This window comes from Litoribaculum gwangyangense (genome assembly GCF_039543505.1).
Lineage (GTDB): Bacteria > Bacteroidota > Bacteroidia > Flavobacteriales > Flavobacteriaceae > Litoribaculum > Litoribaculum gwangyangense.
Map to the genome: position 1 here is coordinate 1 of NZ_BAABJW010000005.1, position 57,671 is coordinate 57,671.

Annotated in this window: 50 protein-coding genes and 1 pseudogene (1 of these 51 running past the window's edge); 10 read left to right on the top strand and 41 right to left on the bottom strand. The window is 34.2% G+C overall.

Features of this window, described 5'->3' with window-relative positions:
- Nucleotides 1-218: 218 nt before the first annotated feature.
- Nucleotides 219-560 (bottom strand): hypothetical protein, encoded by a 342-nt coding sequence (locus tag ABD963_RS13675; RefSeq protein WP_345277745.1) that lies wholly within the window; start codon nt 558-560, stop codon nt 219-221.
- 209 nt (nt 561-769) lie between these two features.
- Here ABD963_RS13675 and ABD963_RS13680 point away from each other — a divergent pair, with 209 nt between their 5' ends.
- Nucleotides 770-2,497 carry a T9SS type A sorting domain-containing protein gene (locus ABD963_RS13680; protein WP_345277746.1) on the top strand — a complete coding sequence of 576 codons (1,728 nt, stop codon included), beginning with the start codon at nt 770-772 and terminating at the stop codon, nt 2,495-2,497.
- A gap of 171 nt (nt 2,498-2,668) precedes the next feature.
- On the opposite strand, the gene ABD963_RS13685 is transcribed toward ABD963_RS13680, so the two are convergent.
- The 9 genes and pseudogenes from ABD963_RS13685 to ABD963_RS13730 all read right to left on the bottom strand — a co-directional run bounded on the left by ABD963_RS13685 (nt 2,669) and on the right by ABD963_RS13730 (nt 8,711).
- Nucleotides 2,669-3,406 (bottom strand): hypothetical protein, encoded by a 738-nt coding sequence (locus tag ABD963_RS13685; RefSeq protein ID WP_345277748.1) that lies wholly within the window; start codon nt 3,404-3,406, stop codon nt 2,669-2,671.
- A 150-nt stretch (nt 3,407-3,556) separates the two neighbouring features.
- A complete protein-coding gene (locus ABD963_RS13690) occupies nt 3,557-4,135 on the bottom strand; it encodes an RDD family protein (protein WP_345277749.1) in 579 nt (192 codons plus the stop codon).
- A gap of 151 nt (nt 4,136-4,286) precedes the next feature.
- Nucleotides 4,287-4,784: a hypothetical protein gene (locus ABD963_RS13695; protein WP_345277751.1), complete on the bottom strand. Its 498-nt coding sequence runs from the start codon at nt 4,782-4,784 to the stop codon at nt 4,287-4,289.
- Nucleotides 4,785-4,805: 21 nt separating this feature from the next.
- Nucleotides 4,806-5,009, bottom strand: a complete 204-nt coding sequence (locus ABD963_RS13700) for a hypothetical protein (protein WP_345277753.1) — start codon at nt 5,007-5,009, stop codon at nt 4,806-4,808.
- On the bottom strand, nt 4,997-5,644 hold the full coding sequence (locus ABD963_RS13705; protein WP_345277754.1) for a hypothetical protein: 648 nt from the start codon (nt 5,642-5,644) through the stop codon (nt 4,997-4,999). The genes ABD963_RS13700 and ABD963_RS13705 overlap by 13 nt, the downstream gene beginning before the upstream one ends.
- Nucleotides 5,645-5,802: 158 nt before the next feature.
- Complete coding sequence (locus tag ABD963_RS13710) at nt 5,803-6,924, bottom strand: tyrosine-type recombinase/integrase (protein ID WP_345277756.1); 1,122 nt, start codon at nt 6,922-6,924, stop codon at nt 5,803-5,805.
- A 243-nt stretch (nt 6,925-7,167) separates the two neighbouring features.
- Complete coding sequence (locus tag ABD963_RS13715) at nt 7,168-7,593, bottom strand: anti-sigma factor (protein ID WP_345277757.1); 426 nt, start codon at nt 7,591-7,593, stop codon at nt 7,168-7,170.
- Between the two features lie 180 nt (nt 7,594-7,773).
- Nucleotides 7,774-8,036, bottom strand: a pseudogene (locus ABD963_RS15365) (RNA polymerase sigma factor); the annotation flags it as partial.
- A 96-nt stretch (nt 8,037-8,132) separates the two neighbouring features.
- Nucleotides 8,133-8,711 (bottom strand): superoxide dismutase family protein, encoded by a 579-nt coding sequence (locus tag ABD963_RS13730; protein WP_345277761.1) that lies wholly within the window; start codon nt 8,709-8,711, stop codon nt 8,133-8,135.
- 123 nt (nt 8,712-8,834) lie between these two features.
- On the opposite strand from ABD963_RS13730, the gene hemN reads away from it, so the two are divergent.
- Both hemN and ABD963_RS13740 read left to right on the top strand, forming a co-directional pair.
- Nucleotides 8,835-10,199, top strand: coding sequence for an oxygen-independent coproporphyrinogen III oxidase (gene hemN, locus ABD963_RS13735; RefSeq protein WP_345277762.1), 1,365 nt, complete (start codon nt 8,835-8,837; stop codon nt 10,197-10,199).
- 17 nt (nt 10,200-10,216) lie between these two features.
- Complete coding sequence (locus ABD963_RS13740) at nt 10,217-11,050, top strand: universal stress protein (RefSeq protein WP_345277764.1); 834 nt, start codon at nt 10,217-10,219, stop codon at nt 11,048-11,050.
- A 60-nt stretch (nt 11,051-11,110) separates the two neighbouring features.
- On the opposite strand, the gene ABD963_RS13745 is transcribed toward ABD963_RS13740, so the two are convergent.
- The 12 genes from ABD963_RS13745 to ABD963_RS13800 form a co-directional block, all read right to left on the bottom strand.
- Nucleotides 11,111-12,514 (bottom strand): TolC family protein, encoded by a 1,404-nt coding sequence (locus ABD963_RS13745; RefSeq protein WP_345277766.1) that lies wholly within the window; start codon nt 12,512-12,514, stop codon nt 11,111-11,113.
- A complete protein-coding gene (locus ABD963_RS13750; protein ID WP_345277768.1) occupies nt 12,511-13,872 on the bottom strand; it encodes an HlyD family secretion protein in 1,362 nt (453 codons plus the stop codon). The genes ABD963_RS13745 and ABD963_RS13750 overlap by 4 nt, the downstream gene beginning before the upstream one ends.
- 6 nt (nt 13,873-13,878) lie before the next feature.
- Complete coding sequence (locus ABD963_RS13755; protein WP_345277770.1) at nt 13,879-15,537, bottom strand: peptidase domain-containing ABC transporter; 1,659 nt, start codon at nt 15,535-15,537, stop codon at nt 13,879-13,881.
- A 3-nt stretch (nt 15,538-15,540) separates the two neighbouring features.
- Nucleotides 15,541-16,215, bottom strand: a complete 675-nt coding sequence (locus ABD963_RS13760; protein ID WP_345278256.1) for a TetR/AcrR family transcriptional regulator — start codon at nt 16,213-16,215, stop codon at nt 15,541-15,543.
- 133 nt (nt 16,216-16,348) lie between these two features.
- Nucleotides 16,349-17,050 carry a sulfite exporter TauE/SafE family protein gene (locus ABD963_RS13765; RefSeq protein ID WP_345277772.1) on the bottom strand — a complete coding sequence of 234 codons (702 nt, stop codon included), beginning with the start codon at nt 17,048-17,050 and terminating at the stop codon, nt 16,349-16,351.
- 1 nt (nt 17,051) lies between these two features.
- Nucleotides 17,052-17,498: a FixH family protein gene (locus tag ABD963_RS13770; protein WP_345277774.1), complete on the bottom strand. Its 447-nt coding sequence runs from the start codon at nt 17,496-17,498 to the stop codon at nt 17,052-17,054.
- A 108-nt stretch (nt 17,499-17,606) separates the two neighbouring features.
- Nucleotides 17,607-19,031, bottom strand: coding sequence for a cytochrome c oxidase accessory protein CcoG (ccoG, locus tag ABD963_RS13775; protein ID WP_345277776.1), 1,425 nt, complete (start codon nt 19,029-19,031; stop codon nt 17,607-17,609).
- A gap of 57 nt (nt 19,032-19,088) precedes the next feature.
- A complete protein-coding gene (locus ABD963_RS13780) occupies nt 19,089-20,018 on the bottom strand; it encodes a cbb3-type cytochrome c oxidase N-terminal domain-containing protein (protein ID WP_345277778.1) in 930 nt (309 codons plus the stop codon).
- Nucleotides 20,015-20,200, bottom strand: a complete 186-nt coding sequence (locus tag ABD963_RS13785) for a CcoQ/FixQ family Cbb3-type cytochrome c oxidase assembly chaperone (RefSeq protein ID WP_345277780.1) — start codon at nt 20,198-20,200, stop codon at nt 20,015-20,017. The genes ABD963_RS13780 and ABD963_RS13785 overlap by 4 nt, the downstream gene beginning before the upstream one ends.
- A gap of 18 nt (nt 20,201-20,218) precedes the next feature.
- The gene (gene ccoN, locus ABD963_RS13790; protein WP_345277781.1) at nt 20,219-22,402 is read right to left on the bottom strand and encodes a cytochrome-c oxidase, cbb3-type subunit I; all 2,184 of its coding nucleotides are present in this window, start codon (nt 22,400-22,402) and stop codon (nt 20,219-20,221) included.
- A gap of 9 nt (nt 22,403-22,411) precedes the next feature.
- On the bottom strand, nt 22,412-22,597 hold the full coding sequence (gene ccoS, locus ABD963_RS13795) for a cbb3-type cytochrome oxidase assembly protein CcoS (RefSeq protein WP_345277783.1): 186 nt from the start codon (nt 22,595-22,597) through the stop codon (nt 22,412-22,414).
- Nucleotides 22,598-22,670: 73 nt separating this feature from the next.
- Nucleotides 22,671-25,043, bottom strand: coding sequence for a heavy metal translocating P-type ATPase (locus ABD963_RS13800; protein ID WP_345277785.1), 2,373 nt, complete (start codon nt 25,041-25,043; stop codon nt 22,671-22,673).
- A 107-nt stretch (nt 25,044-25,150) separates the two neighbouring features.
- On the opposite strand from ABD963_RS13800, the gene ABD963_RS13805 reads away from it, so the two are divergent.
- The 3 genes from ABD963_RS13805 (at nt 25,151) to ABD963_RS13815 (ending at nt 28,553) form a co-directional block, all read left to right on the top strand.
- Complete coding sequence (locus tag ABD963_RS13805; RefSeq protein WP_345277787.1) at nt 25,151-25,828, top strand: Crp/Fnr family transcriptional regulator; 678 nt, start codon at nt 25,151-25,153, stop codon at nt 25,826-25,828.
- Between the two features lie 88 nt (nt 25,829-25,916).
- On the top strand, nt 25,917-27,044 hold the full coding sequence (locus ABD963_RS13810) for a vWA domain-containing protein (RefSeq protein WP_345277789.1): 1,128 nt from the start codon (nt 25,917-25,919) through the stop codon (nt 27,042-27,044).
- Between the two features lie 42 nt (nt 27,045-27,086).
- Entirely contained in the window at nt 27,087-28,553 is a 1,467-nt protein-coding gene (locus ABD963_RS13815; protein WP_345277791.1) for a MoxR family ATPase, read from the top strand.
- Between the two features lie 31 nt (nt 28,554-28,584).
- On the opposite strand, the gene ABD963_RS13820 is transcribed toward ABD963_RS13815, so the two are convergent.
- On the bottom strand, nt 28,585-29,175 hold the full coding sequence (locus tag ABD963_RS13820) for a hypothetical protein (protein ID WP_345277793.1): 591 nt from the start codon (nt 29,173-29,175) through the stop codon (nt 28,585-28,587).
- A gap of 24 nt (nt 29,176-29,199) precedes the next feature.
- Nucleotides 29,200-31,599, bottom strand: coding sequence for a TonB-dependent receptor domain-containing protein (locus ABD963_RS13825; RefSeq protein ID WP_345277795.1), 2,400 nt, complete (start codon nt 31,597-31,599; stop codon nt 29,200-29,202).
- 188 nt (nt 31,600-31,787) lie between these two features.
- Here ABD963_RS13825 and ABD963_RS13830 point away from each other — a divergent pair, with 188 nt between their 5' ends.
- Nucleotides 31,788-32,834: a sensor histidine kinase gene (locus ABD963_RS13830; protein WP_345277797.1), complete on the top strand. Its 1,047-nt coding sequence runs from the start codon at nt 31,788-31,790 to the stop codon at nt 32,832-32,834.
- The gene (locus ABD963_RS13835; protein WP_345277798.1) at nt 32,831-33,559 is read left to right on the top strand and encodes a LytR/AlgR family response regulator transcription factor; all 729 of its coding nucleotides are present in this window, start codon (nt 32,831-32,833) and stop codon (nt 33,557-33,559) included. Before ABD963_RS13830 ends, ABD963_RS13835 begins: the two co-directional genes overlap by 4 nt.
- Before the next feature lie 3 nt (nt 33,560-33,562).
- Here ABD963_RS13835 and ABD963_RS13840 read toward each other — a convergent pair whose 3' ends face one another.
- The 9 genes from ABD963_RS13840 to ABD963_RS13880 form a co-directional block, all read right to left on the bottom strand.
- Nucleotides 33,563-34,138 carry a YdeI/OmpD-associated family protein gene (locus tag ABD963_RS13840; RefSeq protein ID WP_345277800.1) on the bottom strand — a complete coding sequence of 192 codons (576 nt, stop codon included), beginning with the start codon at nt 34,136-34,138 and terminating at the stop codon, nt 33,563-33,565.
- A 2-nt stretch (nt 34,139-34,140) separates the two neighbouring features.
- Complete coding sequence (locus tag ABD963_RS13845) at nt 34,141-35,781, bottom strand: M1 family metallopeptidase (RefSeq protein ID WP_345277802.1); 1,641 nt, start codon at nt 35,779-35,781, stop codon at nt 34,141-34,143.
- A gap of 6 nt (nt 35,782-35,787) precedes the next feature.
- Nucleotides 35,788-37,119: a M28 family peptidase gene (locus ABD963_RS13850; RefSeq protein WP_345277804.1), complete on the bottom strand. Its 1,332-nt coding sequence runs from the start codon at nt 37,117-37,119 to the stop codon at nt 35,788-35,790.
- A gap of 105 nt (nt 37,120-37,224) precedes the next feature.
- On the bottom strand, nt 37,225-39,036 hold the full coding sequence (locus ABD963_RS13855; protein WP_345277806.1) for an acyl-CoA dehydrogenase family protein: 1,812 nt from the start codon (nt 39,034-39,036) through the stop codon (nt 37,225-37,227).
- Nucleotides 39,037-39,058: 22 nt separating this feature from the next.
- Nucleotides 39,059-40,249, bottom strand: coding sequence for an acetyl-CoA C-acyltransferase (locus ABD963_RS13860; RefSeq protein ID WP_345277808.1), 1,191 nt, complete (start codon nt 40,247-40,249; stop codon nt 39,059-39,061).
- A gap of 4 nt (nt 40,250-40,253) precedes the next feature.
- Complete coding sequence (locus tag ABD963_RS13865) at nt 40,254-42,647, bottom strand: 3-hydroxyacyl-CoA dehydrogenase/enoyl-CoA hydratase family protein (RefSeq protein WP_345277810.1); 2,394 nt, start codon at nt 42,645-42,647, stop codon at nt 40,254-40,256.
- Nucleotide 42,648: 1 nt separating this feature from the next.
- A complete protein-coding gene (locus tag ABD963_RS13870; RefSeq protein ID WP_345277812.1) occupies nt 42,649-43,104 on the bottom strand; it encodes a MarR family winged helix-turn-helix transcriptional regulator in 456 nt (151 codons plus the stop codon).
- Between the two features lie 130 nt (nt 43,105-43,234).
- Complete coding sequence (locus ABD963_RS13875; RefSeq protein WP_345277814.1) at nt 43,235-43,627, bottom strand: DUF1761 domain-containing protein; 393 nt, start codon at nt 43,625-43,627, stop codon at nt 43,235-43,237.
- Nucleotides 43,628-43,751: 124 nt separating this feature from the next.
- Nucleotides 43,752-45,524 carry an AMP-dependent synthetase/ligase gene (locus tag ABD963_RS13880; protein WP_345277816.1) on the bottom strand — a complete coding sequence of 591 codons (1,773 nt, stop codon included), beginning with the start codon at nt 45,522-45,524 and terminating at the stop codon, nt 43,752-43,754.
- A gap of 218 nt (nt 45,525-45,742) precedes the next feature.
- Here ABD963_RS13880 and ppdK point away from each other — a divergent pair, with 218 nt between their 5' ends.
- Nucleotides 45,743-48,472, top strand: coding sequence for a pyruvate, phosphate dikinase (ppdK, locus tag ABD963_RS13885; protein ID WP_345277817.1), 2,730 nt, complete (start codon nt 45,743-45,745; stop codon nt 48,470-48,472).
- 71 nt (nt 48,473-48,543) lie between these two features.
- On the opposite strand, the gene purL is transcribed toward ppdK, so the two are convergent.
- From purL to ABD963_RS13900, 4 genes are all read right to left on the bottom strand, one after another.
- A complete protein-coding gene (gene purL / locus ABD963_RS13890) occupies nt 48,544-52,206 on the bottom strand; it encodes a phosphoribosylformylglycinamidine synthase (protein WP_345277819.1) in 3,663 nt (1,220 codons plus the stop codon).
- A gap of 141 nt (nt 52,207-52,347) precedes the next feature.
- Entirely contained in the window at nt 52,348-52,431 is an 84-nt protein-coding gene (locus ABD963_RS15370) for a T9SS type A sorting domain-containing protein (protein ID WP_425562817.1), read from the bottom strand.
- Nucleotides 52,432-52,433: 2 nt separating this feature from the next.
- Nucleotides 52,434-53,330, bottom strand: coding sequence for an endonuclease (locus ABD963_RS13895; protein WP_345277821.1), 897 nt, complete (start codon nt 53,328-53,330; stop codon nt 52,434-52,436).
- 5 nt (nt 53,331-53,335) lie between these two features.
- Nucleotides 53,336-54,550: an RsmB/NOP family class I SAM-dependent RNA methyltransferase gene (locus ABD963_RS13900; protein ID WP_345277823.1), complete on the bottom strand. Its 1,215-nt coding sequence runs from the start codon at nt 54,548-54,550 to the stop codon at nt 53,336-53,338.
- Between the two features lie 105 nt (nt 54,551-54,655).
- Here ABD963_RS13900 and ABD963_RS13905 point away from each other — a divergent pair, with 105 nt between their 5' ends.
- A complete protein-coding gene (locus ABD963_RS13905) occupies nt 54,656-55,714 on the top strand; it encodes a WD40/YVTN/BNR-like repeat-containing protein (protein WP_345277825.1) in 1,059 nt (352 codons plus the stop codon).
- A gap of 27 nt (nt 55,715-55,741) precedes the next feature.
- On the opposite strand, the gene ABD963_RS13910 is transcribed toward ABD963_RS13905, so the two are convergent.
- From ABD963_RS13910 to ABD963_RS13925, 4 genes are all read right to left on the bottom strand, one after another.
- A complete protein-coding gene (locus ABD963_RS13910) occupies nt 55,742-56,167 on the bottom strand; it encodes a hypothetical protein (protein ID WP_345277827.1) in 426 nt (141 codons plus the stop codon).
- Nucleotides 56,168-56,171: 4 nt separating this feature from the next.
- The gene (locus ABD963_RS13915) at nt 56,172-56,666 is read right to left on the bottom strand and encodes a hypothetical protein (protein WP_345277829.1); all 495 of its coding nucleotides are present in this window, start codon (nt 56,664-56,666) and stop codon (nt 56,172-56,174) included.
- Between the two features lie 33 nt (nt 56,667-56,699).
- Nucleotides 56,700-57,242, bottom strand: coding sequence for an RNA polymerase sigma factor (locus ABD963_RS13920; RefSeq protein WP_345277831.1), 543 nt, complete (start codon nt 57,240-57,242; stop codon nt 56,700-56,702).
- A gap of 278 nt (nt 57,243-57,520) precedes the next feature.
- Nucleotides 57,521-57,671, bottom strand: the 3' portion of a protein-coding gene (locus ABD963_RS13925) for an ABC transporter ATP-binding protein (RefSeq protein WP_345277833.1). The gene runs 1,676 nt beyond the window's last position; the window shows 151 of its 1,827 coding nt (coding positions 1,677-1,827); its start codon lies off the right edge, out of view; it ends in the stop codon at nt 57,521-57,523.

The following is a 57,671-nucleotide window of genomic DNA, read 5'->3' on the forward strand; positions in this document are numbered from 1 at the left end:
GGCGTCCAATTGAAGCTATGCTTTTTCTTAATTGTCGATTCGTATTTCTTTAGATCTTCGGTCATTGTATATTACTGGCAACGGTTTTGGCTATGGTTTCGTTGCGGAAAAATCCGCAGGATTCTTTCCGCCGTAAACCAAAGTTAGCAAATACGCAGGAATTTCCGAGAGGAAATTCCGCCGCAATGAACTATAGCCGTTGTTGTATGTAGTATTTTTTATTTTTCAGTCAGTTTATTTATTTCACGTTTGTTTGGAATCCATAACCACATTCCAATAATTCCTAAAAACAAAATCATAAACGTATTGTTTGTTTTTGCCTTTTTTTCAATCGGCATTCTTGTCCAATTAAACCACAAGAAAATTCCCGCCACAATTAAATTCAGTCCCCAAATCAGCCAATTTGCTTTATAGTCAAAGTCGAGTTTAATCCACAGTTTAGTGTCCGCAAAGATTATAATCATATATCCTATTTGGATTAAAGTCAGAATGATTAATAAAATCCGTAATTTTTTTAAATCCGATTTAAAATTCTCTTTTACAGTTTGTAATTCAGTCATTTTTTAGTTCAGTTTACGGTTGATTGGGATATTACATACAACGTGTATGTGTATGGTTAGTTGCGTGTAAATACGCTGTTATTCTTTGTTAAGCAATATAGTGAATTGTGAGAAAAAATCCTGCGCTTAGCCAGCAATTCGCAATTAATTATACACGTTGTTAGGTGCAGTTTTTTATTTACCTTTATTAAACATTCTAAACTACTGTTATGAAAAATATTTTATTTAATTTTTTGTTTTTTCTCGTATGTACATCATCATATTCACAAATCATAAATTTTCCAGACACCAATTTCAAAGCAAAATTATTGTCCGCAGTATCAGGAAATGGGATTGCATACGCATGCAATAATGGTAATTCTATCAAGATTGATGTTAACAATGATGGAGAAATAGAAGTTTCAGAGGCTTTATTAGTGTGTAGTTTGGCTATAAGTGATTCTAATATTTCTGATTTGACAGGAATTGAATTTTTTACAAACCTTGAACACTTGCAGTGTAATAATAATTCGATTTCTGAATTAGATTTATCAGCATTAACAAATATGGTTGGTTTTGATATTAATAATAATCAACTTACAAATGTCAATATTTCAGGTTTATCATTAGTCCATAATATTTCGTTTAGGGATAATCAATTAACAACCATAAATCTATTAGGATTATCAAATTTGGCAGTTTTAGATATTAGGAACAATCAAATTGCATCTTTAAATTTAGATGAAACACAAGCATTGCGCTACTTGTATTGTCAAAACAATGATTTAACAACTATTGATGTAAATAATTTGGGTAATTTGATATTTTTAGATTGTTCATTTAATGATTTGACAACTTTATATATAAAGAATGAATCGGTAGAGAGTTTGAATTTCTCGGATAATGAGAATTTGCAATATGTATGTGCAGATGGGAATCAATTGATTGGTGTAGAAGAAAAAATAATTCAATATGGTTATGTGGATTGTTATGCCAATTCTTTATGTGATTTTAGTGAAGGAGAGTCTTTTTATTCATTAGCTGGAAATGTTAAGTATGATGAAGATAATGACGGATGTTTGCCTACAGATATAAATTATGAAGGTTTAATGCTAACAGTGTCTGATGGCATAAATTCAGGAGACATGTTTTCAAATGAGTTAGGGAATTATCAATACAGTATGCAAGAGGGTTCTTTTACTATCACACCAGTTTTGTCGAATAACACCTATTTCAATATTTCTCCAACAAGTGTTGCAGTTATTTTTCCAGACGAATCAAGTCCAGTTATTCAAGATTTTTGTATGACTCCAGTTGGTTCATATCCTGACTTGAAAATTTCTATCGAAACAATTAATTCTGATTATGATTATTCTGCTACTTATAGAATTAATTACAGAAACCAAGGAACTATGACGCAGTCAGGATTCGTGAATTTCAGTTTTGATGATAACGTAATTGATTTTAGTTCGGCTAATCCAATGGTGTCAGAGCAAAATACTAATGAGTTAATTTGGGAATTTAGCGATCTTAAACCTTTTGAAACTAGGTCAATTGAATTTACATTAGATTTTAATGTTCCACCTATTAATGAAGGTGATGTTTTAAATTTTACTGGAACTATAAGTTCTGATTTAACTGAAATTACACCTAGCGATAATGTTTTTAATTTAGAACATACATTCGGATGTTGTTTATTAGATGTTTCTAGTTTTGAATTTTCTGATTATTTTATTCAATACCCTAACCCAACCAATGATTTTTTAAATCTTAAGATGAAAAAACAAATTGATGTTGAATCAATTATTATATTTAATTTTTTAGGACAGGAAGTAAAAAAAGTGTCACCAAATAACGAGCATATTAAAATTGATGTCTCAAATTTGAAATCTGGTCATTACTTTATTAAAATATTAGCTTCTCAAAAAGAGTTTTTCACAAGGTTTATCAGAAAGTAATGTCGTTTGGATCAAATTGCACCTAACGGTCTAGTGTATGATTTCGTTGCGTGGTTTAAGCACTAAAGTTAGCAAATAAATCACAGATAGAAAGTCCGCGAGGACTTTCGTAAGTAGGCTCTAACTAGCAATGAATTATACACATTGTTAGCAAACGTATTTTATTCATTTTCAATATGCTAATTCAAGAACGATTATTTTTCTATTCAGTTTATCATTCAAATCAATGTCGTAATTCAGCATAACCCTTGCAGTTGATTCAGGGAATAGAAATCCAGCGTTTTTCTTTGTCTCATAAAATTCTTTATGAAATTCTCCTTTGTCTTTTATTGATTCTAATGCTCGCAGATATTTACCGATATAGTTAAAGTTCGGTGAGTTCATTTCTCGGTTTATAATAGAATCAAAATTAGAATTAGGCGTTAGCTCGAAAGAATTCCCTCTTGCAAATGTATATTCGGTCGTTCCATCAGGATTTGTGTATTTATATCTCGATTTTATATATGGTACAGGATGCTTAATATATTCTAAAGAATCAGATTCAATTTTGTCCATAGAACTATTTTCTATTATCCAAACTGAATCTGGGAATTCATACATTTCAAGTCGTAAGTCACTTGATTTAAATTTATTCCTTGCCTTTTCGGATATTCTTTTCCAGTTTTCAGTTTTTTCATCACGCAATTCGGTCAAAAACTGTCGATAGGCATTTTCAGTATCCAAATTCGGATATTGTCTTTTTAGAAAATCATTTTCAAAATCGGAAACGAGAAAGTTTAAAGTAACAACGTTTTCAATTCCTAAGACTTTGTCAAATTCAGAAGTTTGTTTTTCAGATTTTTTGTCCGCACAACTTATTATTAGCAATAAAAATATGAATGGTAGAAGTATTTTTGTTGGTCTGGTCATATGTTTGCTAACGGTTACGTATAAGAATAGTTGCGGGTTTATGTGCGAGGATTTTCCGCAGGAAAATCAGACGTAATAAACTTGCAACGACCTTTGGTTAAGCCCAAAATTGAGCGATTATTTTTATACATTGTTGGCAAATCGTTTTTTTTAATTCATACTTGGTAATAAAAGACTTAAGCCATAAAAGTAAATTCCGCCAATTATTAAAATCCCAATAAAATTCATTTTCAGGTTTGTGTTTTTCAAATCAGTAAAAATTGATTTAAGCTTCTGTTTTTCTGATGTAATAACTTTTGTGTTAGCCAGAAAATCGCCAATTCGTCTTTCAGGATTTATTAGTCCAACAATAACTTCTAATGGCCAAGCAACACAAATAGTCAAATTCCGAACGAAACATTGTAATTCGTTCGCTGGATTATTTGTTTTTCGGTCAATTACTTGAAATCCTAAAATCCGTTTTGCAGGACTTTTGGCATTGAAAAAATCTTTGTTTAAATAAACGAAAAATGGAAGAAAAACTAAAACCATTCCAATTCCGTTGTTCAAATTGTCTTTCATTAATGCTCCTAATCCAAAAATCAAAAATCCCAAAGGCACAATTAAAAGACACATAATAAAATGGTCTAAAAGCATACTTAAAACTCGGTTAATTCTTGGGTTGCTATTCGCAACTTTAGAAATTTCTCCGACTATTATTCCATCGTTATTATTGTTCGTTTCTGTCATTCCTCAAATGTTTGCCAACGGTTTGGCTATGGTTTCGTTGCGTGAAAATCCGCGAGGATTTTCCGCCGTAAACCGAAGATAGCAAATTTGCGACGACTTTCCGAGAGGAAAGTCAGAAGCAATGAACTATAGCCGGTGTTGTAGAGCGTTTTTATTTTTTAAAATATTCTTCGAATCTTTCAATAAAATATTCCGATGGAAATACATTATTGTCAATTTCAATTTTCTTATTTGGTTGAGTCAAAATGAAGCCATAGTCGATTGTATCTCTGTCAATAATTAAAGGACAGCCTTTGCACTCAATTATTTTAACATATCTTTTTTCGGTCACTTCTTCAGTAACTCCATCAAAGTTTAGTGAGTCCAATGCTATTGAGAAACCAAATCCAAAGTCTGAATCCACTTCATAAATCCATTCCTTACCAGAGTCCAGATACGACTGAAATCTTAAACTGTCAGGTCGCAAAATCAAAATAGTTTTACCGCTTATTTTGATAGTGTCTATAAGATGAACAAATTCTTGTGAGTCTTTTTGTCCGATTTCAGATTCTGATTTTTGAGATTCTGTAACATTCTCAATCTTTTTCGGTTCTGATTTACAACCTATTAGTATTAAAATTTGAAGGAAAATTAAAGTCAGATTTTTCATTTCTCAAATGCTCTACAACGTTTAGTATATGGCAAGTAGGGCAGTAGAAAGCGATAAACTTTCGAGTTTGCACTGAGCCAAAGCGTTGTATTTTGTTTTTATCTTATTCATTTTAAAAGCCAAATCAACGATTTGGCGGTGTTTGTAAATAGCACTGAACTTTCGTAAACCATTGAACGCCCTATTTGCTATATACCGTGTTGTAGGTAGTTTTATTTTAGCCATTCAGGAGGTTCGTCTTCAAGGTTTTTTATAAGTTCTTCCTTAGTCCATTTGCGTTTAATTCCTTTTGGTATTACGACACCAGTTGGATGTCCGAAATTCCAATATTCAGTTTCAAATTCATTCAAATTTCTGTCAATCAAATATTCTCCTCCATCCCAAGGGTATTGTGCGATATGAATTCTTGTAAATTCTTCAACATTAGAAAAATAAGTATATATACCAGTTTGTTCAATTAACAGAACGGGAAACTCAGGAGCGTTTGGATTAGTCTGTTGTGACCATAAATTCAAATATTTTGAGGTAATCTTTACAAGTCTATCCCAATCTCTAAGTCCCGCCATTTCATAAATATCTGTAAACAGTTCTTTTGAAATAGCCTGTGAGAAATTATTATCAGGATATTCCTTTAGTAAATCTTTAGTTCTGGATAATGGACGCTTACTAAAGTCAAGTCCGATTGATTTTATATAGCCATTGTCTTCACTTTCCGTAATCCAGTATTCAGTCAATTCCAAATTTCTTTGAGTTTTATATTCCTCCATTCGACCACTTAACAAACCTTTAAACCAAGTAATCCTATCCTTTTTTGGAGTGGGATTATAAGTGTCATTATGTTTAAATAAAATGGGTGTCATTTTTTTTGGCAATTACCTACAACTTGTTTATATGCTGAACTTTCTACTGTATAGCCAACTCATATGGGTGGCTATGCCGAAGTTTAGCTTTTTTTTGTTCAGCATATTTTCTTCAGTTTTTGTTGTAAATTCATTCATTTAACCAAAATAGTATTTATTTACAAGCTGTCAAAAGGGTTTTTTATATTTCTGATGCTAGTTTCACTTACATGAGTGTAAATCATGGTTGTTTTAGGGCTACTATGTCCTAGTAAGTTTTGTATGTATCTTATATCGGTTCCGTTTTCCAATAAATGCGTTGCAAAACTATGGCGTAGTGTATGTAAAGTAACTCTTTTTTTAATTTGGGTTTTGTTGATGGCGTTTTTTAATATCACTTGTGCACTTGAAGCGCTGTAAAGTTTTCCGTTTTGCCCCTCAAATAAATAGTCTTTTGGCTTATAGGTTTTATAGTATAAACGGAGTAAATCCAATAAATTTTCAGAGAGTAACGTGTAGCGATCCTTTTTCCCTTTGGCTGCTTTAATATGTATAAGCATACGTTTACTATCTATATCATTTATTTTCATGTTTAAAGCTTCACCCACCCTTAAACCACCCGAATATATAAGGGATAGTATTGTTTTGTGTTTTAAATTGATTGTATTGTCCAGAATGGATTTTACCTCGACGCTGCTTAAAACTTCTGGTAAGCACTTGGGTTTTTTTGGGCGCTCTATGTTGAAGTTTTCAATGGGTAAACTTTCAAATTCCATATATTTTTTTATGCCATTAATACATTGGTTTTGGTAAGAAATGGATTTTTGAGGCTTGACTATAAAATCAAAATTGAATTGCTCAACTAATTTTTTACTTATGGGCTGTTGCTTTAGTTTTGAATACCGTAAAAAAAAGCTACATACTTCTATATAAGTGTTCACGGTATTATGGCTCAAGCGTTTTTGTTGCATCCATCTTTTGAATTTTTTAAGACTATGCGCTTGATCATCATCTAATTCTGGAAGTTTAATATTAGTTTTTAGAGGTTTTATAGTCTCAGATTTTTGGCTAGGAAGTTTAACGGCACTATAATCTACAAACCAATTTTTCTCTCTAAAGGCCTTAAAAAGTCTGTGTAAATTATGGTGGCTATCTGCTATGTAAAATGTTTTGTAAGTACTAGTCCACTTAACACCTTCAATGGTTTTTATATATTCTTTAGTTTCAACATCAAACTTAAAGCCTATAGCAATTTGCATGGTATTGTTGTGCTGTAAAGGGGTTAGAATTATACGTCTCATAACTTAACAATTATTTAAAAATGAATGTAGCTATTAAGTCGTTTTTTAATGTAGAATAAACCTAAAACCATTTTCGATTATAGATAGTGGCATTTTGGTTTGTAAAGTTCTATCGGTGCTAGAAACTTTTTAGTGGAATAAATTAAAACAGACCTTATTTTGTTTTTTGGTTGAAATAGAAAACCAAGTAGTCAAATATAAGAAATAAACTAAAAAATTATCTATTAAGAAGTTTTAATTAATTTAAGTTACGCTATTTACCAAACCTAAGGTGTAAAGTTGCTCCATGGTAGGTGTTTCGCTTCCGCCAGCAGGTTCTAAAGTAATACCAAAGGCTTCACTTTCGTTAGTATTTTCAATTTCGAAGATTTTATTAGCATCCGTCTTAAAACTGTCAATAGTTCCTAAACTGGTAGGAGTTAACGGACTTAATTTTAACGACCATACTTGGTATACCATACCTTCTGGTGGTTCAGGCAATCCTTGAGCATCTAAAAAAACACGGTTCGAATTTTTATCCCAATACACTTTGGCGTAGGTTGATGGAAATTTACCTTGTTCCTCTAAGGGTACTTGGGTAATACGATCGTCGCGCAAAACGGTAATTAAGGTATTGGCTTCCTCCAAACTATTTTTGGATTTTTCAATTTGGGTTTCCAATAGTTCCACTTGAGTTTCGGTAACTTGAACTTCCGATTTTAAGGCCCTGTTTTTGGCTGATTTTCCATAATAAACCAGCAGCTAAAATAAAGGAAGCTGCCCAACCTGTGTAAGTAAGCCAGTTATATTTGGGTTTAGTTATGCCGATTACTCTGGCTTCTTTACTCTCAAGGCCTAATTGATTTTTTATGCTTGGGAACGTGTTTTATCAATCGCGGCATTACGTACGATGTTTAATATCCAAGTAAAAAAGCGTCCTTTTTCTGAAGAATAGGAATCTGCTTTATACCAGGCTTTTATAAAACATCTTGCATCACTTCTTCGGAATTATCATAATCTTTTACAATATTGAAAATAACCCCATGCATACTTACACGATACATATTGTATAACGATTCGAAAGCTTTTTCATCTTTCTGTTTAAATTTTTCTACTAAAGTATCTAATTGCATAAGGGCATTAAAGTTTTCGGAATTAATGAATAAAAAACACAAAAGCTACTTATTTCAATAAAGTAGCTTTTGAATGTGGATTTTTTATTTTTTATGTTATTCAATAATTCCAGCACAACTTACCCGAGCTCCAGCAGCGCCCGATGGCTGCGAGGTTAAATCGTCTACTCCAGCGTGAATGATGACGCCTTTACCAACAATATTTTTGGTATCGTCATCGCAACCAATACACCATAAGTCGGTAGAAAACTCAACGGTCGCATTGCCATTTTCATCGGCAGTAAAATTACCAATATCGCCTTTATGGTAGCCACTTTCTGCGCCCCAAGCACCATGTGGTTGGTTGGTAGGATTCCAATGGCCTCCTGTGGATGAGCCATCATTTGCGGAACAATCGGCAGTTTCATGTAAATGAATGGCATGCTCTCCGGGTTCTATACCACTAACGGTTGCCATCATGTTTACCGTGCCGTTTTCTTCAGTAAAAACGACCTTACCAGAAACATTACTGTCGCTTTTCGCGCTCAATGCTATCGTAAGGGTTTTAGGCGTTACCATTTCTTGAACCACAGTTTCTGTTACTTCAATGTCTTCGATGGTATCTTCTTTTTTATTTTGTTTACAAGCAATAGCGCTAATGGCTAACGCTAGGATTAAAACACTTATTTTTTTCATTTTTTATATCATTTTTGTTTATCCGAAAGTTAAGTGATTATTCCTGCAAATACAAATATTACATGACATATATCATATTTTTTATAATGCTCATCCTATAATTTTGGATTATAAATGTTAGGTATGTCAAGTTCATTAATAAATAAATATAATGTAGCGGGACCACGCTATACCAGTTACCCAACAGTTCCTTATTGGAACCAGGAAACCTTTTCCTTAAATAGTTGGAAATCGTCTTTAATACAGTCGTTTAACGAAAGCAATGCTAACGAGGGTATAAGCCTATACATTCACCTGCCTTTTTGTGAAAGTATGTGCACCTTTTGTGGTTGCACGAAACGAATTACCAAACAACATAGCGTTGAAAGTATCTATATAAATGCCGTTTTAAAGGAATGGAGTTTATATATGGAGTTATTTAATGCCAGACCTATTATTAAGGAATTACATCTTGGTGGTGGAACACCAACATTTTTTAGTCCAGAGAATTTAAACCGATTGATTACGGGTATTTTAAGACGAGCCAAACTAGCTGATCATTATGAGTTTAGTTTTGAGGGGCATCCCAATAATACCACCAAGGAACACTTACAGGCCTTATATGATGTTGGTTTTAAAAGGGTGAGTTATGGGGTTCAGGATTATAATATTAAAGTACAAAAGGCCATTCATAGAATACAACCTTTTGAACACGTTAAACGAGCTACAGAATTAGCCAGAGAAGTAGGTTATACCTCAGTTGGGCATGACATTATTTATGGTTTACCATTTCAGACAATAGACCACGTTAAAGAAACCATATTAAAAACCAAAGCATTGCTACCAGACCGGTTGGCATTTTACAGTTATGCACACGTGCCTTGGCAAAAAGGTAACGGGCAACGCGGCTTTAAAGATGAAGATTTACCATCTGCTCAATTAAAACGGGAGCAATACGAATTGGGAAAAAAACTTTTAGCTGAAGTGGGCTATATAGAGGTTGGTATGGATCATTTTGCTTTAGCCTCAGACACGTTATACCAGTCTATGGCTGAAGGGAATTTGCACAGAAATTTTATGGGGTATACAGCTTCAAAAACACAAGCTATGATTGGTTTGGGTATTTCTGCTATTGGTGATAGTTGGTATGGTTTTGCACAAAATGAAAAGCAACTCGAAGCTTATTATCATTTGCTAGAGGAAAATGTTTTACCTGTGTATAGAGGTCACATATTAAATGAAGAAGATTTGGTAATACGCAAACATATTCTTAACTTGATGTGTCGTTTCAAAACTTCCTGGTCTGATAAATCTCTTTATTTTAATAATCTTCCAAAAGTTTTGAATAAATTGACAGAAATGGAGCATGATGGGTTGGTCAATATCAATTCCAATACTATTGAGGTTACCAAAAAAGGACAACCCTTTGTGAGAAATGTTTGCATGGCTTTTGATTTGTTATTGCAACGAAATCAACCCAACACGCAATTGTTTTCAATGACTGTTTAAATTAAACTAAAGAAATCATGAAAAAAATTATAGTCCCAATCGATTTTTCTGAACACTCAGAATACGCACTTAGAACAGCCACAAAACTTGCGAAGAAATATAATGCGGAGATTTTGGCCTTGCATATGTTGGAAATGTCCGATTTAATGCTAACAGCCTCCGATGGACTTCAATATGAAAAAGCCAGTTTTTTTATCAAATTATCCGAACAAAAATTTGAACAATTTTTAAAGAAAGACTATCTAAAAGATGTTCATATTACTCCTATAATCAAGCATTTTAAAGTATTTAGTGAGGTTGATGATGTAGCCAAAAAGCACCATGCAGATTTGATAATAATGGGATCTCATGGAGCCAGTGGTATGAAAGAGTTTTTTGTAGGGTCCAATACCGAACGTGTGGTAAGAAACGCCGAGATTCCTGTTTTAGTTGTAAAAAATAAGGGTATTGATATCAATTTTGAAACGGTGGTTTTTGCTTGTGATTTTTCTGAAGATTGTATTAAGCCATACATTAACGCTTCTAAAATTTTTGAAAAAATGAACACTAAAGTTTACTTTGTGTATGTGAATTTACCAAACGAACATTTTCAAAGTTCCATCGAAATAGAAAATAAAGTGGTTAATTTTTTCACTAAAGCTGATGGTAATTTAGATAAAATGAAAGATGTACACTACGTTTCCGATTACACGGTTGAAGATGGTGTTTTGAATTTTTCATTAAAAATAGGGGCTGATATGATAGCTGTTCCTACTCACGGCAAAAAAGGGTTAGCTCATTTTTTCCAAGGAAGTATTGGCGAAGATATCGCAAATCATGCCAACCTACCTGTTATGACATTTAAGATTTAAATTTTACCAACTAAACTAAACTAGAAAAAGCAGTTTAAAACTATGTTTTAGACTGCTTTTTTAATTAGGGTTAACGTCTGATATGGCCAAAACGTTAAATAAAGTGGCTTTTGTATTAAAAAAATTATTCTCCAGTTCAATAGCTTTTAGTTTCGCATCAATAAGTTTTGATTCGCGAGAGTTTACTAAAAACAAGGAACTTTCCCCCAGAAAAAACTTGCGTTCTTCCGCTTGGAGCATGGTGCCATAATCGTTAACAATTACTCCGTTAAATTCATTTTGTGTGATATAAGACGCCAATTCTTGGTTTATGGCATCAATTTTATTTTTTAAGGTAACCTGGGTAGACTGAATTTCAAATTCGGTATCCTGCATTTTTAGTTTAGCAAGTTTTAAATCGGCACGTTCTTTCCTCAAAAAAAGGGGAAAGCTAATATTTAATCCACTTTTATACGCTGATGTGCTAAAAGACCTTGATATTTCAGGTGTTTCCGATAAAAAATTGTATTGCAAATCTACTTTTGGCAACAAGTTGTTTAGCTTTAAGCGGCGTTCAATATTTAAACTTTGTAATTTATAATCTAATGATTGAAGTTTAGGGTGCTGACTTAAATCGAAATTTTCAATCATAAATTCCGAGGTATTTAAGGTAGCATCAACCGTAGCTATGGTATTAACATCTGGTATCACATTGTCTTCAATTTCAATGGGTGTGTTGTCGTTTAACCATAAATAGTTAGAAAGCTCTAAAGAGGATTTTATGAATTTTATACGTGTTTTTTCTAAATTCAATTTTCTATCGTTCAGTGCTATACGCGCCTCAATGGTATCTATGGCAGGCATTTCGCCTTCTTCATAACTTTTTTTGATACCATTAAATCGTATTTTTGCATTCTCTAAAAAGTCTTCATACACCCGTTTTTCGTTGTAAGTTTTCAACCAATTGAAATAAGTTACCGAGGCATTATATAATATGGTGTTTACCTGCAATTGTCTGTCTGCTTGGGTTTGTTTAACAAACATTTTTCCTTGTTTTAGCATCGCCATTCGTTCATTGGCAAGAAAACCGCGGGCTAAAGAAACCGATACTCCAACGCTGTATAAGCCATCATCTGGTAAGTTGGCTTCGGGGTTTAAAAAGAAACCATCATTTTCCTCAAAATTACCCTTCAACTCAATCCCATACCAGGTAGGTATTTTAAATGTGGCGTTTAGTCTATCATAATATTCGGTATTTTTAAACTTTTTCCTGTCATAATCTACCTCTAATTTTGGGTCAAAAGCACCACGGGCCTTCATGAGTTTAGCCTCACTTTCATTTACAATTAAATTGGCTTGTTTTACGATGGGGTGAAACGTTTTAACGTAGCCTAAATATTCAGAAAGACTTATAACGTTGGTGCTATCTTGTGCTGAAATAAAGACGCTAAAAAATAATGCTAAGTATAGGATTAAAAGTCTCATTTTTTCGAATCTTTATTAGCGGTCGTTTTACTACCTTCGGGTTGGTAATAGTTAGGAGGGAAGCTGTTTATTTGCCTCCACAACTCAAACCAAATAGGGACATCTTGTAAAAGGGCTATGGTTCTTGCACCCGAACCTACTCGAATAGCCTCAGGCCACTCATGATCTGTTTCATCTGGAGCTAACAACACCCGGTATTTTCCATTATCGCTTATAAAGCGTTCTATGGCTACAACTTTTGCTCCATAGGTTCCATAACTTACATTTGGCCACCCACTAAATACAATGGCCGGCCAACCATCGAACTGTACGCGAACTTTTTCATCAATATGTAAAAGAGGTAAATCAATAGGTCTTACAAAGGTTTCAACAGCCAAATCGTACTTTGATGGCATAATACCAACCAATTCTTCACCTTCTTTGAAAGTAACACCTACACCACCTCTCAGCGCTTTATTGATAAAGCCATTTTGGGGTGCTGTCACATACAATAAGCTATTTCTAACTTTATAGTTGGTATATTCGTTCTCAAGTTTGGTGACTTGGGCTTCTGTATCAAATTGACTGGATTGAGCCGTAAACATATCGCTTTGTGCCTTGGATATTTTATCAACATATTCTTGTTGGATTCTAGAAAGTTCAATTTGTGCATTTAAAACCTCATTCTTACTTGCTAAATATTTATTTTCCTGAGAAATTAATTTAGCTTGAGTTTCTTGAAGTTTTAAACGTTTTTCTTCCACATCTTTAACCGCTTTCAAGCCTTCGTCTTGTAATGTTTGAATACGGTTAAATTGGCGATCTGCAATGGTTAAATTGGTTTTGGCGGCTTCTAAATCAATACTGTCGCTTTGTACTTTTAATCTCGCTTGCATGAGCTTGTTTTTTGTTTGCTCAAACTTTAAGTTCTGTTCATTTTTTAAAGCCAAAATTTGCCTATTTAAAGCCTCAACTTTTCCTTGATAAGCGTTTACAGAAGATGATTTTGCTTGAATTTGGTCATTGGTACGCTCAACGAGTCTATCATCAAAATATTCGCTTTTAACCTCAGAAATTCTTAAAATGGTATCCCCTTTTTTAACTTCATCGCCCTCTTGTACATACCACTCTTCAATACGCCCAGGTATTTGAGATTGTATGGTTTGTGGTCTGTGGTCGGGTTTTAAAGTAGTTACCAAACCTTCTCCTGTAATATTTTGTGTCCAAGGTAAAAAGAGGACGATAAACAAGATAATGGCTGCAACCAACAAAAACTTATTGAACTGCTTGTAATAGTCTTTGTTAAATATGTCCTTTCCAGATTTGTATGTGGAAAGCGATATTTTTTTATTCAACTGGTTATGTGATATATTAAGCATTTTCTTTTAATTTTTTATGGTTCCTTTTTCTAACTGTATGGTTTCGGTACAATTTGTTTTCCAGTTATCGCTACCGCTTACTACAATTAATGCCCAAGGCCTGCTTTTGTCTGTTAAATAGTTTATAATCGAATTTGTTTCGATAGGATTAAACCTGTCTAGCGCATCTTCCAAAATTAAAAGCTTGGGTTTTTTTAGTATGGCTCTGGCTAAGACTAATTTTTTGGATACGGTATGCGATATCTGCTTACCATCGGGGTACAATATAGTTTTTAGGCCTTTAGGTTGTTCTTTTAAAAACGGCATGAGTCCTACATTTTCAAAAACTTCAAAAATTTCATCATCGGTTATGTTAGGATTTCCAAAAGTTAAATTTTCCTTTATGGAAGCTTCAAAAGGTGTTTCCTCGGTTAAAGATAAACCTAAATGCGCCCTGTAATGATTTAAATTTAGACTTTGAATAGATTGATTATTAATATAAATATGTCCAGAAGTAGGTTCAGTAATTCCTGAAATAAGTCTCAATAAGGTGGATTTACCAGAACCACTTTCCCCTAAAATTAGTATTCTACTTTGGTTTCTAATTTTAAATGAAATGTTATTTAAAATGGGTTTTTCTCTGTTGGGAACTGTATATGAAACCTCATTTAATTCAATCTCAAAAGTATCTGTGTATAAAGGTTTCTCACCTTCTTGATCTTCTAAATCTTTGTCAACAATTTGTCCAATTTTCTCAATGGAAGTTAATACATCGTAGAATGATTCCAAACCGATAATCAATTTTTCAACAGAGGCTATAACCAATAAAATAATAATTTCAGCAGCTACAAATTGTCCTATGTTCATCTCTTGATTCAGTACCAAGGCGCCACCAATTAACAACAAACTTGCTGTAACAACCACTTTAAAACTGATCATTTGTATAAACTGAATCATTAAAATTTTAAAGTGACTTTCTCTGGCCACCAAATAATCACTGACCAATTTATCGTTTTTATCCAACGCCATACTTGTGTTACCAGATAATTTGAAGCTTACCATAGTTCGGGCTACTTCTTGTATCCAATGTGCTACCCGATATTTGTTTTTGGATTCTACTAAACTGGTTTCTAGACCTCTTTTTGCGGTAAATTTAAAAACTATAAATATTAGCACCATAAGTAGAATACCAAACACAATAAAAAATGGGTGGTAAAAGGATAATAACAAAAGTGCAAATAGAATTTGTAATATCGCTGCTGGAACATCGATAAGAATTTTTGAAAGCCCTTTTTGAATAATTAAGGTATCAAAAAATCTATTTGCCAATTCTGGTGGGTAATAGTTGCGTAATTCAGCCATTTTAATTTTTGGAAAGCGGTAACTTAACTCAAAGGACGACCGTGTAAAAATACGTTGCTGTATGGTTTCAATAATACGTAACTGCATGAGTTGTAAAGCACCAGAAAATGCAACACCAACCGTTACTAGAATAACTAGGATAACCCAAGAAGTTGAAACTTGTGCACCTTGTATTAAATTGATGATGGCTTGAATACCCAATGGTAACGATAAGGCTACTATTCCAGAGAAAATGGCATAATAAAATATTTGAAAAATATCTTTTTTTTCTAATTGTAGTAAACCTAAAAAACGTTGCCAGGGTGTCATTTTTGGTAGATCCATAAGTTATATTTTTAAAGTGTTTTGGGTTAAGTTTATGTAAAAATCTGTTGGTGTTATGCCAAATTTACAATCGGTAATAGAAGTAAAATGTTCTTTTAAAAAATGCTGGTGTAAACTACCATCTATAATGGTACTCGCTAAACTGGAAGCGAAATTGTAATCGGGTTGAACTTCTTTTATAATAGCCATTAAACGTTGAACGACACGTTTGTATATAACAAAATAACCTTCCTTGTTTTCTTGGTCAACCTCCTTGGTAAGAAAGGATTTTGAATTTTCGTTAATTATGATTTGATTGAGCAAAACCTCATTAATATGTGAAAAATTAGAATCTTCTTTAGTGGTCCTGGAAACAATTTCAATAGCTTTCAAAAGTTTTTCCTTTTTATCTGAAATACTGTGTGTTTCTAAAACTAATTGATACTCAATCCATGCCCAATACCATGATGATAAATATAAAAGTAGCTTATGTTTACTCTCAAAATATCTGTAAATGGAACTTTCATTAGAGCCAATCACAGCTCCCAATTTTTTGAATGTAAATGCGTCAAACCCAATGTCATCAATTAAAATGATGCTATGTTCAACTATACGCTTTCCAAGAGTTGAAGATTCAGGATCTTTTAGAAAAATTTTCTCAGGTACTGAAATCTTTAAATTTGAAAGTAGATTCATCATCATTGGTCAATTAAAACGCAAATATAATAGTAATACTATTAAAAAAGAAAATAAATCTATTAAATTTTATAAAATATTTAACAATCAAAAATCGATTTGAATAAAATTAAAGATAAAATGGATGGTAACTAGCTTAATGACAGTTCATTGAGCTTGAAACTACATCATTAATTGGCTTAGGTGAAATATAAGGAATGCCCAAACCTAAACCACGAAGAATAAAAAGTAAACCTATAAAAACAATAAAAACAGGAATGGCTTTCTGTATTTTTTGCCTTAAAGAGCCTTTTAATAAGTTACTAAAATATATAGCGGTGGTCATTAAAGGGATAGTGCCCAATCCAAATACCACCATATATACACTGCCGTTAAAAGCATTACTACTTGCAATGGCGGCAAAAACAGCCATATAAACCAGACCACAAGGTAAAAACCCATTAAGAAAACCTATAGTTAAAAAGGTATCTGTTGTTTTTCTCTTGAGAGCTTGTCCTAATCCAGATTTTATTTTTGAGATAGTGTTATAAATGGGTTTAGAAAAGTTGTATGTATTAAAAGTTCTTTGCGGTATTATAACCGCTAAAATCATTAAAGCACCGATAGTAATTGATAATTGTTGTTGAAATCCAAATATGTAAAGACTTTTCCCAATGAGTCCAAAAATTAAACCAATTATAGAGTATGCCAACAATCTGCCAACATGGTAAATGGTAATTTGTGTCATTTTTTTTAGGGTATTGCTTCTGTCGACAGGAAGCATGAAAGCAATGGGTCCGCACATGCCAATACAGTGGAAACTTCCTAATAAACCTAATAAAAATGCAGAAAAAAGCATATTAATAATTTATGGTCTCTTTATATAAATATGACTCTCCATCATATTGCCAATCTATTTTTATGTTCCATCGACCATCTACCAAACGTTTGTCAGGTATGAGCAAATAAGGTTTAGATAATGAAATTGGAGTTTCAAAATCTAGCTGTTTGTTAGATGGTCTGTATAGGAACATATTACCTGTAATTTTTTTATAATCAATATTTGTGGGGAAATGAATAATCAAACCTTCATCAATAAGTTCATAGGTTATGTTTTGAATTAGACTCTTAGCGTTTTTAAGTTTATCTATATCGTTTTGGTAAGCCAATTCTTCGGCATAATAATCTTCTGTTACCAAATCGTGATCGTATTTATCATTCACATTCATAGTGATGATAAAGTACATTATAAAACTTATAAAGCCTACAAAGGCCAGTACAATTCCGGTTCCCCAATTTATTTTCATTTGTTACTATTTATTTGTTTTTTAATTTTTTGGCATTACCCTATCGGGTCGGGCTTTCGGCAGTCGCTCTTTTCAAGTAGCTCCAACAAAGCCTTAATCCCTAATGCACTACCTAAAACTTCTAGGGCCTAAAAAATTAGCCGTAGTAGTTTCGATAAGTTTATCTCCTTGATAAACTCCAATTTTAATGTTATTTCTATCACCTGTTAAAGCAGCATTATTAATTTCAATAAATAGTGTTCCCTTAGCTATACCTTGCTCCGGAACTTTAAAACTATCGCTCGTGGCTACTAATTTTAAAGAGCCTTTGTGCGAAAGTAATTTTAAGGTTACATCTTCAATTTCCTTACTGGTTTTATTTACTAATTTATAGGTAAAAACATTACTAATTATGTTGTTATCTTTATGTTCATAAAGTTGTCCAGGCAATCTTAGGATAGTAGCTTCCACATCATTACGTAAAAATAACATTCCTGTTAAAAGCCCAATTAAAATGGTAAGAACTGCCATATAACCCTTCATTCTTGCCGACAGTTTAAAAGGGGCTTTGTTTTCAATATGATCTTCACTCGCATATCGTATTAACCCTTTTGGAAGATGGATGCTTTCCATAATGTGGTCGCACTCATCAATGCAGGCAGTACAATTTATACATTCTAATTGGGTGCCATTTCTAATATCTATTCCTGTTGGGCAAACATGAACACACTGAAAACAATCAATGCAATCTCCGTAGCCTAATGTTTTTCTGTCCTCATTTTTTTTGAACTTTTTTCGTCCATTTTCAGCTTCACCTCGTTTGTGGTCGTAAGCCACCACAATAGATTTGTTATCTAATAGCACACCCTGTAATCTTCCGTAAGGACAAGCTATAATGCACACTTGTTCTCTGAACCATGCAAACACAAAATAGAAAACAGCGGTAAAAATGAGTAAAGATATTAAGGTGCTTATGTGGCTAAGAGGTCCATCAGTAATATAGCTTATGAGTTTATCGCTTCCAATTAAATAAGCCAGAAATACGTTTGCAATTAAAAATGAAATAATTAAAAAGATAAGAAGTTTTAAACCTCTCTTTCTTATTTTTTCGGAGTTCCAAGGTTGTTTAGCCAAGCGCATTTGTTTGCCTCTATCACCTTCAATCCAATATTCAATTCTGCGAAAAACCATTTCCATAAAAATAGTTTGTGGGCAAATCCACCCACAAAATATACGACCAAAAGCTACTGTGAAAAGCGTGATAAAAACCACCCCAATAATCATGGATATCACAAACAAATGAAAATCTTGAGGCCAAAAGGGGAACCCGAAAATATTAAATCGACGTTCCAGCACATTGAACATTAAAAATTGGTTTCCATTTATTTTAATAAAAGGCGAGAAGAATAAAAATGCCAATAAAAAATAGCTTACCCCTTTTCTATATTCATAAAATTTACCACTGGGTTTTTTTGGAAATACCCATGCCCGTTTACCTTCTTCGGTAATTGTGCTTATTGAATCTCTAAATATTTCGTTTTCTGGAGTTTCCAAAGTTCATGATTTTAAACCTGCTGAATGTTATATATTCAACAGGTTTGGGCTAATAGTTTAGTTTGTGCTAGTTTCTATAGAGTCTATGGCAGTTTCAAGAGGGGTCTCAATAGTTTCATCAACCCAAATATCGCCTTCTGGCGCTTTTGGGTTAGCAGGGGTTGTACCTTGAAAGGTTAAAACATAACTAGCTACTTGTGCCATTTCAAGAGGTTTTAACTGTTGTTTCCAAGAAATCATACCTTTACCAGATCGACCGCCTTCGGAAATTGTTTTAAAAACATTTTTAATATCGCCTCCTAAAATCCAATAGGGGTCGGTTAAATTGGGTCCAATACCACCGCCGCCATCGGCCATATGGCAAGCCACACAATTGGTTTCAAAAATAGTTTTACCAGCATTCAAGTCTGAAGCTTCAGTAAGTTGGGTAACCGTATTAACATCCACTAAATTTTTTGCGGTTTTTTTGTATTCTTCAATGGCCATTCTTGCATCTGCTAGTTCGGTTTCTAATTCATCAAACTGATTTTCGCCATGAAACACATGAAAGCGTAACATATAAATCGCACCAAAAATGATAGTCGCATAAAAACCATATAACCACCAAGGTGGTAAGTTGTTATCCAACTCTTTTATACCGTCGTAATTATGGTCTAAAATAATATCACCTTCTTCTTCAATGGGTTTGGCTCCAACAAGTTTTTTATAAATGTTGCTTAGCCAAGTAAGCTTAAAGGAACTTTCTTTTTCTGCTAAAAAACGTGCTTTGGCTTCTTCATCAAGTTTTAATAGCATAACATTTTCCAACGCACCAATAATGGCTTCAATAGCTATTAAAATTAATAGCACCAATAATAGAAATAGGGATACTACTGGGTACTCGATAAAAGCAGGTTTTTCTCCAGAATCTATGATGTATTCTGTAAGCCCGAAGATGATAAAGAATACTACTAGGACGCGTATCCAGGATGGAATTAATTTTCTCATAATATATCGTCGTTTTGGTTGTCTAATGGAATCTTACTTACCGTTTTTATATACTCTTTTTTAGCAGTTACTACCCACCAAAAAAGGACCACAAAAAAGATAAAAAAGATGAGTAAGGAAATGATTGGGTAAATTTCGATGCCCGAAATACTATCCATATGGTTTTTTACAAATTTTAACATAATAACTAATTTTGATGGTTAATTTTGAGCTGTTTCTACATGAATATCAGTTCCTAAACGTTGTAAATAGGCTATAATAGCAACTATTTCACGGTTTTTCATTTCAATAAAGGCTTCGCCATTTTCCAAGGCATATTTTTTGTCGGCTTCATAAGCCTTTACAAAATCAGGGTCGGTATACAGGTTTTCTTCAATCATATTACCTTGTTCTAACATGTGTGCTTTGGCATTGGCAATATCTTCCTCAGAATAAGGTACACCTAAACTAACCATAGCTTTCATTTTAGCTTCTGTTTGCGATTTATCCAATTCATTTTTAATAAGCCAAGGATAACGTGGCATAATGGAGCCTGATGAGGTGCTTTGTGGGTCGTACATGTGGTTAAAATGCCAATTATCAGAATACTTACCACCAACACGATGTAAATCGGGTCCGGTACGTTTGCTTCCCCATAGGAATGGGTGGTCGTATACATATTCACCAGCTTTGGAATACTCACCATAGCGTTCTACTTCACTTCTAAATGGACGAATCATTTGGGAGTGACAACCCACGCAGCCTTCCCGAATATAAATATCCCGTCCTTCAAGTTCTAGAGGCGTATAGGGTTTTACACTTGCTATGGTTGGTATATTCGATTTAACCATGATGGTAGGTACAATTTGTATGATACCTCCAATTAAAATGGCTACCGTCGCCAATAAGGTTAATTGCACAGGTCTTCTTTCTAACCAAGTGTGCCATCCCTCATTAGCGGTGCGTCTTTTGGTAACGCGCTCTAAGGCTGGAGCTTCAGCTAATTCGTCTTGTACTTTGCTTCCGCTTCTTACAGTGGCTATTACGTTATATACCAAAATTAGCATACCCACAATATAAAGGGTGCCACCTATGGCGCGCATCCAGTACATAGGTATGATTTCTGTAACCGTTTCTAAAAAGTTGCCATAAGTTAAAGAACCATCTGGATTAAATTGTTTCCACATACTAGCTTGAGTAAAGCCAGCAACATACATGGGTAAGGCGTAAATTATGATGCCTAAAGTGCCTAACCAAAAGTGTAAATTGGCCAAACCTAATGAATATAATTTGGTTTTAAATAATCTAGGGATTAAGTAATAAATAATACCAAACGCCATAAACCCGTTCCAAGCAAGTGCCCCTACATGTACGTGAGCTATAATCCAATCGGTAAAATGTGCAATAGCATTAACGTTTTTAAGAGATAAGGTTGGGCCCTCAAAAGTTGCCATACCATAACCAGTAATCGCTACTACCAAAAATTTTAAAACGGGATCCACTCTTACTTTATCCCAGGCACCGCGAAGTGTTAATAGACCATTAATCATACCGCCCCATGATGGCATTAACAACATAACCGAAAAAGCAACCCCTAAGTTTTGGGCCCATTCTGGTAAAGCGGTGTATAATAAGTGGTGCGGTCCAGCCCAAATGTATATGAATATTAATGACCAAAAGTGGACAATAGATAATCGATAGGAGTAAACTGGCCGATTCGCCGCTTTAGGCACGAAGTAGTACATTAAACCTAAAAAAGGTGTCGTTAGAAAGAATGCTACGGCATTGTGCCCATACCACCATTGTACTAGGGCATCCTGTACACCAGCATAAACCGAGTAACTTTTTAAGGCGCTAACAGGAAGCTCTAAACTATTAAAAATATGAAGGACTGCAACCGTTACAAACGTAGCGATGTAGAACCAAACGGCTACATATAAATGGCGTTGACGGCGTTTTAAAATAGTCCAAATCATATTCACACCAAATACCACCCAAATAAGGGCAATAGCAATATCAATAGGCCACTCTAATTCGGCATATTCTTTTGATGTTGTGATACCAAGAGGAAGTGTTATGGCAGCAGCTACGATAATTAATTGCCAGCCCCAAAAGTTAATGTTGCTCAATAAATCACTGGCCATTCGCGTTTTTAATAACCGTTGCAAGGAGTAATAAACACCTGCAAACATGGCATTTCCCACAAAGGCAAAAATTACAGCATTGGTGTGTAATGGTCTTAATCTTCCAAAACTTAACCACGAAATACCATCTGTAAGGTTAGGAAATAAAAACATAAAGGCCAATATTAGACCAACTAGCATGCCTACAACCCCAAAAATTATAGTGGCATAAATGAACTTGGTAACGATTTTATTGTCGTAATGAAATTGCTGCATTTCCATAATAGTAAATTATTCTTTTTTGGTTAGTATTGATTTTTTGGAATTTTCCTTAATGAGTTCGTCTTCAAATAGCATCCTAACTGAGGGTGTGTAGCTATCATCATATTGTCCGGATTTTACCGCCATTATAAAGGCAATAAAGAAACCTATAGCTACCACAATGCTTATGGCTAGTAAAATATATATAACACTCATACCTGTTTGAAGTTATGGTTCAAAAGTACTTTCATACTATTTTCAAAAAAATGACTTTTGTCATGTTTATTATTTAATCTATTTTTCGGCCTAATAGGTTCGTAGCAATGGTTGTAAAAACAACTATGCTAATAGAGCTTAAAGGCATTAAAATAGCCGCAATTACTGGTGCTAATTGACCTGTAACAGCAAAATAAAGTCCAATCATGTTGTATATGAGAGACAATAAAAAGCTCCATTTTATTATTTTAATAGCCGATTTCGATATGTTTATGTAATGGTGTAATTGATTGAATTTTGATGCATCTAGAATGGCATCACAGGCTGGCGAAAACACATTGACATTTTCTGAAATGGCAATACCTACGTTACTTTGTGCTAAGGCACCAGCATCATTCAAACCATCCCCAATCATTAAAACATTGGCACCTTCAGTTTGATGGTATTTTATGTACTCCAGTTTGTCCTCGGGTTTTTGATTGAACAGTAGTTTGGTTTTTGTTGGCAACAATTTAGTGAGGTTATCTTTTTCTCCTTCATTATCGCCCGATAAAATCACTAGGTCATAATCTTTTTTCAGTCTATTAAATAGTTTTGATAAGCCTTTTCTGTATTTGTTGTAAAAGGTGAATTTACCTTTGTATTGATTGTTAGCACTTATATGAACACAAGTATTTAAGGTTGCTGTATCCATAGAGTGACCAACAAATGAAGCGGCTCCAACTTTTATATTCTGGTTGTTGTAGTTAGCTTCAATACCTTTTCCTAAGTGCTCCTTGTAATCATTTAAGGTTAGAATTTCATGTTCGTTTAATATATCGTAAAGTGATCTGCTTAAAGGGTGATTAGATCCTCGTAACGTACTTTTTAATAATATTTCTTCTTCCTGACTTAATTGCAATCCTTCATAATTAATAGTTGTTTCTTTATTAGTGGTTATGGTTCCTGTTTTATCAAAAATGATGGTGTTTATTTTTGAAAGCTGCTCAATAACAGATGCGTTTTTTAGGTAGAATTTTTTCTTGCCCAAAATGCGTAAGATATTCCCAAAAGTGAAAGGTGCCGCAAGGGCAATAGCACATGGACATGCTATGATTAAAACCGATGTAAATACGTTTAATGCTTTATTGGAATCAACAAACATCCAATACGCCGTTGCCAAAAAAGCAATAGATAAAACCGCTATCGTGAAGTTTTTACTAATGCTATTGGTTATGTTTGTAAAGGCTAAAGCTTTGTCTTTTTTGAATATATCATTACTCCAAAGTTGGGTTAAGTAACTTTGCTCAACGGTTTTTAAAACATCTACTTCAATACTTCCTTCCAATTGTTTTCCCCCAGCAAAAAGTTTATCACCTGATTGTTTTGAAACAGTTTTCGATTCACCAGTAACAAAACTGTAATCTATACGGGCTTTTCCTTTAATTAATATACAATCTACTGGAATTAACTCTTCATTACGGATTAAAAGTCTATCACCTTTTTGAATGTCATAAACTTGTATAGATTCTTCTTTTTCCTCATTAATTTTAGTAATTCCAATTGGGAAATACGATTTGTAATCCCGCTCGAATGATAAGTATGAATATGTTTTTTGCTGAAAAAATTTCCCTAGTAATAAAAAGAAAATAAGTCCTGTTAAACTATCAAAAAAACCCGACCCTATGTTTAAAATAATTTCAGCACTACTTCTTGTGAATAAAACAATAATGCCCAGTGCTATGGGAACATCAATATTTAAAATTTTTGAGCGAAGTCCCTTAAACGCCGAAATAAAATAATCTTGAGCAGAATAAAAAACAACGGGAAGTGAGAAGAAAAACATGAGCCACCTAAATAGATGCTTGTATTGTTCTAACCAAAACTCGCCTACTTCAAAATATTCTGGAAACGATAAAAACATCACGTTTCCAAAGGCAAAACCTGCAACCCCAAGTTTATAAATGATGGAGCGATTAATTTCTTTTTTCCCTATACTATAATCATCCAAACTAATAAAAGGTTCATAACCAATGCTGTTTAATAGAGTTACTAAATCTTTAAGTAAAATGTTTTCAGAATTGTAGGTAACCCTAACAGTCTTTTTCCCAAAATTTACAGTTGAATCACTTATTTCAGGGTTTAGTTTATTAAGATTTTCAAGAATCCAAATGCAAGAACTGCAATGAATATGAGGAATATAAAGGGTTACAATTTGAGTTTTGTCATCATTAAATTCCAGTAATTGTTCAACAATTTTTGGGTTGTCCAAAAAATTGTATTTACCTGCTATCTCTTTTGGTGTAGCCCCTGGTGCTTGTTGCAAATCATAATAGCATGATAAATCGTTTACCGTAAATATTTCGTAAACTGTTTTACAGCCATTGCAACAAAAAGACTTTTCATCAAATGTAATTTCAGATGTGCTAGCATCTAAACCACAGTGGAAACATGTTTTATGTTCCATATATATTTGCTCATTTATACCTAGAACAAAAATGTAAAATCACGTAGCTTTAAAATATGATAATTGTCATGTTTTGTTTATTTTTACATAACTTTCAAAAATCAGGTATGTCTAAATGTGAACAATGCATCATAAAACAGTTTAACTCCTTAAAATCTTTGACTAAAGACGAATTGGTGCGTATTTCTGGATGTAAAACCACCAAAATTATAAAAAAGGGTGAGGTAATTTTTGATGAAGGCGATATGATAAACGGTGTTTATTGTATTAAAGACGGGATATGTAAACTCTCAAAATTAAGTAAAAACGGTAAAGACCAAATTGTTAAAATTGTTGTAAAAGGTGATTTGCTTGGTCAGCGTTCTTTGGTAACCGAGGAGAGTTCTAATTTGCAGGCTGTGGCACTCAATGACATGGAGGTTTGTTTTATACCAAAAAGTGAAATTGTAAACGACTTACAAAACAATTCAAAATTTTCATTTGATGTGTTGAAAAGCATGGCGATTGATTTAAAAGAAGCCGATGATATTATAGTCAATATGGCTCAAAAATCGGTACGGCAACGTTTAGCCGAAACTTTAATCTACATAAATGATAGTTTTGGAACTAATCCTGATGGTACTTTAAGTGTTCTTTTATCACGTGAAGATTTTGCCAATATTGTTGGTACTGCAACCGAATCGGCCATTCGAGTTTTGTCACAATTTAAAAAGGAAGGTCTAATCTCAACCATAGGAAAATTTATAAAAATAGAAGACTTACAAGCCTTAAAAAGAGTTGAGTAGTATGTATTTAAATTTCTTTTGTTATCATAGATAAATCTAATTGTTTTCAGAGGCTAGTTGTATAAAAATATAGTATTTTTATAGAGCTATGATAAAAAATAAATCTCACAGAAAAGGCTTTGTATTTAAAACCTATGAAGCACCTAATCAATCTCCTTTTGATAAACTTTTTGATATCTTCAAGGAATTAATTACGCATACTTCTGGTGATTTTGATGAAGCCATTGATTGGTTACGTGAATTGGATAAGGAATATAACCTCACAACTCCAGAATATAGTATTGAAGATTTCATTGAAGACCTTAAAAAGAAAGGCTACATAAGAGAAGAAATTGACAACGATGGTAATGGAGGAATGGCCATTACGGCAAAAACTGAACGCGCTATTCGTCAGCAGGCTTTAGACCAGATATTCGGAAAAATAAAACGCAGTGGGCAAGGAAACCATAAAAGTAAAAGTCCTGGAATAGGTGATGAGCATACAGGTGATTTTAGAAACTATCAATTTGGCGATGCTTTAGACAAGGTTTCCATGACAGAGAGTTTGAAGAATGCTCAAATAAATCATGGCATTTCAGATTTTACCTTATCGGAAGATGATTTGGTTGTAGAAGAAACGCTTCATAAATCGCAAATGAGCACGGTGTTAATGATTGATATCAGTCACAGTATGATTTTATATGGTGAAGATAGAATTACACCAGCTAAAAAAGTGGCTATGGCTTTGGCTGAACTAATTACAACACGCTATCCAAAGGATACTCTTGATATTTTGGTTTTTGGGAATGATGCCTGGCAAATAGAAATTAAGGATTTACCTTATTTAAAAGTGGGCCCTTATCATACCAATACCGTTGCTGGATTGGAATTGGCGATGGATTTACTTCGGAGAAAACGAAATACCAACAAGCAAATATTCATGATAACCGATGGTAAACCAAGTTGCTTGCGTTTAGCAAATGGCGAGTATTTTAAGGATAGTGTGGGCTTAAATCCAACTATTATGAATAAGTGTTATATGATGGCGCAACAAGCGCGACGTTTGCATATACCCATCACAACGTTTATGATTGCTCAAGACCCGTATTTGATGCAATTTGTTAGAGAGTTTACTTATGCCAACCAAGGAAAAGCGTTTTATACAGGATTAAAAGGCTTGGGTGAAATGATTTTTGAAGATTACGAAACAAACAGAAAGAAAAGAATTAGAGGATAAAAAAAGATTCAAGAACCAAGAATCAAGAATCAAGACAAAAAAATGAAGATAGAAAACATAAAAACTTTAGGTGAATTAAATAAATCAGGATATATAAGTAAATCTATTAAAGATGAACTTCGTGATAATTTAATTGAGAAAATAAAAAATAAGGAAACTACTTTTGAGGGCGTTCACGGTTATGAAAACACCGTTATTCCAGAGTTGGAACGGGCTATTTTATCTAGACACAATATCAATTTATTAGGGTTGCGAGGTCAAGCAAAAACTCGGTTAGCACGTTTAATGCTGAATTTGTTAGATGAATATATACCCGTTGTTGAAGGTTCTGAGATTAATGACGATCCTTTACATCCTATTTCGAGATATGCTAAAGAATTAATAAAAGAAAAAGGCGATAATACCCCAATAACTTGGCTACATAGCAGTGAACGATTTGCTGAAAAATTGGCAACACCTGATGTGACAGTGGCCGATATTATAGGGGATGTAGACCCTATTAAAGCAGCCAATTTAAAATTGAGTTATGCTGATGACAGAGTCATTCATTATGGGATGATTCCCCGTGCAAACCGTTGTATTTTTGTAATCAATGAGTTGCCAGATCTGCAGGCTAGAATTCAAGTGGCTTTGTTCAATATTCTTCAAGAAGGGGATATTCAAATAAGAGGATTTAAGTTGCGGTTACCTTTAGATATTCAGTTTTTATTTACGGCAAATCCTGAAGATTATACCAATAGGGGAAGTATTGTAACACCTTTAAAAGATAGAATAGGAAGTCAAATTCTAACACACTATCCTGAGGATATTGAAACCGCTAGAAAAATCACTGAACAAGAGGCCAGAGTAGTAGAATCTCAAAAAACAACAGTGATTGTACCAGATTTAGCTAGAGACTTGCTGGAACAAATTGTTTTTGAAGCCAGAGAAAGTGAGTATATTGATGCTAAAAGTGGGGTGAGTGCCCGATTAGCAATTACTGCTTTAGAAAATTTATTAAGTACTGCTGAAAGACGTTCGTTAATTGCTGGTGATGTGCAGACTACCTTAAGATTATCAGATTTCACAGGTATTATTCCATCCATTACAGGAAAGGTGGAATTGGTTTACGAGGGCGAACAAGAAGGTGCTGCCGTGGTTGCTTACAATTTAATTGGGGAAGCGGTTAAGAGTTTGTTTGTGGAATTTTTTCCAAAAATAGAGAAGCTCAAAAAGCAAGAAGATGAAAGCCCTTATGATGATATTGTTTCTTGGTTTTTTAACCAGAAGGATGGATTTGAATTATTGGATGATCTAAGAGATAAAGAATATAAAAATGTATTAGATGCCATTTCACCCCTTGATGATTTATTAGGAAAACACCAACCAAACTTATCTAAACAAGATAGTTACTTTGTTAAGGAGTTTGTGTTGTGGGCCTTATCAGAATATAAATTATTGAGTAAGTACCGGTTCTCCCAAGGTATTCAATTTAAAGACCCATATGGCAGTTTTATAAGTGGTATATAAACAGAAAAGGGAAGCGATGGCTTCCCTTTTTTTATTTCTCATTAGGCTCATATGTCCACCACATCTCTTTGTTTTTAGGATTGTAACTTATTTTTACAACACCAGCATCCGAATAAATTAAGTATTTACCCTTTACTTCAACCTCTTCATCATTCCATATTGCAGATACATTTCCATCGGTATATTTAAATACTACACCATTGCTAAATTCTAAAACGGTATTGGTTTCTCCTTTTTTCACGGTCGAATCCATGTATGATGCTTTATCTAAAGAAACACCATAAGACTGGTAAGCTCCTTTTTTATGTTTTATGGCATTCATATAGTCTGCATTAGATACTAATTCAATTTTACCGTTTGTTAAATTGTAAACGTCTTTATCTTTTTTGTACGTCGGGAAAACTTCAAGTGTGTAATCAGAATCGATTTTATACACTAGTTCTGTGTCGCTTTCTTTTAAAATAATATACCCAAGATTATCTTTAAGTTCAAATTTTGTTCCAGGTGGATAACTTACAGATATTTTATCGTCTTCAGTAATTTTTAAATACGTGTTTTGAGATTGAATTGATAATGTCATTACAATCAAAATAAACAGAGTTACTTTTACTTGTGTTTCCATAATAATTTTTGTTTATAATTAATTTTAGATTCTATTTTTTTCGTCTTCAATTCCTGTTTCTCTATTTCTAGCTTTTTTAACCTCATTGCTTCCAAAGTTAAATGTCAAATTAAATTGTACTTGTCTACTATCGTTACCACCATTGCCATCAATCCTTAAACTACCAAATTGGGTAAATCCTCGCCATGGTGATGTAAATAAAATATCATTAAAGCCGAGTCTAGCATTCAGCTTATCATCCAAAAACTTTTTTTGAAACGCGATGTTTAACGACCCTAAACTTTTGGTTTGATAGGTGCCACCCCAAACAGATGGCGAACTGTACCAACCTGATACTTCAGCACTAAAACTTTTTGTTATTTTAAACGTATTTTGTGCATACAAACTTGCCGTATTTTGTTTGGTAGATAAAAAATCATCATTGGTGGCTTCGTAAATACTTCTATAAGCATTTAAACTAAGATAGATACTCCACCATTTGTTAAAGCTTGTAGGATAGGAGATTCCCAGATTTATGGTTTTTTGATTGGCCACATTTCTTGGACTTAAAAAATTTTGGTTACTCCCGACAGCCTCTGTAACTTGTGCTGAAAAATCCTCAATAAAACTATAACTTAAAGAGGTACTAAAACGATAATTATAGGTATGTGAGAATTTTAAATTATCGGTGTATTGGGGCTGAAGAAAAGGATTTCCTTTACTAAAAGACAGTTCATCTATTTGGTATTCGAATGGGTTTAAACTTTGATAGTTTGGACGTTGAACCCGTTTGCTATAGGTTAACGCAAAGGAGTTTTTTTGATTTAATTGATAAGTAATGCCACCACTTGGAAACCAATCGGTATAATTTCGTTTTACACGATTGTTTTGTGATGCTTGAAGGCTTGTTAAAATACCATCAGAATTGGTTTGTTCTACTCGTAAGCCTAATTGAAAATTAAATTTTTCGTAGGCCCTATTGAAATTAAAATAAGCTGCATTAATATTTTCATCATAATTAAAGGTATTAGTTCTATTCTGATTGATGATGTCTTCGCCATTAATTCTATCGTAAAAGTCAAATTGATTATCTGTACCAATTTTAGAATATTTAACGCCTAACGCCAGTTTTCCTTTTAAAAAGTCTTGTTCATAATCTACTTTAGCGGTCACAATATCAATATTTATTGGGGTTTGCATAAAGTTTATCGATTCACTAATTATTTGCGACTCATCACCATTAAAATATTGGTTGGGTTGTAAATTGGTTCTGTCTTGATTATAGCGTCCAAAATCTAAATCTATATTCAACGTTGTTTTGTTTTCTAATTTTAGTCTATAGTTAAGATTACTATATAGGTTTGATGTTTTGGAATTAGAGTTGCTACTTGCTACCAAAACTTCGTTAGGTGATGAATTGTCTTGGGGAATAATGGGTGTTCTGGAATTACTTAAATTTTCATTATCACTAAAATTTCCACTTATAATGAGTCCGAAAGTTGATTTAGTATTCGCATAATAATCAAAACCTAAACGGATGTTATTATTATTCTGGTCATAAACAGTTTTAGTTCGTGCGTCAAAACGGGTATTATTTTGAGTTCTATCAAGATTCATAAAACCGGTACTTTCTCCAAAACGGTTACTAAACGATCCATATAAACTGGTTTTTTTATTTCGGTTATTGAATGACACCGAATTGTTATATCGCGCAAAATCCCCAATAGTAACGCCAGAAGCTAAACTTCCGTTGGTGCCCAAACTTTTATCACGCTTAAATTTAATATTGATAATACCAGCATTTCCTTCGGCATCGAATTTTGAAGAGGGTTGTGTAATGATTTCAACCGAATCAATATCTGTGGCTTGTATGGTTTTTAAATAATTTACTAAATCTTGACCACGAAGAATAGAAGGTTTATCGTCAATATAAACTAAAACACCCGCTTTTCCCTCAACAATGATGTTATCGGTATTATCGATAAGAACACCTGGTGCTTTTCGGAGAAGTTCAAAACCAGAATCGCCAGCAACACCTATAGAGTTTTGAACATTGAAAACTGTTTTATCTGCCAACACTTGTACCAGAGGTTTCTCAGCTACTACGGTAACTTCAGCTAACGACTCTGCCTCATCAACAAGTACTATAGTGGCTAATGTTTTATTGCTGTTTTCAATGGTAATTTTAGTAGAGGTATAGTCTTTAGAACCCAGATATGTTATGAAAAGCTTATAGTCCCCATTATCTAAATTTGGAATGCTGAAAAATCCAAATTCATTCGTGATAGCGGCTTTTACAAACGACCCTTTTTCAAAAGTTAATAAAGAAACTACTGCGGCATTTACAGAGGTTTGTTCAGAATCTAATACTTTTCCGCTAATACTATATTGCGAATAAGACTGATTGATGGTAAAGAGAATAATAAAAGTGAAAATAGTTTTCATAGCATGATTTATTTTGTCACAGTACAAATATGAGACGAATGTAAATAATGTACACGCCCAATCTGATGAGTTGGACTATCAAGCGACGAATTGGAATGGACAATTCGTCGCTGTATGGGTTCACTCGTCTTTTTTCGGTTTTTAAATGCGCCCAGATATTTTATCTTTATTCCTTATTATAAATCTTTATGAAAAAAATAACTAAACGAGACATCTTAATTGTAGTTTTATTTTATGTGTTCTTTTCGATTATCTACAGCATAGTTTTGTGGTATCTTGGAAACGGCTATGAAAAAAGTGGATTATTTGGATGGTTGAATTTAGAAGACTATTGGGCGAGATCTGGTATGCAATATGTTTTTTATTTTTTTGCATCCATATTTATTTGGTTAATCGGTATTAAACTTTTAAAAAATCAAAAAAAATGGATTCAAATAGGTACTGTAATTCTATTAATTCCTGTAGTAGTTTATTTTGTTAGGGAGATTAGGTATTCATTATTAGAAAATTTGGGCGAATGGCATTTAGAGGGCAAATCTGGAATTTGGGATTGGTATATTCCTACCCTGTTTATGATGTTTCAGTTTGGATGTTTTTTTGCATATCGATACTTTAAGGAGAATCAAAAGAAAATTAAATTAGAAGGAGAACTTCGTAATGCTGCTTTAAAAAGTGAATTATCTGCTATTAAAGCACAATTAAATCCACATTTTCTATACAATATTTTTAATACAATCAGCGCCTCGGTACCTCCAGAAAATGAAAAAACGCGTCATATGATTGCTGAATTATCCGATTTATTTCGATATCAATTGAAAGCTTCCCAAGTGGAATTGGTGCCTTTAAAAGAGGAACTGGATTTTGTTAAAAAGTATCTTGATTTAGAAAAAGAACGTTTTCAAGAACGATTAGAAATTAATATGGATGTGGACCAAGATATTTTAAATGAAATGGTGCCACCTATGTTATTACAACCACTGGTTGAAAATTCAGTTAAACATGGATTGTCTTCTTTAATTGATGGAGGAAAAATTTCTATTTCAATTCATAAGAAAGAGGGGAAATTGGCCTTTGTAATATCAGATAGTGGTGTTGGTATTAAAAACAAAGAATCTATTTTTGATAAAGGTATTGGATTGACTAACACCCGTTTACGACTTGAAAAAATGTATCAAAGCACTTTAAAATTAAGTGATAACCAACCTCAGGGATTAAAAATCAGCTTTGAACTATGAGGAAAGTGATTATTATTGATGACGAAGCCGCAGGCCGAAAATTAATAAAGGAATATCTTGAAGATTTTAAAGATTTAATTCTTTTAGGAGAAGCCAATAACGGCGTTGATGCTGTAAAAATAATTAATGAATTTAAACCCGATTTGGTGTTTTTGGATATTCAAATGCCAGGAATGACAGGATTTGACGTGTTAACACATTTAGAAGAATTACCACAAATAATTTTCTCAACAGCTTATGATCAATACGCTTTAAAAGCATTCGAGGTGCATGCTGTAGATTATTTATTAAAACCGTATACAAAAGATAGATTTAAAGTAGCTGTAGAGCGTTTATCAAAATCTTCAGAAATCAACAAAGCAAGACCTCTAGCAGAAAGTTTACTTATTGAATCATCCAAATACCCTGAACGAATTTTGGTTCAAAAACATAATAAATTAGTGACCATATCTGTTGAAGATGTTATCCGCATTGAAGCTTACGGCGATTATTCGAAATTAATAACTACAAATGATACTTTTTTAAGCAATTATGGTATTTCTACTCTTGAAGAAAAGTTAAACGAGTCTATTTTTATTAGAGTCCATCGTTCATCAATCATTAACTTAAATAAAGTCAAGGAACTAAATAAATACACCAAAAGTTACGATATTACGATGCAAAATGGTGATATGGTTCGTGTTAGCAGAGGCTATATGGATAATATAAAAAAGTTAATGTATTAGTGGTTACCCATCACTTCTACTTTTAATGTTTTTAGCGCATAATTCAATAATTTCTTCAATACGTTTATGTCTTGTTGCTTTGCGTTTGGCTTGGTTTAGCCAGTAGAGATAGCTTTTGCGGTAAGAAGGCGCAAAATTTTGGTAGTTTTTGAAGGCTTCAAGGTTGTGGTCAAATTCCTTTTGCAAATCTTCAGGTATAATACCATTTTCAACATCGTCCAATGCCGTCCAGCTACCGTTTTGTTTGGCAACCTCAATAATTTTTAATCCACTTTCATGCATTAAATTTTCAGTAAGTAATTCTTCAATATATCTTTTATTGAGTGCACTCCAAACACTTTTATGATTTCTTGGTGTAAAGTATTGACGACGTTTCCCATCACCCAAACTTTTAACGGTAGAGTCTATCCAACCATAGAAAAGAGCAACTTTAACAGCTTCCTCCCAACGCATACTATCGTTTTCATGATCAACTTTAAAGAAAATCAAATAAACACCTTTTGAGGAGGCATGATTGTTGTGCAACCAGTTTCGCCACTCGTTATCAGTTTTAAAATAGTATTCCTCTAAATCAGACAAAACTATAGCGCTTTGGTTTCCACATAAAAATCTCTATCAATTATAATAGAGATGTTATTAGAAGGTATTTCCATTGTTTGCCATTCAGATTTTGGGAAAAGCCATTGGTCACTATCTCCAATTTTAACTTGAACTGGCATATCGAATTTTTCAACAATATTGGTCCACCTATATTTTAGCTGTTTTTTGTCAATTTTATATTCTAAAGTAGGAATTTTTGTGGTTCGTAGATATTGATTAAAAAATTCAGTCAAATCAATTCTCGTTTCTTTACTAAGATACTCTTCAATTTGTTTAGAGGTAACTGTTTGATGATAAAATTCAACATTCATTTTTCGTAAAATTTGTCGCCATTTTTCATCGTCTTCTATAAGCTGTCGAAGGGTATGCAGCATATTGGCGCCTTTGTAATACATATCTCCAGAACCTTCTTTATTTACACCATAAGGTCCAATGAGGGGTCGGTCATTTTTTATGTTTTTTCGGGTTCCTATTACATAATCTGCAGAAGCTTCTTTTCCGTAATAATAATCTAAAAACAAATTTTCTGAGTAAGCCGTAAACCCTTCATGAATCCACATATCAGCTGCATCTTTATTCGTTATGTTGTTGGCAAACCATTCATGTCCTGATTCGTGGATTATAATAAAATCGAACTTTAATCCCCAACCAGTTCCCGATAAATCAGTACCCAAATATCCTTGTTTATACTGGTTACCGTAAGTAACAGAGCTTTGGTGTTCCATGCCTAAATAAGGCACTTCAACCAATTTAAAGCCATCTTTGTAAAAAGGATATTGACCAAACCAATGTTCAAAGGCTTTCATCATTTTTGGTGCATCTTTAAAATGGTCTTTCGCTTTTTCAAGGTTGTCTTTCAATACATAATAATCCATATCAAGATTTCCTGCCATGCCATCATATACCTCAGAAAAGTTTACATAATCACCAATATTGATATTGACACCATAGTTGTTTATGGGATTACCCACAAACCAATGATAGGTTTTTGTATCGCCAATTTGCTCTACCTTTCTAAGTCTTCCGTTAGATACATCTATTAATTTTGAAGGTACGTTTACACTAATGAGCATACTATCTACTTCATCATACATATGGTCTTTACAAGGCCACCAAACGCTAGCCCCCAAACCTTGACAGGATGATGCTATAAAATGATTACCATTGTTATCTTTTTTCCAAGATATGCCACCATCCCATGGTGCGCTTACAGCTTCTCGGGGCTTCCCTTCATAAAAGACATCTAAACTTTGAATACTACCAATATTTTGAACATTTTTTAAGGTAATGAAATGGGCATTACCATCATGTTTAACATCCAACGAATCACCATTTTGAATAATTGCCGTAATTTTTAAAGGTGCTTGTAAATCAATTTGCATTAGCGAGTTACTCTCTAAAACTTTGTATTGAATAGTGTTTTTGCCAGAAATGAATTTTTCCTCTGGATCAACCTTTATATCTAGATGGTAATAGGTTAAATCCCACCATGCACGTTCTGGAGTGATGCTTCCTCGCAGGGTGTCTTGATGGGTGAATTTAGATTTTTCATAAATCACGTCTTGGGCATTTATTGATAATTTTGCAATAAATAAAACGAGTAGTAATAGCTTTTTTGTCATTTTTAGTTATCTCATTATTTTATTGGGAAAAACCACCATACTTTCAAAACCATTTTTGCCAACTGAAGCTACACCAAAAAAGAAATTATCAATAACTATTCCATCTAGGGTAAATTCTGTAATATCGCCAACATATCTTGAATAGTCCCAAGTAGGTGAGGTGGTATCTCGCCAATATATTTTATAACCTTTAGCGCCATCAACTTTATCCCATTTGAATTTAGCCGAGGCTTCTACAATCCCACCAATGCCGACAGTTTTTGGAGCCGGTGGGGCAGATGCTAAACTGGCCAAATTGATAGCATTTACAGCGGTTAATTTTTTTGTGTAACCAAAGTTTACATGTTCAATGACATCACCGTATTTAATGCCATTTTCTTCACGGATATCTTGGTGTTGCTGCGTATAATTTTCGTGGGCTTCCATAATTCTGATACCAGCAAAACCTAAATCGTTAAAGGGGCGATGATGTCCACCACGTCCAAATCTATCCAATCTATAAATCATCATAGGATTCATTTCTGGCATGTATGTTTTTACATTTTTATGCACGTAACGCGCTAATTGACGCGAAATTCCGTCAACTTCACCACCATAAAAGCGTCGCATCCTCATTTCTCTTTCAGTTTCTGTTGGAGGAACAGGTTCAGAGAAAATCCTAAAGCTTCTGTTGTCTACAACACCATCAACGCCTGAAATATTTCCAATCATATCGTTATTAAGGACACCAATGATATCCCAACCTTTATCTTTGGCGTATTTTGCTAATCCAGCACCACCAAATAAACCTTGTTCTTCACCAGATAAGCCTACGTAAATGATACTATTTTCGAATGTATATTTTGAAAGTACCCTAGCGGCCTCTATAGTTCCAGCCATTCCAGAAGCATTATCGTTGGCACCTGGTGCATCTTTTGTAAAATCAGAGCCATCACTATTTCTTGAATCAATATCCCCACTCATTATAATATAGCGGTTTGGGTATGTTGTACCTTTTTGAATGGCCACTACATTTACTACCCAAGCATCATGCGGTACACGACTATTCCCTTCCTTGGTTACAAAATCTTTTTGATAAAAAACATCTAAACAATTATCACAATTTTTTGAGATGGTTTCAAATTCCGATTTAATCCAGCGCCTTGCTGCACCAATACCCCTTGTATCAGAGAGCGTATCGCTAAAGGTGTTTCTCGTTCCGAAGTCTACTAAAGTTTGAATGTCTTTTTCTATTCTTTTAGCGGAAACAGCATCAATAATATCATAAAGTTGCTGGTCTTTTTGTGAAAAAATTGAAGAAGTAGAAAGTAGAATAATTATTAAAAATATATTTTTCATGTTTTAATTTTTTTCTAAAAATACTGAAAATAAAAAACGCCTCGAAATTTATTTCGAAGCGTTTTTAAAAATTGAGTTAGTCACTTTAAAAATTACTACTTTAAATTAAAAGCAGTACTTGTTTTCTTTAATCACCTTTTGGGCAATAATGTTTCTTAATTCTATAATATTAGGCATATTAACATATTTAATATAACGTTTTAAGCCCATGAGCATCATACGTTGTTCATCACCTGTAGAAAATGAAATAATAGAATGTTTTCCAGCAGTTTCAATAACATCAATAGCATGGAATAAGTTTAATTTAGCCATGGCTATTTGTTCTTTTACTTTTTCTTGGCCTTCTTTTTTAGCCATTTTTTCTGCACGTAAAATAGCAGATTCGGCTAAATAAATCTGAATTAAAATATCGGAAGCTGCTAACATCAATTGTTGGTGCTTTTCTATTTCTTCACCGTATTTCTGTAAAGCAGCACCAGAAACCATCAAGAAAAGTTTCTTCAAATTCACAATGATACTTTTTTCTTCTGAAAATAATTCTGAATGATCAGGGGTATCGAATGAGGGAATACCAGTTAATTCATTGGCAACAGCAGTCGCTGGACCAAGTAAATCAACATGACCTTTCATAGCTTTTTTAATAAGCATTCCAATACTTAGCATTCTGTTGATTTCGTTTGTTCCCTCGTAAATTCTTGCAATACGGGCATCTCTCCAAGCCGATTCAATGGGGGTTTCTTCTGAGAATCCCATACCACCAAAAATTTGAATACCTTCATCGGTACATCTTTGGGTATGTTCAGAAACCGCTACTTTTAAAATAGAGCATTCAATGGCATACTCTTCAACACTTTTCAATTCTGCTTCCTGGTGTGTGTCTTTGCCATTGTTTTGACGAAGAGTAATACGATCTTCAATATTTTTAGCTGCTCTGTAACAGGCCGTTTCACCAACCCAACAATTGGTTGCCATTTCAGCAATTTTTTGGCGAATGGCACCGAAACTTGAAATCGGGGTTTTAAATTGAATACGCTCGTTAGCATATTTAACAGATACTGAAATAGTTCTACGCTGTGCATCTAAACAAGCTGCAGCTAATTTTATTCTGCCAACGTTTAAGGCATTCATAGCAATTTTAAACCCGTTTCCTCTGGTTGAAAGCATGTTTTCTACAGGAACCACAGTTTCATTAAAGAATACTTGGCGTGTTGAAGAGGCTCGAATTCCTAATTTGTGTTCTTCTTCACCCATTGTAATTCCGTTAGGGTTATTTGGGTCGTATTCCACTATAAAACCAGTGATATTCTTGTCATTTTCAATGCGTGCAAAAACAATCATTAAGCTACAAAAGCCCGCATTGGAAATCCACATTTTCTGCCCAGTAATTTTGTATGATTTGCCGTCTTCTGATAAAACCGCTTTGGTTTTACCCGAATTCGCGTCGCTACCAGCACTAGGTTCTGTTAAACAGTAAGAACCAAACCATTCTCCAGAAGCTAATTTTGGAACGTATTTTTGTTTTTGTTCTTCAGTGCCATAAAGTGTAATAGGCATCGTGCCAATTCCGGTATGAGCTCCAAAAGCAGTACTAAAAGACCCGGTAGCACCAGATATATAATCACATACCAACATGGTATCTACAAAACCCATACCCATACCACCGTATGCTTCAGGCACAGAAATACCTAAAAAACCTAGTTCACCAGCTTTACGCATAACGTCCTCAGTCAAAGCGTAATCTTTCTTTTCAAATTGCGCTTTTTTAGGCCAAATTTCTCTATCAACGAATTCGGTAACAGCTTCTTTCATCATAAGCTGTTCTTCATTAAAATCTTCTGGAGTGAAAATATCTTCACAATCAATTTCTTTTACTAAAAATTGACCACCACGTAAAATATCTTTTTCTGTTGCTTCCATTATTTTATTCTTTTTATCTTATTTAATTTAAAAACTCGAAAATACCACATGCTCCTTGTCCGGTACCAACACACATAGTTACAGCTCCATATTTACCTTTCATGTTACGTTTACGCATTTCATCAAACAATTGAACGGATAGTTTTGCGCCAGTACATCCGAGAGGATGCCCCAATGCTATGGCACCACCGTTTACATTGACAATATCTGGGTTTAGGTTTAATTCTCTTATAACTGCGATGGACTGTGAAGCAAAGGCTTCATTAAGTTCAATTAACTCCAAATCTTTTTGTTGAAGTCCAGCTTGTTTTAGTGCTTTTGGAATGGCCTTAACAGGACCAATACCCATAATGCGTGGCTCGACACCTACTGCTGCATAATTAATAAGGCGTGCTATGGGTTCCAAATTAAGTTCTTTTACCATGTCTTCACTCATAATTAAAACAAATGCAGCACCATCACTCATTTGTGATGAGTTTCCAGCCGTAACACTTCCTCCTTGAGCAAAAACAGGGCGCAATTTTGAAAGCGCTTCCATACTTGTTCCAGCTCGAGGTCCTTCATCTTTAGTTACGGTATATTTTTTTGTCGCTTTTTTCCCGTTTGAATCGATATAGGTTTGCTCAACTTCAATAGGCACGATTTGGTCTTTAAAACGGTTTTCAGCCTGTGCTTTTAAAGCTTTCATATGCGAGTAATAGGCAAATTCGTCTTGATCTTCACGTGATACTTTGAATTGGTTTGCAACAGCTTCAGCAGTATTTCCCATGCCCCAATAATAATCTTCATGACCAGCTTTTACGATATCATAATTCAATTCTGGTTTAAAACCTGTCATCGGCACTGCACTCATACTTTCTGCCCCACCAGCAATGATGCAATCAGCCATTCCTGATTGGATTTTAGCGGTAGCAATTCCAATGGTTTCAATTCCAGAAGAACAAAATCGATTTACAGTAACACCGGGTACATCAATACTATTTAACCCAATTAATGAAATAAATCGAGCCATATTTAGGCCTTGCGACCCCTCGGGCATCGCATTGCCAACAATAACATCGTCAATTCTCTTAACATCTAAATTTGGTAATTCTTTCATCATGTACTGGATGGTTTCCGCACCCAATTCATCAGCTCGTTTAAAGCGAAATACGCCTTTTGGAGCTTTACCAACAGCGGTTCTATATGCTTTTACTATATATGCTTGTTTCATTTTCTTAATTTCTTAATGGTTTGCCAGTTTTCAACATATGTTGAATACGTTCCAGAGTTTTACGTTCGGTACATAAACTCAAGAAAGCTTCACGTTCTAAATCCAATAAATATTGCTCGCTTACTAGGGTTGGTTCCGATAAATCACCTCCAGCCATCACATATGCTAGTTTGTTAGCTATTTTGTGGTCATGTTCACTTATATAATTGGCAGCTTCCATGGAATCAGTTCCAACTAAGAACATACCCAACGCTTGTTTGCCCAGAACTTTAACGTCTTTACGCTTAACAGGTTGCGTATATCCTGCTTGTGCCATTAATTTTGCGTGTGCTTTTGCAGTAGCAATCTGTCTGTCTTTATTAACCACAATAATATCTTTTCCTTTTTGAAGCACACCCAAATCAAAAGCTTCATAAGCCGAGGTAGCAACTTTAGCCATACCAATAGTTAGAAAATATTCTTGCAATGTATTTAATTCTACATCTCCTTTTTTAAATGTATCGGATGCTCTTAAAGCCATTTCTTTGGAACCACCACCGCCAGGAATAACACCAACTCCAAATTCAACCAAACCGATGTAAGTTTCGGCTGCTGCAACCACTTTATCGGCATGCATAGAGAGTTCACAGCCACCACCAAGGGTCATTCCATGAGGCGCAGACACTGTAGGGATTGCTGAATAACGCATACGCATCATGGTATCTTGGAAATATTTAATAGCGGCATTTAATTCGTCATATTCTTGTTCAACGGCCATCATGAAAATCATACCTATGTTGGCTCCTACTGAGAAGTTAGCACCTTGATTTCCTATAACTAAACCTTCGAAGTCTTTCTCAGCTAAATCAACCGCTTTATTAAGGCCTGCTAAAACATCACCACCAATGGTATTCATTTTAGATTGGAACTCACAATTTAAAATACCGTCACCTAAATCTTCAATAACGACGCCTGAGTTTTTCCAAACTTCGTTTGATTTTCTTATGTTATCTAGTATGATAAATGAATCTTGACCAGGCACTTTTTCATGAGATTTTTTAGAAATATCATAAGCATGGGTTCCACCATTTATTATAGTATAAAATGATTTATTACCTGAAGATAACATGTCATTAACCCAAGCTGCAACTTCTAGTTTTTCAGCTTTAATCAACTCTAAACCTTTTTCAACACCAATGGCATCCCATATTTGGAATGGGCCATGTTCCCAACCAAATCCTGCTTTCATGGCATCATCAATTTTATATAGCTCATCAGATATTTCAGGTATCCGGTTGGATACATAAGCGAATAAAGCCGCAAAACTTTTTCTATAAAACTCACCAGCTTTATCTTTTCCTGACACCAACACTTTAAAGCGGTCTGCAACTTTGTCAATAGATTTTGTTAATTCTAGGGTGGCAAACTTGGCCGATTTTTTATCACGGTATTCTAAAGTATTCAAATCCAACGATTTGATATCTTTTCCTTCTTTTTTATAAAAACCTTGTCCTGTTTTACTTCCTAACCATTTGTTTTCCATCATGGTATTGATAAAATCTGGAAGTTTGAAAAGTTCTAAACGTTCATCGTCTTTACAATTCTCTGCTATACCATTAGCTACGTGAACAAGGGTGTCTAAACCAACAACATCAACAGTCCTAAAAGTTGCCGATTTTGGACGACCAATTACTGGGCCAGTAAGTTTATCAACTTCTTCAATGGTCAGATCCATTTCTTTAACCGTGTGAAACAAACTCATGATGCTAAAAATCCCAATTCTATTTCCAATAAATGCGGGGGTATCTTTTGCAACCACGGATGTTTTTCCGAGGAATTGTTCGCCATAGCCATTTAAAAACTCCAAAACAGAAGCATCTGTTTTAGGTCCAGGTATAATTTCAAATAACCTTAAGTAACGCGCAGGGTTGAAAAAATGGGTGCCACAGAAATGTTTTTGGAAATCTTCGCTTCTGCCTTCACTCATAAATTTAATAGGAATCCCAGAAGTATTACTGGTTATTAACGTACCAGGGGTTCTATATTTTTCTAGTTTCTCAAAAACTTGTTTTTTAATATCCAAGCGCTCAACTACCACCTCCATAATCCAGTCTACATTGGCAACTTTGGATATATCGTCTTCAAGATTTCCTGTGGTAATTCTATCAGCAAAATTTTGATGATAAATAGGTGAGGGTTTCGATTTTAGCGAGGTTGTAAGTGCATCGTTTACCAATCTGTTTCTTACGGCTTTATCATCTAAAGTCAAACCTTTAGCTTTTTCAGCTTCATTGGGTTCTTTGGGGATGATATCCAATAACAAAACATCTACTCCAATATTTGCGAAGTGACATGCAATGCCGCTTCCCATTATTCCAGAACCTATAATGGCTACTTTTTTAATTCTTCGTTTGCTCATGTTATGTTAAACTACTATCTGTTTGATTGTATATTTTTTTGTTAGAAACCATATCATTTATGATTTCTGAAACTTCATAAAAGTGTTTTAATTTTTCTCCTGAAACCTGACTTTTGATGGCTTCATTAAAGGTGAGCACTTTTTCTTTTGAGTAAGCTCTTTTTTCTCTACCAAATTCGGTTAACGTAATAATGACACCTCTACCATCCTCAGGATTAGGATGTCTTTCTATTAAGCCTCTAGTTTCCATTGTCTTTAAAATTCTGGAAAGACTGGTAGCTTCCATTCCCATTTTTGGTCCCAAAGCAGTTGATGGTGTTCCTTTTTCAGGATCTATACTTAGTAAAGTAAAGCCTGTGGCCATCGTACTTTCAAATTTGGCAGCTTCCTCGTTATACATTTTTTGAACCGTTAGCCACGTCGTTCTCAATATGTAATCGATGGTTTTATCTTTCATAAAATTTGATTGGTGAGACCAAATATAGTAAAATTTATTATGCACGCATAATAAATATAATAAAAATAAGACCAAAAAAAACACCTCTATTGAAGAGGTGTTAAGTTATTGTTTGAAAATGTATCTGATATTACCCCAATTTACCATTAACCATACCTATCACTGCTCCAATTATAGCTCCCATTACAAGGCCTATGGCTACATCTAGCGCAGCCAATTGCATGGTTGCATCACTGCTCATTGCCAAATTAAAAAAGTTATAAAAAAGACCAACAAACAAGCCAATAATGGCTCCGGCTTTTGCCCCAGTAGATGCCGTAGATATTTGAGCCCATTGCGTAAAGATGTAAGACATAAATAACCCAAATGTTATGCAACCCAAAAATATAAACAGCATGGTTTCCGAACTTTCTTCTGGTTGAGGAAACGTGTCTTTAAATATAAGACCATAAAATAACCATCCTAGAAGGAAATCTACAATACCCCCTACAATACCCGAAATTAAGAAATTTTTTGTTTTCATATTTTTAATTTTAATTTAGTTAGTTGATACTAAATGTATTAAAAAATTATGAAATTATTAATGTATTATACTAAAATATAAAGACTTAATATTTTTTTAGGAATAGTAAAATTATATAGTGGTATTAACCTCTGTATATTTTCTCTACAAGTTGATGATATTTTTCCTTAATAACATCTCTTTTCATCTTCATGGTAGGCGTAAGATGTCCTGCGTCTATTGACCAAATTTCTGGTGTCAATTCAAATTGTTTGATCTGCTCCCATTTACCAAATTTCGCATTGCATTTGTCCACTTCTTTTTGGATTCTTGATTGGATGATTTGTGAGTTAGCTATATCGTCAAAAGATGATCCAACGGAAAGTTTTTTTCTTTGTATCCATTCTTTTATAAAATCAAAATTAGGCTGTATTAAAGCTGCTGGCATTTTTTCACCTTCACCTATTACCATCACTTGCTCAATAAAACGGGATTGTTTTAATTCGTTTTCGAGGAGTGTAGGGATTACATATTTGCCTCCAGAAGTTTTAAACATTTCTTTTTTACGACCTGTTATTTTTAGAAATCCATCCTTATCAATTTCACCTTTATCACCAGTATGAAAATAATCACCTGTCATTACTTCGGCCGTTTTTTCGGCATCCTTATAATAGCCGAGCATAACATTAGGTCCTTTGATAAGAATTTCACCATCTTCTGCAATTTTCACTTCTACATTATCAATGGGCTTTCCAACGGTACCAACTTTAAACATTTTATTTTTATACAAGCCTACAGATACCACAGGAGAGGTTTCAGTTAAGCCATAACCTTCCATTACATGCATACCAGAAGCACAAAAAATCCTAGTCAATCGAGGTTGCAAAGGGGCGCTTCCCGATACCATGGTGTATAATTCACCACCAAGGGCAGCTTGCCATTTACTAAAAATAAGTTTTCTAGCTATGCTTAATTTAAATTCATACCAAGCACCATTTTGTTTATAAGGTTCCCACTTTTCTCCTAGACTTACAGCCCAATGAAATAACATTTTTTTAATGCCAGATAAATCTTCAGCTTTTGCCATGATTTTATCATAAACTTTTTCTAAAAGCCTGGGGACTACACTCATTAAATTGGGTTTAATCTCTTTGGCATTATCACCAATTTTATCAATCCCTTCAGCGAAATAAATGGATGTGCCAGCGTATTGGTAAACATAAATTAATACACGCTCGAAAATATGGCAAATGGGTAAAAAACTAAGAACTCTGGTATTACTGCCTTTTAATGGCACTCTGGGGAAACTATCTAAGACATTACTGGTAATATTCCAGTGCGATAGCATGACACCTTTTGGTTTTCCGGTGGTCCCTGAGGTATAAATGATGGTGGCTAGATCGGATGGCTTAACATCCTTTTTTCTTGCTTCAACATCATTTTGATTACTTATATCCTTTCCCAATTCAAATAACTCAGAATAGTGTTTGCAATCTTTTATTTGGTCGAATGAATAAACTTCTCGTAGCTTAGTATTGGCTTTAACTTTATTGACCTTTTCAAGCACTTCTTCATCCGAAACAAAACAATATATTGACTCGCTATGATTAAGGACATATTCATAATCTTCAGCACAAATAGTAGGATAAATGGGGATATTTTGAGCACCTATTTGCAATACCCCTATATCCATAATATTCCATTCGGTTCTATTTGTTGAAGAAATAACAGCTATCTTATCATTCTTTTTCACCCCTAGTTTTAATAAAGCTCTACTTATGGAATTAGCTTTATCTAAATATTCTTGTGTAGAAGTTTTAACCCATTCACCGTTATATTTTGTCACTAGAGCAGCTTCGTTAGGCAATTTCTCCAATTGGTAATATGCAAAGTCAAAAAGTCTTTTTATTTCTGTCATTCTTTTGTCTATAAAATCTAGTTTGCAAAGTATGAAATTAAATAGGATTTTCAAATATGTTAGGAAAAAAGAGCCATTTTATTATTTACACCAATAGTTTTTTGAGAATATGTTAATTACAAAATAACTATAAAACCTAAAATTATATGATATAAGTCATTGAAATTACACTTAATGCTAACTAATTTCACATCATAATTACACATAAATACAGTATTATGGAAATTTTAGAAGATATTAAAACAAGAGTTTACAAATTTGGCAACAAAGTTGCCGATGGGAATAGCAAAATGAAAAACCTTTTAGGAGGTAAAGGAGCCAATTTAGCAGAAATGAGTGCTATTGGAATACCAGTACCTCCAGGATTTACTATTACAACCGAGGTTTGTACCGAGTATAATTTATTAGGACAAGAGACTGTGGTAGCTATGATTAAAGAAGAAGTAGAAGAATCTATTGCTAATATTGAAAAATTAATGGGTAGTAAATTTGGTGATATAGAAAACCCGTTGTTGGTTTCTGTGCGTTCTGGAGCAAGGGTATCCATGCCAGGAATGATGGATACTGTTTTAAACCTAGGACTCAATGATGAAGTGGTAATAGGTTTAGCAAAAAAAACGAACAATGAACAGTTTGCCTGGGATTCTTATAGACGTTTTATTCAAATGTATGGCGGGGTTGTTTTAGGCATGAAACCAGCTTCCAAAGAGGATATAGACCCTTTTGAAGAAATTATGGAGCATCTAAAAGATAAAAGAGGTATTAAATTAGATACTGAATTCACCATACAAGATTTAAAAGACCTCGTTTATGATTTTAAAGATGCCGTAAAAAAACAAACAGGGCATAGTTTTCCAACCGACCCATGGGAACAACTTTGGGGTGCTGTGATTGCCGTTTTTAATAGCTGGAATGGAGATAGAGCCGTGTATTATAGAAACATGCATGGGTATCCTGCCGATTGGGGAACCGCAGTAAATGTGCAAGCTATGGTTTATGGGAATATGGGAACTAATTCTGGAACTGGGGTTTGTTTTACTCGTGATGCCGGTACTGGCGAAAATGTATTTAACGGCGAATATTTGATTAATGCACAAGGTGAAGATGTGGTGGCAGGAGTTAGAACGCCACAGCAAATTACCAAATTGGGCTCTCAACGTTGGGCAGAACTAGCTCAAATTGAAGAAGGAGATAGAAAGACGAATTATCCTTCCTTGGAAGAATTAATGCCCACTATTTTTAAAGAACTCGACTCCTATCAAAGAATTCTAGAAACGCATTATAAAGATATGCAAGATATGGAATTCACTATTCAAGATGGAAAACTATGGATTTTACAAACCCGTAATGGTAAACGTACAGGAGCAGCCATGGTTAAAATAGCCATGGATTTATTAGATGAAGGAATGATAGATGAAAAAGAAGCCATACTAAGAATTGAACCCAATAAATTAGACGAATTATTACATCCCGTATTCAACCCTAAAGCTTTAAAGCGAGCTCATGTAATTGCACAAGGTTTACCTGCATCTCCTGGAGCAGCAACTGGAAAAATAGTTTTTTTCGCTGATGAAGCCTCAAAATTTAAAAATAGTATTCTGGTTAGAATAGAAACGTCTCCTGAGGATTTAGAAGGGATGAACATAGCCAAAGGAATTTTAACGGCTCGAGGTGGTATGACGTCGCACGCTGCCGTAGTGGCTCGTGGTATGGGTAAATGTTGTATATCTGGAGCCGGAGCTTTAAAAATCAATTATAAAACCAGAACCTTGACTGTGGGAGACCATGTATACCATGAAGGTGATTGGATTTCTCTCAACGGTTCTACAGGTAATATTATTGAAGGAAAAGTGGAAACGGTTGAACCTGAGTTAAGTGGTGAGTTTGCTGAAATCATGAAACTTTCAGATAAATACGCAATTATGAAAGTTCGTACCAATGCAGATACGCCCAAGGACGCTAAAATAGCACGTAATTTTGGTGCACAAGGTATTGGACTAACCAGAACCGAACATATGTTTTTTGAAGTGGACAGAATTAAAGCGATGCGTGAAATGATTTTGGCAGATACTGTGAAAGGCAGAAAACAAGCATTACTAGAATTATTGCCTATGCAGCGCTCTGACTTTGAGGGCATTTTTGAGGCCATGCAAGGGCAATCGGTTACTATTCGTCTTTTAGATCCACCATTACATGAATTTGTGCCACATCAATTAGCGACTCAAAAAGAACTAGCTGAAGATATGCATATTTCTTTGCAAGCCGTTAAAAATAAAGTAGCTGAGTTGGAAGAGTTCAACCCGATGTTGGGTCACAGAGGTTGTAGATTGGGTAATACGTATCCTGAAATTACCGAAATGCAAACCAGGGCCATTATTGAAGCAGCTCTAAATCTAAAAGAGAAAGGCATTATTTGTAAACCCGAAATCATGGTGCCTTTGGTTGGTACAGTTAAGGAATTTGAAGTTCAGGAAAACATTATTAGAACAACCGCCAATAAAATTTTTGAGGAACGAAATGATACTATAGAGTTTTTGGTTGGTACCATGATTGAAGTTCCTAGAGCAGTTTTGATGGCCGATAAAATAGCTGAACGTGCCGACTTCTTTTCTTTTGGAACCAATGATTTAACACAAATGACTTTTGGTTATTCACGTGACGATGCTGGTAAATTTCTTCCAATTTACATTGAGAAGGGAATTCTCAAGGTAGATCCTTTTGAAGTTCTAGACCAAGAAGGAGTTGGACAGTTAGTAAAAATGGGAACAGAACGTGGTAGAAGTGTAAAACCCAATTTAAAAGTTGGTATTTGCGGAGAACATGGAGGTGAGCCAAGTTCAGTTGAGTTTTGTTACAATGTAGGAATGGATTATGTGAGTTGCTCGCCTTATAGAGTGCCAATTGCCAGATTAGTTTCTGCACAGGCAGCTATAAAAGCAACTGTTTAATATTTTTATTTTCATATTAAGTTAATTAAAAATCCCGAAGCAATAATTTACTTCGGGGTTTTTTTATTTAATCACTTCTTTTCAATCCAAAGTCGAGCATTTATAAAAGCTTCCAACCAAGGGGAAACTTCATCTTTTCTATTTTGAGGATAGTTAGCCCAATTCCACTGGAAAGTAGAGCGTTCAATATGCGGCATGGTTACCAAATGCCGTCCTGTTTTATCGCACATCATAGCGGTATTATAGTCTGAACCATTAGGGTTATGTGGATATTCAGCATAACTGTATTTCCCAACAATGTGATAGTTGTCTTCAGAATAAGGAAGTTTAAATTTACCTTCACCATGAGAAATCCAAACTCCTAAAGTACTTCCAGCCAGTGTTGAAAGCATGATTGAATTATTCTCTTGTATTTTTACTGAAGTAAAGCTGCTTTCGTGTTTATGGGAATCGTTGTAAGTCATTTTACCATGTATTTCATGATCAGGATTGATTTCTTCCAGTTCCATGAATAATTGACATCCGTTACAAATACCTACAGAGAGTGTGTCTTCTCTGCTAAAGAAATTTTGAATAGCCTTGTTGGCACGTTCGTTATATTTTATGGCACCTGCCCAACCTTTCGCAGATCCTAAAACATCACTATTGCTAAAACCTCCAACAGCTCCTAAAAATTGAATATCCTCCAAGGTTTCACGACCTGAAATCAAATCGGTCATATGAACATCTTTAACATCAAAGCCCGCAAGATACATGGCGTTTGCCATTTCACGTTCCGAATTGCTTCCTTTTTCTCGGAGGATAGCAGCTTTTGGTTTAGGTTTAGTTCCGTCTATTTTTGGTAGAATTCCCGTAAAATGTTTTGGAAACTCATATTTTAATGGTTGATTCTTATAATTTTCAAATCTTGCTTTTGCTAAGTTATTAGCGGTTTGTTTTTGGTCGAGTAGGAAAGAGGTTTTGTACCAAACATCTCTCAATCTTGATATGGTAAGTGTGAAAACTTCCTTATGGTTAATGATACTCAAAACATCACTTTCAGTAGCTTTTCCAATATTGAAATATTCAATATTTTCAGATTTTAATATGTCTTCTATAGAATCATCTTTTGCTTGAAAAACTATTCCCGCATTTTCAGAAAATAACAATTTTATAGAATCTTTCTCATTCAAAGTAGTTAAATCCAATTCAGCTCCAAGAGTGTTATCCGCAAAACACATTTCAAAAAGGGTCGTTATTAAACCTCCTGAGGCGACATCATGTCCGGCAACTATGAAATCTTTTTTTATTAATTCTTGAATGATATTAAACGTATTTTTAAAAGAATTAGCATCTGAAATCGTTGGTGTTTCCTTACCAATTTTATTGAGCACTTGAGCAAAAGAACTGCCACCTAATTTAAAGTTGTCTTGCGATAAGTTGATATAATAGATACTTCCTTTATTTTTTTGAAAAACAGGCTCCACAACTTTGGAAATATCGTTGCAATTCGCAGCAGCTGATATAATAACAGTTCCTGGAGCAATCACCTCTTCGTTGGGATATTTTTGTTTCATGGAAAGGGAGTCTTTGCCAGTAGGGACGTTGATACCTAATTCGATGGCAAATTCTGAAACGGCTACAACGGCTTCATACAAACGTGCATCTTCCCCTTCATTTTTACAAGGCCACATCCAGTTGGCAGATAATGAAACTGACTTTAAGCCATTTTTTAAAGGGGCCCAAATAATATTGGTTAAAGCCTCCGCTATAGCATTTTTACTTCCTGATTTTGGATTAATTAAACCAGATATAGGTGCATGACCAATAGATGTTGCAATGCCTTCTTTTCCTTTAAAATCTAAAGCCATCACACCTACATTGTTTAAAGGCAATTGTAGAGGACCAGCACACTGTTGTTTCGCTACTTTTCCACCAACACAACGGTCTACTTTATTGGTTAGCCAATCTTTACAGGCTACAGCTTCAAGTTGTAGCACTTGGTCCAGGTAATCAAGAATTTTATCAGGATGGTAGTTTAAATCCTCATAATTTCTATTTACTAATTTATCGGTCATGATAGTTTTAGGAGAACTTCCAAACATATCCTCTAAAGCTAAATCCATTGGTTTGTCACCTTTGGTTTTAGATTCAAAAGTAAAGCGGTTATTTCCTGTTACATCACCAACAGTATACATTGGCGAACGCTCTCTATCAGCAATTTTTTTTAAAGTTTCTATATGTTTTTCTGAAATCACTAATCCCATACGTTCTTGGGATTCATTACCTATTATTTCTTTGGATGAAAGCGTTGGGTCTCCTACGGGCAATTTATCTAAATTGATATGTCCGCCAGTTTCTTCAACCAATTCAGATAAACAATTTAAGTGTCCACCAGCACCATGGTCGTGAATGGAAATAATATAATTTTCATCACTTTCCACCATACCTCTTACAGCATTGGCAGCACGTTTTTGCATTTCTGGGTTGGAACGTTGTACCGCATTAAGCTCAATTCCAGATGAAAACTCACCAGTATCTGCTGATGAAACGGCAGCACCACCCATACCAATACGGTAGTTTTCACCGCCAAGAATAACAATTTTATCACCTTCCTGAGGTTTGTCCTTAATTGCTTGGTCTGCTTTACCATATCCAATACCACCAGCTTGCATAATCACTTTATCAAAACCAAGTTTTCTGGCATCTTCTTCGTGCTCAAAAGTTAAAACTGAACCACAAATGAGCGGTTGACCAAATTTATTTCCAAAATCTGAAGCACCATTACTGGCTTTAATTAATATATCTATAGGTGTTTGGTATAGCCACTTGCGCTCCTTCATGGCTTTTTCCCAAGGCCTATTTTCTTCCAATCTTGAATAAGATGTCATGTAAACCGCAGTTCCAGCAAGGGGAAGTGAACCTTTTCCGCCAGCCAGACGGTCTCTGATTTCTCCACCAGAACCTGTTGCTGCACCATTAAAAGGTTCGACAGTAGTTGGGAAGTTGTGCGTTTCGGCTTTTAAAGAAATAACCGATTCAAAATTTTTAGTTTCATAAAAATCTGGTACATCCGCACGTTTTGGAGCAAATTGTTCAACTATGGGCCCTTTTATAAAAGCTACATTATCTTTGTAAGCTGAAACGATTTCGTTTGGATGTGTCTCTGATGTTTTTTTAATGAGTTTGAATAATGACGTGGGTTTTTCGACTCCATCAATTACAAAGGTGCCATTAAATATTTTATGGCGACAGTGTTCTGAATTTACTTGAGAAAATCCAAAGACTTCAGAATCGGTTAGTGGTCTTCCAATTTTTTTAGAAACCGCTTCCAAATATTGTACTTCTTCATCACTTAATGATAGTCCTTCTTTTTGATTGTAAGCAGCAATATCTTCAATGTTTAATATGGATTCAGGTTCAATATTTATGGTAAATGATTCTTGGTTTAATCCGTTAAATTTCTCAGAAATCATCGGGTCGTAATCCTTATAATCTTTAGAAACAGCTTTAAATTCCTCAATACGGATAATATCTTGAATACCCATATTTTGAGTGATTTCAACAGCATTGGTACTCCATGGAGTTATCATGGCTTTACGTGGACCAACAAAAAAAGCATCTAGCGATGCTTGTTCTATTTTGGGTTGGTTACCAAATAACCATACTAATTTAGAAATGGTTTCGGTTGATAATTCTTTTGTTGTTTGAACAGCAAATACCACGCTGTTTACGTTTCCAAAGAAATGAATCATTAGGTCTTAATTTGTGTTGTTTATTGAAAGTGCAAATTTACTTTTTTTAGTTGTAATTCTGATTAAATATTTCATGTAAAACAGATAGTTATCCACGAGGTTTTGAACAAAAAAAGCGCCTTCTACAAGGCGCTTAAAATGTTATTGTTTGATGAGTTTTTTGGTTATATCAATTTTACCATTCCTTATCCTTAAAACGTAAAGGCCTTTTGGTAAATTCGATATGTTTAATTTTTTTGATTTGAAGTCATGCTTTGGGTTTTGACCTTTTTGCCAAGAATGTTAAAGACTTCTACTAGAATTTCTTGATTGGATACAATGTAAACCTCGTTTCCCTTAACCGGATTTGGATAAAGTTTTAAAGGTGAATTGGAAACATTGTTTACAGATAAAGTACTCCATCTGTTTTCTGCAAGAGTGCCTCCCCATATTACTGTTGCTAAATAAGGGTTGTCTATGAATGGGTTTCTAACGCCTTGAACTGCGCTTATTACACTATTTCTCTGGTCTTCCAGCGGTGAAACAGGATCGATGGCATTCCACTCTAAAAATAAATTTAAATTACCTACATCTGAAAAAGGTTCATTATATCTTAGATTAACGTACATAATTATTCTAGCTACATCACCTCGCCAGTCATCTCCTGGATACCAAGCGCCTCCCGTTGAGCCATAATTACCAGAACCACTTGTAAATGGGTCATTTCCTCTACTAGAATTTGTACTGATATCACAGGATCTCAACAGATGTAAATCTGCTTCCGCATTCGAATTATCCAATAAGGAACGAGGATAAACATGTTCTGTATTAAATGTTTGGGGTAAATAAGTATTAGATCCAGATTCATATTCATTTTCATTTCTACTCTCACCACTGTAAATTAAAATCACATTTGAAGTATTTGATAAATCTTCATCTGCATCATACAAATAATTATGTCTTTGAGAGTATGTAAGAAATGTAGTATGTGAAGCAATGACTTCAAATGCTAAATCATTATACAAATTATTTCCAGTTAATGAAAAATCGACACCAGAGTAGTAAGCTTGCAGTTTTGTTGGGGGTGTTAATTGCGCAAAACTTAAAACTGAAATGAATAAAAATAAAAGGTAAAATTGCTTCATGTAATCTATTTTTTCCGTTCTAGAAGGGCCATGTAAAATCCGTCAAAACCAGATTTATAAACCAACACTTTTTTATCTTCTACAAAAATAAAATCTTTTCCCGAATCGGATGTTAAGAATTCGTCAACTTGTTTTTGGTTTTCAGAAGGTAAAATGGAACAGGTTGCATATACCATTTTCCCACCAGCTTTTACCATTCTGGAGTATTGTTGCAGGATGTCCTGTTGTGTTTTTTTTATGCTTTCAATAAAATCGGGTTGTAATTTCCATTTGGCATCAGGATTTCTTCGTAAAACTCCTAAACCAGAACAAGGGGCATCTATCAGAACTCGATCAACTTTATCATATAGTTTTTTGATTACTTTGGTAGAATCAATAACGCGTGTTTCAATATTGTGGGCACCGTTTCGTTTGGCGCGACGTTTTAGCTCGTTAAGCTTATTGCCATAAATATCTAGAGCAATGATTTGACCTTTATTGTCCATTAACGAGGCAATATGAAGCGTCTTGCCACCAGCGCCAGCACAGGCATCCACCACACGCATTCCAGGTTTAACATCTAGAAACTCTGCGACCACTTGTGAGGATGCATCCTGTACTTCAAACAAGCCATTTTTAAAAGCCTCGGTTGAAAACACATTGGCGCGTTCTTTTAATTTTAATGCATTTGGATAATCCTTTAAAAACTCGGTTTCAATATCTAAATCAAAAAGTTCGGCTTGTAATTTATCCTTAGTGGTTTTTAAAGTATTGACTCTTAAAATAACTTCGGCTTGCTCGTTTAATGCAGCCATTTCTTTAGTCCAAACAGCTTTTCCCAATTCTTTTTCGCCTAATTCATCCAACCAATCGGGGATGGATTCTTTATATTTTCTAATTTTTGAAAGTTCATCAAATCGCCCTTTAATTTTGCGCGATGGGGTATTTTCAAAATATTTCCAATCTGGTAATTTTATGCCTTTTAGGGTAGCCCAAACAGCAAACATGCGCCACAGGTTATCACGGTCAAATGGTTCTTTAACTTCAGCAATTTCAGCATATAAACGTTTCCAACGTACTATATCATAAGTGGTTTCGGCTACAAAAGCACGATCGCGTGCACCCCAACGCTTATCACGTTTTAGTAGTTGTTGTATCACCTTATCGGCATAGTTACCTTCATTAAAAATGAGGGTTAGTCCATCAATAACCGCAAAGCATAAATTTCTGTGTAGTCGCATGTTGTGTAAATAAGGCTGCAAAGTTACGTTTTTATATGTGTATTTGTTTAAACGTTTATGAGTTTATTGATTTAGCTTTTTTATTTTTATAAAAATTACAATTTTATGAAAAAGTTTCGAGTGGGTTTTTGTGTTTTAGCGTTTTTGATTTCTTGTGGTAAAAAGGAAAAGTTTATACCCAGAGATTTTGGTAAAGTTGAAATTGAAACGCTTTTACAGGATTCGCTTTTGAATGTTAGGGCTTTAGAAATAGTAAATGGGGATAATGTTTTTTTTCTTACTTCAAACGGTTTTGGTGGTAGTGTTTATTATAGCGAATTTGATAAGAAAACAAATATTCTGTACCCTATTCCTATAGCGCATGATAGTGTTGAAAATAATTTTAGAGCATTTTCATCAACTGGTAAAAATGGTTTTGCCATAAATATTGGTTCCCCAACAAGACTATATAAGATTAAGAATGATGAAAAGATTATCGTTTACCAAGAAAACCATCCCAAAGCCTTTTACGATTCTATGGATTTTTGGAATGATCAGGAAGGCATTGCCATAGGAGATTCTACCGATGGGTGTTTAAGCGTCATCATTACGCGGGATGGTGGCAATACTTGGACAAAAGTAACTTGTGATGAGTTGCCAAAAGGAACAGAAAACGAAGGGGCCTTTGCAGCAAGCGACACTAATATTGCCATTGTGGGCGATAATACTTGGGTGGCAACCACTGCTGGTCGTGTTTATTATTCGCCGAACAAAGGATATACTTGGGAAGTTTTTGATACTCCAATAGTAAAAGAAAAAGAAACGGAAGGGATTTATTCCATAGATTTTTATGATGAACTCAACGGATTTGCCATAGGAGGCGATTATACCAAACCCGATGACAATGCAGCTAACAAAATTAAAACGATTGATGGCGGAAAAACATGGCAATTAGTAGCGAAGAATCAAAATCCTGGATATAGAAGTTGTGTGCAGTATATACCAAACAGGAAAGGAAGAGAGTTGGTTGCTGTTGGCTTTAAAGGTATTGATTACAGCAACGATACTGGAGAAACTTGGAAGCATTTAAGTGATGAAGGTTTTTATACCATCCGCTTTTTAAATGATAGTATTGCTTATGCTGCTGGCGCTGGCAGAATTTCTAAACTAATTTTTAGAGAATAAAAAAGGAACTTAATAAGCTCCTTTAAACTATGGTTTTTCCCTTCGTTTTTTAAATTCATCAAACATACGCTGTTTAAAAGCTTCTTCAGACATTTTTAATAGAATGATTTTCTTTGCAGGAAGTACCCTTTGCAAATCTTTGATGAAGCTTTCTTCCAAACGATACTTTTGGGCTTCCAATATGATGCTTTTATCAACAAGTTCTTTAGCTTCTTTTTCAGATATAGTTTCAAAATCAATATTTTTTTTGTTTTGGTAAGACTTAGTTCTAATCTCATGATTGGCATCTTCAAAAGCATTATAAATGGGCCAAAATTGTTCTGCTTCTTTTTCAGTAAGTTGTAAACGCTCTGTAATAAAAGCTATTTTTAAGGATTTGATGCGTTCTTTTCTGTGTTGGGCATTTATACTCAATGTGAATACTAAAAGAACTAAGAGTATTATTTTTTTCATAATATTATTCTGTTATTAGGTCTTCTATGGAAGCATTTTCATAAAGATAAGCTTCTAAAGCAGACTCTTTTATGGGTTCTTCAATGAATTTGTCCGAAGTTAATTCTTCTTCAGAAAATAGACCAGCCAATTCATAGGCATTAAATTCTTCTTCAGTTAAATAATGAGTTATAGAAGCTGTCTCCAAGGAATCAAAACTGACTTGATTCTTTGAATTTTTTAAATACAAGTTAATAATGATTAAGATAGAAGCAGCAATTCCAGAAATATAGGTTAATTGTTTCCAAGGGATTAATTGCTTTACTTTTGAATTCGTTTCAATTGATTTTAAAACAGTATCATCAATTGTTTCAAAATAAGATTCAGGTGTTTTAAAACCAGATTTATGTATGGTTTCTTTTAATTTAATTTCACCCAAAAGCGTTTCCTCAAAATTTTCAAAGTAATCCTTTGGAACTTTAAACCCCGTAGAACGGATATTTTTTAGATTCTTTTTCATCTTAAGTTTAAGACTTATTTTTTTGTTAAAAGTTTAATTATTAGTTAAATATGCTTCAATTTTTTTTACCGCGAAATGATAGGAAGCTTTTAAGGCGCCTTCACTAGTTTCCAATATATCTGACATTTCTGAGTATTTAATATCTTGAAAATATTTCATGTTAAAGACGATTTGTTGTTTTTCCGGTAATGTTGATATGGCTTTCTGCAATTTAAGCTGAATGGCATCTCCCTCAAAATAAACATCAGATGTTAAGTTGCTTATTGCTAATTGTTGTGCTTCCTCGTTGCTTATTTGCAATTGTTTTGCCCTATTGTTTATAAAGGTTATGGACTCGTTAGTCGCAATACGGTACATCCAAGAATACAATTTACTATCGCCTTTAAAAGCATTAATGTTTTTGTAAATCTTAATAAAAGTATTTTGTAGTACATCGTCTGCATCATCATGAGATTTAACAATATGCCGTATGTGCCAATATAAGCGCTCTTTATACAACCTTAAGAGCTCTTTGAAAGCTTGGTTTTTATGGGTTGGAGATTTTAATAGTTCTAACAGTTGCGCTTCGTCTGTCACAAAAAATGTTTAATTTTTAGACTAATAAAGATACTAAAAGTTTAATCAGATTTTTATGGATATAGTAAGTGATTGAAATACAATATTTTGAATAATAAAAAATCGATGAAATGCATTAAATATACGATTAAATACATTTTTTCTTGCACAACTTGTTTTTATAGTATATGTTTGTAAGCGAAACCTACTTATGGTGTTAGTCGTCCCCAAGTCTAGCATAAACAAAAAAGGATAGAAACCCAAATCTCTATCCTTTTTTATTTTATAAACCTTTGGTCTTATTCAAAACTCTGCATATCTACAAGCTTTTTGTAAACACCATTTTTATTAATGAGTTCGTTATGTTTTCCCTGTTCGACTATTTCCCCTTTATTGAGTACTACAATTTCATCAGCATTTTGAATGGTTGACAATCTATGGGCAATAACT

What these genes read in the sequence shown, in the direction of transcription:
- ABD963_RS13675 (WP_345277745.1), bottom strand. Translation starts at nt 560, where the DNA reads ATGACTGAATTACAAACTGTAAAAGAGAATTTTAAATCGGATTTAAAA.
- ABD963_RS13680 (WP_345277746.1), top strand. Translation starts at nt 770, where the DNA reads ATGAAAAATATTTTATTTAATTTTTTGTTTTTTCTCGTATGTACATCA.
- ABD963_RS13685 (WP_345277748.1), bottom strand. Translation starts at nt 3,406, where the DNA reads ATGACCAGACCAACAAAAATACTTCTACCATTCATATTTTTATTGCTA.
- ABD963_RS13690 (WP_345277749.1), bottom strand. Translation starts at nt 4,135, where the DNA reads ATGACAGAAACGAACAATAATAACGATGGAATAATAGTCGGAGAAATT.
- ABD963_RS13695 (WP_345277751.1), bottom strand. Translation starts at nt 4,784, where the DNA reads ATGAAAAATCTGACTTTAATTTTCCTTCAAATTTTAATACTAATAGGT.
- ABD963_RS13700 (WP_345277753.1), bottom strand. Translation starts at nt 5,009, where the DNA reads ATGGCTAAAATAAAACTACCTACAACACGGTATATAGCAAATAGGGCG.
- ABD963_RS13705 (WP_345277754.1), bottom strand. Translation starts at nt 5,644, where the DNA reads ATGACACCCATTTTATTTAAACATAATGACACTTATAATCCCACTCCA.
- ABD963_RS13710 (WP_345277756.1), bottom strand. Translation starts at nt 6,924, where the DNA reads ATGAGACGTATAATTCTAACCCCTTTACAGCACAACAATACCATGCAA.
- ABD963_RS13730 (WP_345277761.1), bottom strand. Translation starts at nt 8,711, where the DNA reads ATGAAAAAAATAAGTGTTTTAATCCTAGCGTTAGCCATTAGCGCTATT.
- hemN (WP_345277762.1), top strand. Translation starts at nt 8,835, where the DNA reads ATGTCAAGTTCATTAATAAATAAATATAATGTAGCGGGACCACGCTAT.
- ABD963_RS13740 (WP_345277764.1), top strand. Translation starts at nt 10,217, where the DNA reads ATGAAAAAAATTATAGTCCCAATCGATTTTTCTGAACACTCAGAATAC.
- ABD963_RS13745 (WP_345277766.1), bottom strand. Translation starts at nt 12,514, where the DNA reads ATGAGACTTTTAATCCTATACTTAGCATTATTTTTTAGCGTCTTTATT.
- ABD963_RS13750 (WP_345277768.1), bottom strand. Translation starts at nt 13,872, where the DNA reads ATGCTTAATATATCACATAACCAGTTGAATAAAAAAATATCGCTTTCC.
- ABD963_RS13755 (WP_345277770.1), bottom strand. Translation starts at nt 15,537, where the DNA reads ATGGATCTACCAAAAATGACACCCTGGCAACGTTTTTTAGGTTTACTA.
- ABD963_RS13760 (WP_345278256.1), bottom strand. Translation starts at nt 16,215, where the DNA reads ATGATGAATCTACTTTCAAATTTAAAGATTTCAGTACCTGAGAAAATT.
- ABD963_RS13765 (WP_345277772.1), bottom strand. Translation starts at nt 17,050, where the DNA reads ATGCTTTTTTCTGCATTTTTATTAGGTTTATTAGGAAGTTTCCACTGT.
- ABD963_RS13770 (WP_345277774.1), bottom strand. Translation starts at nt 17,498, where the DNA reads ATGAAAATAAATTGGGGAACCGGAATTGTACTGGCCTTTGTAGGCTTT.
- ABD963_RS13780 (WP_345277778.1), bottom strand. Translation starts at nt 20,018, where the DNA reads ATGAGAAAATTAATTCCATCCTGGATACGCGTCCTAGTAGTATTCTTT.
- ABD963_RS13785 (WP_345277780.1), bottom strand. Translation starts at nt 20,200, where the DNA reads ATGTTAAAATTTGTAAAAAACCATATGGATAGTATTTCGGGCATCGAA.
- ccoN (WP_345277781.1), bottom strand. Translation starts at nt 22,402, where the DNA reads ATGGAAATGCAGCAATTTCATTACGACAATAAAATCGTTACCAAGTTC.
- ccoS (WP_345277783.1), bottom strand. Translation starts at nt 22,597, where the DNA reads ATGAGTGTTATATATATTTTACTAGCCATAAGCATTGTGGTAGCTATA.
- ABD963_RS13800 (WP_345277785.1), bottom strand. Translation starts at nt 25,043, where the DNA reads ATGGAACATAAAACATGTTTCCACTGTGGTTTAGATGCTAGCACATCT.
- ABD963_RS13805 (WP_345277787.1), top strand. Translation starts at nt 25,151, where the DNA reads ATGTCTAAATGTGAACAATGCATCATAAAACAGTTTAACTCCTTAAAA.
- ABD963_RS13810 (WP_345277789.1), top strand. Translation starts at nt 25,917, where the DNA reads ATGATAAAAAATAAATCTCACAGAAAAGGCTTTGTATTTAAAACCTAT.
- ABD963_RS13815 (WP_345277791.1), top strand. Translation starts at nt 27,087, where the DNA reads ATGAAGATAGAAAACATAAAAACTTTAGGTGAATTAAATAAATCAGGA.
- ABD963_RS13820 (WP_345277793.1), bottom strand. Translation starts at nt 29,175, where the DNA reads ATGGAAACACAAGTAAAAGTAACTCTGTTTATTTTGATTGTAATGACA.
- ABD963_RS13825 (WP_345277795.1), bottom strand. Translation starts at nt 31,599, where the DNA reads ATGAAAACTATTTTCACTTTTATTATTCTCTTTACCATCAATCAGTCT.
- ABD963_RS13830 (WP_345277797.1), top strand. Translation starts at nt 31,788, where the DNA reads ATGAAAAAAATAACTAAACGAGACATCTTAATTGTAGTTTTATTTTAT.
- ABD963_RS13835 (WP_345277798.1), top strand. Translation starts at nt 32,831, where the DNA reads ATGAGGAAAGTGATTATTATTGATGACGAAGCCGCAGGCCGAAAATTA.
- ABD963_RS13845 (WP_345277802.1), bottom strand. Translation starts at nt 35,781, where the DNA reads ATGACAAAAAAGCTATTACTACTCGTTTTATTTATTGCAAAATTATCA.
- ABD963_RS13850 (WP_345277804.1), bottom strand. Translation starts at nt 37,119, where the DNA reads ATGAAAAATATATTTTTAATAATTATTCTACTTTCTACTTCTTCAATT.
- ABD963_RS13855 (WP_345277806.1), bottom strand. Translation starts at nt 39,036, where the DNA reads ATGGAAGCAACAGAAAAAGATATTTTACGTGGTGGTCAATTTTTAGTA.
- ABD963_RS13860 (WP_345277808.1), bottom strand. Translation starts at nt 40,249, where the DNA reads ATGAAACAAGCATATATAGTAAAAGCATATAGAACCGCTGTTGGTAAA.
- ABD963_RS13865 (WP_345277810.1), bottom strand. Translation starts at nt 42,647, where the DNA reads ATGAGCAAACGAAGAATTAAAAAAGTAGCCATTATAGGTTCTGGAATA.
- ABD963_RS13870 (WP_345277812.1), bottom strand. Translation starts at nt 43,104, where the DNA reads ATGAAAGATAAAACCATCGATTACATATTGAGAACGACGTGGCTAACG.
- ABD963_RS13875 (WP_345277814.1), bottom strand. Translation starts at nt 43,627, where the DNA reads ATGAAAACAAAAAATTTCTTAATTTCGGGTATTGTAGGGGGTATTGTA.
- ABD963_RS13880 (WP_345277816.1), bottom strand. Translation starts at nt 45,524, where the DNA reads ATGACAGAAATAAAAAGACTTTTTGACTTTGCATATTACCAATTGGAG.
- ppdK (WP_345277817.1), top strand. Translation starts at nt 45,743, where the DNA reads ATGGAAATTTTAGAAGATATTAAAACAAGAGTTTACAAATTTGGCAAC.
- purL (WP_345277819.1), bottom strand. Translation starts at nt 52,206, where the DNA reads ATGATTCATTTCTTTGGAAACGTAAACAGCGTGGTATTTGCTGTTCAA.
- ABD963_RS13895 (WP_345277821.1), bottom strand. Translation starts at nt 53,330, where the DNA reads ATGAAGCAATTTTACCTTTTATTTTTATTCATTTCAGTTTTAAGTTTT.
- ABD963_RS13900 (WP_345277823.1), bottom strand. Translation starts at nt 54,550, where the DNA reads ATGCGACTACACAGAAATTTATGCTTTGCGGTTATTGATGGACTAACC.
- ABD963_RS13905 (WP_345277825.1), top strand. Translation starts at nt 54,656, where the DNA reads ATGAAAAAGTTTCGAGTGGGTTTTTGTGTTTTAGCGTTTTTGATTTCT.
- ABD963_RS13910 (WP_345277827.1), bottom strand. Translation starts at nt 56,167, where the DNA reads ATGAAAAAAATAATACTCTTAGTTCTTTTAGTATTCACATTGAGTATA.
- ABD963_RS13915 (WP_345277829.1), bottom strand. Translation starts at nt 56,666, where the DNA reads ATGAAAAAGAATCTAAAAAATATCCGTTCTACGGGGTTTAAAGTTCCA.